General features: G+C 58.3%; 56 protein-coding genes and 1 pseudogene (1 of these 57 cut by a window edge). 23 read left to right on the top strand and 34 right to left on the bottom strand.

The genetic code is table 11. The features are described from left to right. The 13 genes from ACO9S2_RS15125 to accC form a co-directional block, all read left to right on the top strand. A protein-coding gene (locus tag ACO9S2_RS15125) for an ATP-dependent Clp protease ATP-binding subunit (protein ID WP_423723214.1) crosses the window boundary here: on the top strand, positions 1-2,098 show its 3' portion. 329 nt of this gene lie to the left of the window's left edge; the window shows 2,098 of its 2,427 coding nt (coding positions 330-2,427); the start codon falls outside the window, past its left edge; it ends in the stop codon at positions 2,096-2,098. A gap of 119 nt (positions 2,099-2,217) precedes the next feature. Next, positions 2,218-3,309, top strand: a complete 1,092-nt coding sequence (gene tsaD / locus ACO9S2_RS15120; RefSeq protein ID WP_423723213.1) for a tRNA (adenosine(37)-N6)-threonylcarbamoyltransferase complex transferase subunit TsaD — start codon at positions 2,218-2,220, stop codon at positions 3,307-3,309. A gap of 209 nt (positions 3,310-3,518) precedes the next feature. After that, positions 3,519-5,012: a GTPase HflX gene (gene hflX, locus ACO9S2_RS15115; protein ID WP_423723212.1), complete on the top strand. Its 1,494-nt coding sequence runs from the start codon at positions 3,519-3,521 to the stop codon at positions 5,010-5,012. Between the two features lie 26 nt (positions 5,013-5,038). Then, positions 5,039-5,701, top strand: coding sequence for an endonuclease III (nth, locus tag ACO9S2_RS15110; protein ID WP_423723211.1), 663 nt, complete (start codon positions 5,039-5,041; stop codon positions 5,699-5,701). An 8-nt stretch (positions 5,702-5,709) separates the two neighbouring features. Further along, a complete protein-coding gene (locus tag ACO9S2_RS15105; RefSeq protein WP_423723210.1) occupies positions 5,710-6,576 on the top strand; it encodes a YicC/YloC family endoribonuclease in 867 nt (288 codons plus the stop codon). Positions 6,577-6,584: 8 nt separating this feature from the next. Further along, positions 6,585-7,313 carry a guanylate kinase gene (gene gmk, locus ACO9S2_RS15100; RefSeq protein ID WP_423723382.1) on the top strand — a complete coding sequence of 243 codons (729 nt, stop codon included), beginning with the start codon at positions 6,585-6,587 and terminating at the stop codon, positions 7,311-7,313. Then, a complete protein-coding gene (locus ACO9S2_RS15095; RefSeq protein ID WP_423723209.1) occupies positions 7,306-7,665 on the top strand; it encodes a DNA-directed RNA polymerase subunit omega in 360 nt (119 codons plus the stop codon). The genes gmk and ACO9S2_RS15095 overlap by 8 nt, the downstream gene beginning before the upstream one ends. Positions 7,666-7,668: 3 nt before the next feature. Then, complete coding sequence (coaBC, locus tag ACO9S2_RS15090; RefSeq protein ID WP_423723208.1) at positions 7,669-8,919, top strand: bifunctional phosphopantothenoylcysteine decarboxylase/phosphopantothenate--cysteine ligase CoaBC; 1,251 nt, start codon at positions 7,669-7,671, stop codon at positions 8,917-8,919. Positions 8,920-8,929: 10 nt separating this feature from the next. Continuing rightward, entirely contained in the window at positions 8,930-9,793 is an 864-nt protein-coding gene (locus ACO9S2_RS15085) for a tetratricopeptide repeat protein (RefSeq protein ID WP_423723207.1), read from the top strand. A gap of 112 nt (positions 9,794-9,905) precedes the next feature. Beyond that, entirely contained in the window at positions 9,906-10,403 is a 498-nt protein-coding gene (gene aroQ / locus ACO9S2_RS15080; protein WP_423723206.1) for a type II 3-dehydroquinate dehydratase, read from the top strand. A gap of 46 nt (positions 10,404-10,449) precedes the next feature. Then, the gene (efp, locus tag ACO9S2_RS15075) at positions 10,450-11,010 is read left to right on the top strand and encodes an elongation factor P (RefSeq protein ID WP_423723205.1); all 561 of its coding nucleotides are present in this window, start codon (positions 10,450-10,452) and stop codon (positions 11,008-11,010) included. Beyond that, positions 11,007-11,576, top strand: coding sequence for an acetyl-CoA carboxylase biotin carboxyl carrier protein (gene accB, locus ACO9S2_RS15070; protein ID WP_423723204.1), 570 nt, complete (start codon positions 11,007-11,009; stop codon positions 11,574-11,576). Before efp ends, accB begins: the two co-directional genes overlap by 4 nt. 33 nt (positions 11,577-11,609) lie before the next feature. Beyond that, positions 11,610-12,950 (top strand): acetyl-CoA carboxylase biotin carboxylase subunit, encoded by a 1,341-nt coding sequence (gene accC / locus ACO9S2_RS15065; RefSeq protein WP_423723203.1) that lies wholly within the window; start codon positions 11,610-11,612, stop codon positions 12,948-12,950. Between the two features lie 249 nt (positions 12,951-13,199). Here the strand turns inward: accC and ACO9S2_RS15060 are convergent, their stop codons facing one another. Beyond that, positions 13,200-13,694, bottom strand: coding sequence for a glycine zipper domain-containing protein (locus ACO9S2_RS15060; RefSeq protein WP_423723202.1), 495 nt, complete (start codon positions 13,692-13,694; stop codon positions 13,200-13,202). A gap of 364 nt (positions 13,695-14,058) precedes the next feature. Between ACO9S2_RS15060 and thiE the strand changes: the two genes are divergently transcribed. Further along, entirely contained in the window at positions 14,059-14,706 is a 648-nt protein-coding gene (thiE, locus tag ACO9S2_RS15055; protein WP_423723201.1) for a thiamine phosphate synthase, read from the top strand. Here thiE and bioD read toward each other — a convergent pair. Both bioD and ACO9S2_RS15045 read right to left on the bottom strand, forming a co-directional pair. Then, the gene (gene bioD / locus ACO9S2_RS15050; RefSeq protein ID WP_423723200.1) at positions 14,666-15,415 is read right to left on the bottom strand and encodes a dethiobiotin synthase; all 750 of its coding nucleotides are present in this window, start codon (positions 15,413-15,415) and stop codon (positions 14,666-14,668) included. The two genes, thiE and bioD, sit on opposite strands and share 41 nt — an antisense overlap. An 85-nt stretch (positions 15,416-15,500) precedes the next feature. Then, a complete protein-coding gene (locus ACO9S2_RS15045; RefSeq protein ID WP_423723199.1) occupies positions 15,501-16,250 on the bottom strand; it encodes an SDR family oxidoreductase in 750 nt (249 codons plus the stop codon). A 148-nt stretch (positions 16,251-16,398) separates the two neighbouring features. On the opposite strand from ACO9S2_RS15045, the gene ACO9S2_RS15040 reads away from it, so the two are divergent. Beyond that, positions 16,399-17,295 carry a hypothetical protein gene (locus ACO9S2_RS15040; protein WP_423723198.1) on the top strand — a complete coding sequence of 299 codons (897 nt, stop codon included), beginning with the start codon at positions 16,399-16,401 and terminating at the stop codon, positions 17,293-17,295. Here the strand turns inward: ACO9S2_RS15040 and ACO9S2_RS15035 are convergent. Then, positions 17,188-20,130 carry a proline dehydrogenase family protein gene (locus tag ACO9S2_RS15035; RefSeq protein WP_423723197.1) on the bottom strand — a complete coding sequence of 981 codons (2,943 nt, stop codon included), beginning with the start codon at positions 20,128-20,130 and terminating at the stop codon, positions 17,188-17,190. The genes ACO9S2_RS15040 and ACO9S2_RS15035 overlap by 108 nt on opposite strands. Positions 20,131-20,345: 215 nt before the next feature. On the opposite strand from ACO9S2_RS15035, the pseudogene ACO9S2_RS15030 reads away from it, so the two are divergent. The 6 genes and pseudogenes from ACO9S2_RS15030 to lipA all read left to right on the top strand — a co-directional run. Then, positions 20,346-21,095, top strand: a pseudogene (locus tag ACO9S2_RS15030) (acyl-CoA desaturase); the annotation flags it as partial. 281 nt (positions 21,096-21,376) lie between these two features. Further along, positions 21,377-22,258, top strand: a complete 882-nt coding sequence (locus ACO9S2_RS15025; RefSeq protein WP_423723196.1) for an Mrp/NBP35 family ATP-binding protein — start codon at positions 21,377-21,379, stop codon at positions 22,256-22,258. 17 nt (positions 22,259-22,275) lie between these two features. Further along, on the top strand, positions 22,276-22,581 hold the full coding sequence (locus tag ACO9S2_RS15020) for a Rieske (2Fe-2S) protein (protein ID WP_423723195.1): 306 nt from the start codon (positions 22,276-22,278) through the stop codon (positions 22,579-22,581). Positions 22,582-22,605: 24 nt separating this feature from the next. Further along, on the top strand, positions 22,606-22,971 hold the full coding sequence (locus ACO9S2_RS15015; RefSeq protein WP_423723194.1) for a hypothetical protein: 366 nt from the start codon (positions 22,606-22,608) through the stop codon (positions 22,969-22,971). 6 nt (positions 22,972-22,977) lie between these two features. Continuing rightward, the gene (locus ACO9S2_RS15010) at positions 22,978-23,340 is read left to right on the top strand and encodes a hypothetical protein (RefSeq protein WP_423723193.1); all 363 of its coding nucleotides are present in this window, start codon (positions 22,978-22,980) and stop codon (positions 23,338-23,340) included. Positions 23,341-23,349: 9 nt separating this feature from the next. Then, positions 23,350-24,282 carry a lipoyl synthase gene (lipA, locus tag ACO9S2_RS15005; RefSeq protein ID WP_423723192.1) on the top strand — a complete coding sequence of 311 codons (933 nt, stop codon included), beginning with the start codon at positions 23,350-23,352 and terminating at the stop codon, positions 24,280-24,282. On the opposite strand, the gene ACO9S2_RS15000 is transcribed toward lipA, so the two are convergent. From ACO9S2_RS15000 to ACO9S2_RS14905, 20 genes are all read right to left on the bottom strand, one after another. Continuing rightward, a complete protein-coding gene (locus ACO9S2_RS15000; protein ID WP_423723191.1) occupies positions 24,279-25,073 on the bottom strand; it encodes a class I SAM-dependent methyltransferase in 795 nt (264 codons plus the stop codon). The two genes, lipA and ACO9S2_RS15000, sit on opposite strands and share 4 nt — an antisense overlap. Before the next feature lie 126 nt (positions 25,074-25,199). Further along, positions 25,200-26,849 (bottom strand): phosphoglucomutase (alpha-D-glucose-1,6-bisphosphate-dependent), encoded by a 1,650-nt coding sequence (gene pgm / locus ACO9S2_RS14995; protein ID WP_423723190.1) that lies wholly within the window; start codon positions 26,847-26,849, stop codon positions 25,200-25,202. 376 nt (positions 26,850-27,225) lie between these two features. Continuing rightward, the gene (locus tag ACO9S2_RS14990) at positions 27,226-27,807 is read right to left on the bottom strand and encodes a hypothetical protein (RefSeq protein WP_423723189.1); all 582 of its coding nucleotides are present in this window, start codon (positions 27,805-27,807) and stop codon (positions 27,226-27,228) included. Positions 27,808-27,874: 67 nt separating this feature from the next. After that, positions 27,875-28,729, bottom strand: a complete 855-nt coding sequence (locus ACO9S2_RS14985) for a F0F1 ATP synthase subunit gamma (RefSeq protein WP_423723188.1) — start codon at positions 28,727-28,729, stop codon at positions 27,875-27,877. Further along, a complete protein-coding gene (locus ACO9S2_RS14980; protein ID WP_423723187.1) occupies positions 28,726-30,198 on the bottom strand; it encodes a F0F1 ATP synthase subunit alpha in 1,473 nt (490 codons plus the stop codon). The genes ACO9S2_RS14985 and ACO9S2_RS14980 overlap by 4 nt, the downstream gene beginning before the upstream one ends. Beyond that, entirely contained in the window at positions 30,188-30,952 is a 765-nt protein-coding gene (locus ACO9S2_RS14975; protein WP_423723186.1) for a F0F1 ATP synthase subunit delta, read from the bottom strand. Before ACO9S2_RS14975 ends, ACO9S2_RS14980 begins: the two co-directional genes overlap by 11 nt. 59 nt (positions 30,953-31,011) lie before the next feature. Beyond that, positions 31,012-31,278, bottom strand: coding sequence for a F0F1 ATP synthase subunit C (locus ACO9S2_RS14970; protein WP_423723185.1), 267 nt, complete (start codon positions 31,276-31,278; stop codon positions 31,012-31,014). A gap of 3 nt (positions 31,279-31,281) precedes the next feature. Then, the gene (locus ACO9S2_RS14965) at positions 31,282-31,971 is read right to left on the bottom strand and encodes a F0F1 ATP synthase subunit A (RefSeq protein WP_423723184.1); all 690 of its coding nucleotides are present in this window, start codon (positions 31,969-31,971) and stop codon (positions 31,282-31,284) included. 3 nt (positions 31,972-31,974) lie between these two features. Further along, positions 31,975-32,244 carry an AtpZ/AtpI family protein gene (locus tag ACO9S2_RS14960; RefSeq protein WP_423723183.1) on the bottom strand — a complete coding sequence of 90 codons (270 nt, stop codon included), beginning with the start codon at positions 32,242-32,244 and terminating at the stop codon, positions 31,975-31,977. Beyond that, positions 32,241-32,651 carry a F0F1 ATP synthase subunit epsilon gene (locus ACO9S2_RS14955; protein ID WP_423723182.1) on the bottom strand — a complete coding sequence of 137 codons (411 nt, stop codon included), beginning with the start codon at positions 32,649-32,651 and terminating at the stop codon, positions 32,241-32,243. Before ACO9S2_RS14955 ends, ACO9S2_RS14960 begins: the two co-directional genes overlap by 4 nt. Beyond that, on the bottom strand, positions 32,648-34,042 hold the full coding sequence (atpD, locus tag ACO9S2_RS14950) for a F0F1 ATP synthase subunit beta (RefSeq protein ID WP_423723181.1): 1,395 nt from the start codon (positions 34,040-34,042) through the stop codon (positions 32,648-32,650). The genes ACO9S2_RS14955 and atpD overlap by 4 nt, the downstream gene beginning before the upstream one ends. Before the next feature lie 419 nt (positions 34,043-34,461). Beyond that, positions 34,462-35,157: an HAD family hydrolase gene (locus ACO9S2_RS14945; RefSeq protein ID WP_423723180.1), complete on the bottom strand. Its 696-nt coding sequence runs from the start codon at positions 35,155-35,157 to the stop codon at positions 34,462-34,464. A gap of 188 nt (positions 35,158-35,345) precedes the next feature. Then, entirely contained in the window at positions 35,346-36,068 is a 723-nt protein-coding gene (locus tag ACO9S2_RS14940) for an SHOCT domain-containing protein (RefSeq protein WP_423723179.1), read from the bottom strand. A gap of 221 nt (positions 36,069-36,289) precedes the next feature. After that, on the bottom strand, positions 36,290-37,756 hold the full coding sequence (locus tag ACO9S2_RS14935) for a hypothetical protein (protein WP_423723178.1): 1,467 nt from the start codon (positions 37,754-37,756) through the stop codon (positions 36,290-36,292). Positions 37,757-37,850: 94 nt separating this feature from the next. Continuing rightward, positions 37,851-38,315, bottom strand: coding sequence for a c-type cytochrome (locus ACO9S2_RS14930; protein ID WP_423723177.1), 465 nt, complete (start codon positions 38,313-38,315; stop codon positions 37,851-37,853). A gap of 344 nt (positions 38,316-38,659) precedes the next feature. Continuing rightward, positions 38,660-41,179, bottom strand: a complete 2,520-nt coding sequence (gene glgP, locus ACO9S2_RS14925) for an alpha-glucan family phosphorylase (protein ID WP_423723176.1) — start codon at positions 41,177-41,179, stop codon at positions 38,660-38,662. A 92-nt stretch (positions 41,180-41,271) separates the two neighbouring features. Then, entirely contained in the window at positions 41,272-41,571 is a 300-nt protein-coding gene (locus tag ACO9S2_RS14920; RefSeq protein WP_423723175.1) for a hypothetical protein, read from the bottom strand. A 329-nt stretch (positions 41,572-41,900) separates the two neighbouring features. Next, a complete protein-coding gene (locus ACO9S2_RS14915; protein ID WP_423723174.1) occupies positions 41,901-42,365 on the bottom strand; it encodes a hypothetical protein in 465 nt (154 codons plus the stop codon). A gap of 164 nt (positions 42,366-42,529) precedes the next feature. After that, complete coding sequence (locus ACO9S2_RS14910; protein ID WP_423723173.1) at positions 42,530-43,036, bottom strand: hypothetical protein; 507 nt, start codon at positions 43,034-43,036, stop codon at positions 42,530-42,532. A gap of 566 nt (positions 43,037-43,602) precedes the next feature. Next, the gene (locus ACO9S2_RS14905) at positions 43,603-44,352 is read right to left on the bottom strand and encodes a hypothetical protein (protein WP_423723172.1); all 750 of its coding nucleotides are present in this window, start codon (positions 44,350-44,352) and stop codon (positions 43,603-43,605) included. A gap of 106 nt (positions 44,353-44,458) precedes the next feature. Here ACO9S2_RS14905 and ACO9S2_RS14900 point away from each other — a divergent pair, with 106 nt between their 5' ends. Further along, entirely contained in the window at positions 44,459-44,716 is a 258-nt protein-coding gene (locus ACO9S2_RS14900; protein WP_423723171.1) for a hypothetical protein, read from the top strand. Between the two features lie 201 nt (positions 44,717-44,917). Here ACO9S2_RS14900 and sthA read toward each other — a convergent pair whose 3' ends face one another. The 10 genes from sthA to ACO9S2_RS14850 form a co-directional block, all read right to left on the bottom strand. Further along, entirely contained in the window at positions 44,918-46,318 is a 1,401-nt protein-coding gene (gene sthA / locus ACO9S2_RS14895; RefSeq protein ID WP_423723170.1) for a Si-specific NAD(P)(+) transhydrogenase, read from the bottom strand. Positions 46,319-46,341: 23 nt separating this feature from the next. Then, positions 46,342-47,496 carry a S1C family serine protease gene (locus ACO9S2_RS14890; RefSeq protein ID WP_423723169.1) on the bottom strand — a complete coding sequence of 385 codons (1,155 nt, stop codon included), beginning with the start codon at positions 47,494-47,496 and terminating at the stop codon, positions 46,342-46,344. Positions 47,497-47,838: 342 nt separating this feature from the next. Next, a complete protein-coding gene (locus ACO9S2_RS14885; protein WP_423723168.1) occupies positions 47,839-48,249 on the bottom strand; it encodes a response regulator in 411 nt (136 codons plus the stop codon). A 79-nt stretch (positions 48,250-48,328) separates the two neighbouring features. Beyond that, positions 48,329-48,730: a response regulator gene (locus ACO9S2_RS14880; RefSeq protein WP_423723167.1), complete on the bottom strand. Its 402-nt coding sequence runs from the start codon at positions 48,728-48,730 to the stop codon at positions 48,329-48,331. 42 nt (positions 48,731-48,772) lie between these two features. Beyond that, positions 48,773-49,777, bottom strand: coding sequence for a sugar phosphate nucleotidyltransferase (locus tag ACO9S2_RS14875; protein ID WP_423723166.1), 1,005 nt, complete (start codon positions 49,775-49,777; stop codon positions 48,773-48,775). A gap of 664 nt (positions 49,778-50,441) precedes the next feature. Beyond that, positions 50,442-51,848, bottom strand: a complete 1,407-nt coding sequence (locus ACO9S2_RS14870) for a sigma-54-dependent transcriptional regulator (protein WP_423723165.1) — start codon at positions 51,846-51,848, stop codon at positions 50,442-50,444. Continuing rightward, a complete protein-coding gene (locus ACO9S2_RS14865; RefSeq protein WP_423723164.1) occupies positions 51,838-53,457 on the bottom strand; it encodes an ATP-binding protein in 1,620 nt (539 codons plus the stop codon). Before ACO9S2_RS14865 ends, ACO9S2_RS14870 begins: the two co-directional genes overlap by 11 nt. A 71-nt stretch (positions 53,458-53,528) precedes the next feature. Next, entirely contained in the window at positions 53,529-54,419 is an 891-nt protein-coding gene (locus tag ACO9S2_RS14860) for a prohibitin family protein (protein ID WP_423723163.1), read from the bottom strand. A 34-nt stretch (positions 54,420-54,453) separates the two neighbouring features. After that, positions 54,454-54,828, bottom strand: coding sequence for a hypothetical protein (locus ACO9S2_RS14855; RefSeq protein ID WP_423723162.1), 375 nt, complete (start codon positions 54,826-54,828; stop codon positions 54,454-54,456). After that, positions 54,806-55,108 carry a hypothetical protein gene (locus tag ACO9S2_RS14850; protein ID WP_423723161.1) on the bottom strand — a complete coding sequence of 101 codons (303 nt, stop codon included), beginning with the start codon at positions 55,106-55,108 and terminating at the stop codon, positions 54,806-54,808. Before ACO9S2_RS14850 ends, ACO9S2_RS14855 begins: the two co-directional genes overlap by 23 nt. A 621-nt stretch (positions 55,109-55,729) precedes the next feature. Between ACO9S2_RS14850 and ACO9S2_RS14845 the strand changes: the two genes are divergently transcribed. Next, a complete protein-coding gene (locus tag ACO9S2_RS14845; RefSeq protein WP_423723160.1) occupies positions 55,730-56,242 on the top strand; it encodes a hypothetical protein in 513 nt (170 codons plus the stop codon). Positions 56,243-56,499 lie beyond the last annotated feature (257 nt).

The raw sequence follows: 56,499 nt of genomic DNA, 5'->3' as shown, positions 1-56,499 counted from the left end.
CCTGGGATTGCTTCGTGAAGAAGAGGGGATCGGTGGAAAGATTCTGCGCAGTCTGGGGGCCAACCTGCTGACCGCCAGGCAACTGACCGTCACCTTCCTCAGGAAATCCGCGCCACGTGAGCGTGACAGGAAGAGCAACACGCCGGCACTTGATGAATTCGGGCGCGATCTCACCCAACTTGCCCAGGAGGGCCAGCTGGATCCGGTGATCGGTCGGGCCGACGAAATCGAACGAGTCCTCCAGATCCTGAGCCGCAGAACGAAGAACAATCCGGTGCTGATCGGGGAGTCGGGCGTCGGCAAGACCGCCATCGTCGAAGGTTTAGCCCAGCGAATCGTGCAGTCGGAAGTGCCGGACAATCTGCTTTCGCGCCGGGTCATCGCCTTGGATCTCGGCTCACTGGTTGCCGGGACGAAGTATCGTGGCCAATTCGAAGAGCGGCTCAAAGTGGTGATGAAAGAGATCGTCCAGGCCGGCAATATCATCATTTTCATTGATGAGCTTCATACCCTTGTGGGGGCCGGCGCAGCCGAGGGCTCAATCGACGCCTCCAACATGCTGAAGCCTGCGCTTTCCCGCGGGGAGATCCAGTGCATCGGCGCCACCACCCTGGATGAATATCGGAAGCATATTGAAAAAGACGGCGCGCTCAAGCGGCGGTTCCAGCCGATTCATGTCCAGCCGCCAAGCCTGGACGAGGCCGTGAGCATCATCCAGGGATTGAGGGACCGCTACGAAGAGCATCACGGCGTCGAAATTACCGAGGACGCGATCGTTGAAGCGGTGAAGCTCTCCGACCGGTACATCACGGACCGGTTTCTGCCGGATAAGGCCATCGATCTGATCGACGAGACCGGGTCGCGTGCCAAACTTCAGACTTACGCGCTGCCGTCGGAGCTGAAGGCGATGGAGCAGGAGTTGAAGAAGGTGTCCCGCGACAAGGAACTCGCGATCTCGATGCAGAATTTCGAGGAAGCCGTGCGTCATCGGGAAGAAGAGGAACGGCTGCGGAAGCTGCTCGAAGAGTCGAAACGCGAGTGGAAAAAGAGCCAGGAAAAGAATAAACCGACGATCACCAAGGAAGATGTGGCTTACGTGGTTTCGAAGATGACCGGTATTCCGCTCTTCAAGCTTGAAGAAGAGGAATCCAATAAGTTGCTCCGGATGGAGGAATTTCTCCATAAACGCGTCATCGGCCAGAATGAGGCGATTTCGGCCATCTCCCGTGCCATCCGTCGCTCGCGTGCCGGGCTCAAGGAGGCCAAGAAGCCGATCGGCTCCTTTATATTCCTTGGCCCGACTGGTGTCGGAAAAACGGAATTGGCGCGAACCTTGGCGGAATTCCTCTTTAACAGTGAGGACGCCTTGATCCGGGTGGATATGTCCGAGTATCAGGAAAAGTTTACCAGTTCACGACTGTTCGGCGCTCCTCCGGGGTATGTGGGATATGAGGAGGGCGGCCAGCTCACCGAAAAAGTCCGCCGCCGTCCGTATTCGGTGGTCCTTTTCGATGAAATTGAGAAGGCCCATCCGGACGTGTTCAACGTGCTGCTTCAAGTGTTGGATGACGGCGTGCTGACCGACAGCTTGGGCAGAAAAGTGGACTTTAAAAACACCGTTGTCATCATGACGTCGAACATCGGGACAAAGATGATCCAGAAGGGTGTCTCGCTCGGGTTTCAGAGCACGGACGGGGAACAGGCTCGCAAGAAGAAGGAAGAGGTCTTCGGCGAATTGCGCCGCTCGTTCAGCCCTGAGTTTCTGAACCGGATCGACGAGATCGTCATTTTCCATCAGTTAGACAAGGAGCACCTCAACAGCATTCTGGACATCCTCCTACGCGAGCTGAATACGCGCCTTGTTGACAAGGGCGTCGAGATCGAGGTCGACGACGAAGTCAAACAGTGGCTCATCAAGGAAGGCTATGAGCCGCTGTATGGCGCACGCCCCATGCGGCGCACCATTCAGCGCGCGATCGGAGATCCGCTCTCCGACGAGCTCATCAAGGGCCGCTTCAAGGAGAGCCGGAAGATCAAGGTGGTGCTCCGGGATGGCGCTCCCACCTTCATCGAGCAGGAGGCGATGGCCGGCGTCTAAGCACAAGCCCGTGGACACCGTCTCGCACAGGTTGGCATCACGCGGCACCCCCTGCGGCTACAAGCCGCAGGGGGTGTCTTCTTTCTCCTCAGAGCGCTAGGTTGTTATGATTAACCGGCATGCCGTCTAGACTCACGAGAGAGGCCACTCTCTCCACACCCTGGCACCCGCGGCCGATACTTGGGATCGAATCTTCGTGCGATGAAACGTCTGCTGCCGTCCTCGACGAGACCGGGCGTGTTCTCTCAAACGTCGTCACCTCACAGGATGCCGTCCATCGGAAATATGGCGGCGTCGTTCCGGAGCTGGCAGCACGCGCCCATTTGGGAATAATTGATCGCGTCGTCAGGTCGGCACTGGTCCAGGCCGGTCTGACGAGGCACGATCTCGGCGCGATCGCAGTCACACAGGGGCCTGGTTTAGCCGGAGCCCTCTTGGTCGGGGTGAACTACGCGAGAGCGCTCGCGTACGGGATGAAGCTTCCTCTGGTCGGAGTGAACCATCTTGAAGGCCATATTGCCTCGGCCTGGTTGGCCGACCCTGAATTTCCCCTTCCCTGCGTCGTTCTGGTGGTATCCGGGGGGCATACGCATTTGTATCGCCGAGAGGCCGACGGCCGGAATACCCTTCTCGGATGCACCCGTGACGATGCTGCCGGTGAAGCGTTCGACAAGGGAGCGCAAATGCTCGGCCTGGACTATCCAGGCGGCCCCGCGATCGATCGTGTGGCAAAACAGGGCAATCCACGAGCCATTCGATTTCCATTGTCTCGTTTGCGGAAAAGCAGTTTGGAATTCAGTTTTAGCGGCCTCAAGACCGCACTCCTATACCGGCTGCGTGACATGGAGGCATCGGCGCGCAGCGCACAGGCTGCCGATCTGGCAGCAGGGTACCAGGAGGCTATCGTACGAGTCTTAGTGGATCGAGCCTTTGTTGCCGTTCGATCCTGCGGCACGACAGCTCTTGCGGTAGTGGGTGGGGTCTCAGCCAATTCCAGGCTGCGCGCACTCCTTACAGAGCGGGCGGGACTTGAAGGCGTCAGACTCGCCTTGCCTCCGATGGCCTACTGCACCGATAATGCGGCCATGATCGCCTCTGCCGGGCGGCAAATGCTGCTCAGCGGTCAAGAGATCAGTAGAGATATCGACATTTTCCCAACACTCAGGCTCGGTACCCGTGCAAATGTCAACATGGCCCGGGCCGGACGGTAACGAGGCTTCCTATTTCTGACATCCATGGACAGATTACCGGACTCCGGGCCAGCCACGTCGCCGCCATCGAACGACTCTATCGCCGCCGCGTTCCCGCTGATCAGATTCTTTCCCCGGAACTCGCCAAAGCGGTTGCGCAACTGTCGCTCGAAATCCGGCGCCCGATCTCGCTCCTCCTCACCAGACGGGGAGTGGTGCAGGAAATAATTGTGGGAACGGAGATGGTCTTATCGCCCACCACGCAGGCGAAATTCAGGACCGGTCCTCGATCGCTCCGGGGACTCAGACTTATCAGGACCCAATTACAGGACCGGCCGTTGAGTCAGGAGGACCTGACAGATCTCGCCTACCTGCGCCTCGACCTCATGGGAGTACTGTCCGTCGACTCAGACGGCCTTCCCGGGAATCTTTATCTCGCGCATCTCCTTCCGCCGAATGGCAGCGGCCAGCTCTGTACGATTCTCAAACCGACGTCGTTCCAGCAATGCCAGATCGAGTTCGATCGATTCATTGAAGAACTTGAAGCCGACATCCAGCAGGCACTGAAGCACCACGCGGTGGGGGAGAAACAGGAATCCGCCATGTTGGTCAGCGCCTCTTCACGTGGGCGTGCCGAGCAGGAAGATCGCCTCGCTGAACTCGCCGAGCTGGCGGACTCCGCTGAAGTCACGGTTGTGGATAAAATGGTTCAGCGCATTCCCGCCGGTCACCAGCGCTATCTGCTCGGGAGCGGAAAACTGAAAGAAGTACTGATACAAACCCTGCATAAGGGCGCGGATATGCTAATCTTTGATCAAACGCTTTCTCCTGCCCAGGCGCGGGCGATTTCAGAGATGACCGATATCAAAGTAATCGACCGTACCCAGCTGATTTTGGATATCTTCGCCAGGCGGGCGCACAGTCGGGAAGGCAAAGTGCAAGTCGAACTCGCCCAACTCCGCTACCTGCTTCCGCGTCTCTCCGGTCACGGCACACAACTCTCCCGGTTGGGAGGAGGGATCGGCAGCAGAGGACCCGGTGAGACCAAGCTGGAGACGGATCGCCGGCGCATCCACGATCGCATCACGCACTTGGAGCGGGAGATCAAAGATTTCGCCCGCCATCAGGATCAGCGCCGTGCCCGGCGTGAACGGCAGGGGCTTCCCGTGCTTTCGCTGGTTGGCTATACCAATGCCGGGAAATCGACGCTGCTGAATGTCCTGACAAAAAGTCAGGTCTCGACGGAAAACCGGGTCTTTGAAACGCTGGATACCACCAGCCGCCGCCTGCGGTTTCCGGAGGATCGGGAAGTGATCGTGACTGATACTGTGGGGTTCATTCGCGACCTGCCGCAAGAACTTGTCGGCGCCTTCCGCACCACGCTGGAGGAGTTGAACGAAGCGGATCTGCTGCTGCATGTTGTCGATGCGAGCGCACCCGATATTGATGCGCAAATGAAGGCTGTCCTGGACATTCTCCAGGAGCTTGGTCTGGCGCAAATTCCCCAAGTCCTCATCTTCAATAAGTGCGATCGGCTCCCGGCCCAGCAAACCGAGGCTCTCTGCCGTCGTTATCAAGCCATCGGGATTTCAGCGTTGAATCCCGCCACGGTCAAACCCTTGATCGAACATCTGGCGACCCGTGTGCATGCGATGATGAGCGGGCAGGATATCGCGCACCCTCCCTCGGATCACCCCGAGCCGGCGCTTGCATCTCCTGTCTAACCGCTGCACAATTGTCCCCATCGTCCATGAACGCCAGATCTGCTCGCTCCAAAACCTCGCCGGACCGAACTGCGAGAATCGCACGCATCTTAGTTCAGCAGATGCCCGTGGCCCGAATGGAATTGACGCATCGCTCACCATGGGAACTCCTGGTCGCCACCATACTGTCAGCCCAATGTACGGACCAGCGGGTGAATCAAGTCACTCCTGTGTTGTTCAAGCGATTCCGGACCCCCCGGGATTTTGCCGCTGCCACTCAGGCTGAGCTTGAAGCGCTGATCAAGTCCACCGGCTTCTACAAAAGTAAAGCGAAGCACTTGATCGGATGTGGCCGGGCAGTGGATGAACGATTTGGCGGCATCGTACCGCAACACATGGAGGAATTGACCACGATTCCCGGAGTCGGGCGCAAGACGGCCAACGTACTGCTGGGAACGGCCTTTGGAAAGCCGGCCATCGTCGTGGACACCCATGTCAAACGGGTTGCCAATCGTTTAGGTCTCACGACATCGGACGATCCGGAAACGATCGAGGATGATCTGCAACGCCAATTCCCCCAATCACAGTGGACCGATGTGTCCCAACGCCTGCTCTTGCATGGACGCTACGTCTGCCTGGCCAGGAAGCCGCGGTGTGCTGAATGCTGTCTGTATGCCGAATGCCATTGGAAAGGAAAGGTGCCGCGATGATTACGAGCATGACTGGATTCGGACGGCGACAGGGCACATGGGAAGACAGTCACGTTACAGTCGAGATCCGGTCGGTCAACCACCGGTTTCTGGAGACAGGCATCCGTCTGCCGAAATCGATGAGCCATCTCGAAGAGCATTTCAAAAAAGCAATTCAAGGCCATTGCCGGAGAGGCCGGGTCGATCTCACTGTGCTTATTCAAGGCGGGCGGGGGGGAACACGCTCCTTGCAGGTTGACGCTGTCCTGGCGAAACAGTACCATCAAGCCCTTCGGACACTTCAGCGCACCCTGAAGCTCAAAGGCGCGATTGATGTTGGACTGCTGGCAGGTCTTCGCGATGTCATCACCATGTCCGACCAACCGGCCGACGACCCGCAGCTCGCCAAGCTGGTCACCAAGTTAACCACCCAGGCCGTTCAAGACCTGGCCAAAATGCGCAAGAAGGAGGGGGCGCTCCTGGCCAATGACATTCAGGCACGCATCGAGATCTTGCGAGGTTTGAAGGGCCAGGTGGCGACTAAAGCGCCTCATGTGGCACAGGAAGCCTTCGACCGGATGAAGGGGCGGGTCGAGAAACTGTTATCGAGCGAGGTGCCGGATTCGGCCAAACTCCATCAGGAATTGGCGGTCTTTGCCGATCGCAGTGACATTACAGAAGAATTGGTCAGACTGGATGCACATATGATACAGTTTGAGCAGACTCTCCAAAGCACGGAGTCCGTCGGGAAAACGCTGGATTTTCTTATCCAGGAGATGGGACGAGAGATCAACACCATCGGCTCCAAAGCCAACGACCTCACCATTACTTCTTCGGTCGTCCAGATGAAGGCCGAACTTGAACGGATCAGAGAGCAGATCCAGAACGTGGAATGACAACGGCGATGACCACTAATGGTGTGACAGCAACTTCCGAACAGGGACATCATACCCCGGAGCGTCGGGGCATTCTTTTTATCATTTCCGCTCCGTCGGGAACAGGCAAAACCACCCTGTGTAAACAAATTGCGACGACCGTTCCGGGGATTTGGCATTCTGTTTCCTATACCACCCGCCAGCCCCGTCCCGGGGAGGAAAACGGACGAGAGTACTTTTTTATCGAAGAGAAAATCTTCCAGGGCATGGTCGAGAAAAATGAGTTCATGGAGTATGCCCACGTTTACGGCAACTGGTACGGCACTCCCCGGAAAGCGTTGATGGACAAGATGGAGCGGGGGATCGACGTGCTGCTCGAGATCGATGTGCAGGGCGCCCTCCAGATTAAAAAAAAGGTCCAGGATGCCGTCTATATTTTCATCCTTCCCCCATCGATGGATACGCTGCGTAGCAGACTGCAGAGTCGAGCCTCCGATACTCCCGAAGAAATTATGCGCCGGCTGCAAAAGGTCAAAGAAGAGGTGTGGAGCTATCGCGAGTACTACTACATTGTCCGGAACGACGATCTGGCGCAATCCTTGCGCGAGTTGCAAAGCGTGTTTCTCGCAGAGCGCCTGAAGACGAAACGGCTCGACATGAACTGGCTCGAACAGAATTTTATCCTCGAGAGAGAATCCAAATCGGGAGAGCGCGACGCCTCTTCCACTACCAAAGGGAGTACCGTTCACCATGATTGACATGCTCAATTTGCTGCCGCAGTACGCGACGGGCCAGTTCGATTCACGCCACCGGCTGGTGATCATCGCCGCCCAGCGGGCCAAGCACCTGATTCAGGGCGCCAAACCATCAGGACCGCTGCGGTTCGCCAAAGAAACCACGTGTGCGCTGGATGAAGTGCTGCGTGGACAAGTGAAGTACCTGATCGGCAAAGAGGCCCGCGACGCGATGAAGGAAGCGAAACGCGGCAAAGAAGGCGAAAGCGAACGGCTGGCGATGATGACGGGCGAAGACGCCCGCGAAATCAAGAAAGAGCTGAGCGTCTATGTCGATGACACCGTGGCGCCGGTCGCTAAGGAAGCTGAGGAGTAATCGTTGGACGGCGACAGGCAATCGCGCCTATTGATCGGCAAGCGGGTGGCGCTGGGTGTCACCGGCAGCATTGCCGCCTATAAGGCGGTGAGTCTCCTCCGCGCTCTGACGAAGGCAGGGGCCTCGGTCTCCGTCGTGATGACCAAGGCGGCGACCAAGTTTGTGACGCCGATGACCTTTGAGGTCTTATCCGGCCAGGCCGTCACGACCGATCTCTTCGAAGCCCATCATGAGATGAAACATCTGTCTATCCCCGAGCAGGCCGATGCGATCGTCGTGGCCCCGGCCACGGCAAGTTTTCTCGCAAAGGCGGCGGTGGGACTGGCCGATGACGTGCTGTCCACCATGCTGCTGACCACACGGTGTCCGTTGATCATCGCGCCTGCCATGGATGGCGACATGTGGACCCACCCCACTGTGCAGGAGCATGTCGGCACGCTCCGGTCGCGCGGTGCCATTATCCTGGATCCGGAAGAAGGCCCCCTGGCCTCGGGACAGATTGCGCAAGGCCGGTTGGCCGGGGAATTCCGTATTCGTGAGGCTGTTGAGCAGGCGCTGCTTCCGCGGCTCGACTTCAAGGGGCAGCGGGTGCTCATTTCAGCAGGTCCTACCCAGGAAGCCATCGATCCGGTCCGGTATATCTCCAATCGTTCATCGGGAAAGATGGGCTACGCGCTTGCGGAAGCGGCGAGAAACCGGGGAGCCGAAGTCACACTCGTTACCGGCCCCGTATCACTCCCTGTGCCCGCGGGAGTTCTGGTGATTCATGTGACCACCGCTCAGGAGATGGCCGCTGCAATGTCGGCCCATTTCGAATGGTCCACAGTTGTGGTGATGGCCGCGGCTGTCGCAGATTTCCGTCCCAAAGAAGTAGCCTTGCACAAGTTAAAAAAGGGCGCACAGGCCGCTCCGACTCTCGAACTGGAGCCGGCTCCCGATATTCTGGCCATGCTGTCGGCCAAGCGAACGTCGCAAATTCTGGTGGGGTTCGCGGCGGAAACGCAAAACCTCCTGGCCCATGCCCAGACAAAATTGGTCGCCAAAGGGTTGGACTTGATTGTGGCCAATGACGTGACTCAAAAGGGGGCGGGATTCGGCAGTGACCGGAATGCCGCCGTGATCCTCTCCCGTACCGGGGAGCAACAGCCATTGAGCCTGAGATTAAAATCAGAAATGGCTCACGATATTCTTTCCGCCATTGTACAATTCCCCAGGACTATACAGGGTACCAACTCGCCGACATCCGTATCCTAAGGAGGCGACGATGGCTTCAGGATCACACGCCGGAAATGCAGCCGAAATTGATCGGCTTGCGCTGGCCCTGGCAAAAGATCCAGGATCAAAAGCGTTTATTCCGCTGGCTGAGGAGTATGGAAAAGCCGGCATGTGGGCGGAAGCGGCGGGCGTACTCGAAGACGGGCTTAAGTATTATCCCGCCTTTATCACCGCCATGGTGGCTCTGGGACGGGCCTACGACCAGTTGGGGCAACCTACCAAAGCCAAGGCGATCCTCGAAGAGGCGGTGAAGATCAGCCCTGAAAATCTTCGTGCCCATCGAACCCTCGCGAAAATCTACGTGGCCGAAGGGGCGAAAGAAGCGGCGCTTCGTTCCTGTAACGTCATTCTTGTGGCAAATCCCTCTGATCAGGAGTCGTTATCGCTTCGCGCATCGTTGGGCCTGTCAGAGAAACCCGGGAAAAAATCGACCCTAGCCGGCCCAGTTCAGGCACAAGCCGAAAAGGCTGAGGCGGACATTCCCGCATCTCTCGCGCCTCGTGAGTTCTCCGAGGATTCCGTCGAAGCAGCGGATACCCAGACGCAGCCGGTTCTGCACGCGGCGGAAATCAGCCATGCTGATCTGACCACTCCGGCAGATACCGGAGTCGCGTCAGTTGCCTTCTCCGACAACCAAAGCGATCCAATCGTGCCGGCCGAATCGGACTGCCTTGCCGACCAGGTATTTCAGGGGGATGGGCCCGTGACCCCAAAAGCCACACTCGCAACAGCGAATGCATCGCAGTCGGTTCGCCGCCGGGCCACCGTGCAGAAACTCGAACAGTGGCTTCGAACAATTCAAGCGCGGCGACTCGACCGGCCCTCCACCGGCCAGACCGCGTTAATTTCTTAATCTTAATCAGAGGTTTGACCCGTTCTGAGAGGGCTGCTAGAATGCCCCCCGCTGCTCGCTGACTACAAGCTTGCAACCCTCGTGTTTACGTCGGAGGCGATTCGTACCTGACATGGTTCGTGTCCTTGTCTTGCATGGCCCTAACCTCAATCTGCTAGGGACCCGAGAACAATCCATCTATGGCTCGACCAGCCTCGACGCCATCGATGCCTCCATTTCCAGCTTGGCTGAAGAACTGGGTATTGAGGTCGATATCCGCCAATCCAATGCGGAAGGCGAATTGGTCACCTGGATCCAGGAGGCGCGCACAGGATATCACGGCATCATTATCAATCCGGCCGCCTACACGCATACCAGTATCGCGATTCGGGATGCCCTGGCCGCCGTCGGTGTGCCGACCGTGGAAGTCCATCTCTCGAATATCCACCAGAGGGAAGAGTTCCGGCACCGGTCATTTATCGCCGGTGTGGCGCTGGCACAGATCGCTGGATTCGGTCCCACAGGGTATACGCTGGCTCTGCGCGGCCTGGCGGAGCATCTGGCGGCACAGGGGACCAAGGCGGGAAGAACAGGATCGAAACAGCCCCGCCGTACTCGACGGGGTATCTGATCAACGAGCACATAGATTCACCGTGCCAGGATGAAGGGGGTCTGGAGTGATTTCGACTGTTGATTTTCGCAGCGGGGTTCGTCTGATGGTTGAAGGCGAACCGTATTACATCGTGGATTTTCAGCATGTGAAGCCGGGCAAAGGCGGCGCCTTCGTCCGCACCAAACTCAAGAGCTATCTGTCCAGAAACCTGGTGGAACGCACGTTCCGCTCGGGTGAACGGTTTGAAGAGCCGGACCTTGAAGAACGGGAAATGCAGTTCCTCTATGCCACAGGCGACGACTATACCTTTATGGATACCGAGGCCTATGACCAGCTGACCTTTCCCAAGAGCCAGCTGGGCGAGAATGCCGACCTGATCAAAGAAAACATGATCGTGAAGATCCTGGTCTATGAACATCGGCCGATTGATGTGGAACTGCCGAACTTCATCGAACTCAAAGTCGTCGACGGCGAACCGGGCGTGCGCGGCGATACGGCGTCCGGCGGAACCAAGCCCGTCGTGGTCGAAACAGGGGCCACCATAAAAGTTCCCCTCTATCTGGAGGTAGGCACCGTGATTAAAATCGACACCCGCACCCGATCCTATGTGGAGCGTGTCCGGTGAGCACGCGGCGGCCGACACGTTCAAAGAAACAGGGCCGTCCGATTATTCTGCCGCAGACCTTTCCCGGTGGGCAGGCGGCATCCGATGCGTTGCTCACGGGGAATCAAACCAAGCAGATTCAGGACCTCATCGATCTGCTCCGCCGGAATAATCTGACCGAGTTGGAACTTGAGCGGCAGGGTGTCCGCATCAGGGTCCGGCACGAAGTCGGCGTCAAGACCGTGACGTCCTCTGTTCAGGAATCCGCGCCGGTATCATCACAACAATCGACCCAGCCAGGCTCCTCCGCCGGGCCGTCGGCCGAAGAGACGGCCGGGATGATGACAATTACTTCGCCGATCGTCGGCACCTTCTATCGGTCTCCGTCCCCCGACGCCGATCCCTATGTCGAAGAGGGCGACTACGTGAAGAAGGGGCAGGTCCTCTGCATCGTCGAAGCGATGAAGCTCATGAACGAGATCGAATCCGAAACGGACGGGCGCATCGTCAAGATCCTGGCCGAAAGCACCAAGTCGGTCGAGTACGGCCAGGCGCTCTTCCTCATCGATCCGAAAGCTACCCAGTAGACCGCCTCATCCAAGCCACATCGGAGCCACTGCGTGTTCAAGAAAGTCCTTATTGCGAATCGTGGAGAGATCGCCCTGCGGGTGATCCGCGCCTGCAAGGAACTCGGCATCAAGACGGTCGCCATCCATTCGGAGGCCGATGCCGCGAGTCTGCACGTGCGCGCGGCCGACGAAAAAGTGTGCGTGGGGCCGGCAGAAGCCGCCCTGAGCTACCGGAATATTCCGAACGTCCTGAGCGCCGCTGAAATCACCGGCGCCGACGCCATCCATCCAGGCTATGGATTCTTGTCCGAGAATGCCCACTTTGCCGAAGTGTGCGAATCCATCGGCATCAAATTCATCGGCCCCTCGTCTGAGAACATCGCTATGCTGGGCGACAAAGCCAAGGCCCGCGAAATTGTGATGAAGCGCGGCCTTCCCGTCACGCCCGGCAGCCCGGGTCAACTCAAGAGTGAAGAAGAGGCCCTGCAGGCCGCGCAGAAGATCGGCTTTCCCGTCATTATCAAGGCCACAGCCGGCGGGGGCGGACGCGGTATGCGCGTCGTCAACAAAGCCGAAGACCTGGCCCGCGCATTCCAAGCTGCACAGGCCGAAGCCAAATCCACATTCGGGAATGAAAGCGTCTATCTCGAACGCTATTTTCTCGAACCGCGCCATATCGAAGTACAGGTCATGGCCGACCATCGCGGCCACGTCATCCACCTGGGCGAGCGGGATTGTTCCATCCAGCGGCGGCACCAGAAGCTCCTGGAAGAAACCCCGTCGCCGGCGGTGGATGAAAAACTGCGAAAAGAAATGGGGCGGGTGGCTGTCGAGGCCGTCAAGGCGGCGCATTACCGGAACGTCGGGACCGTCGAGTTTCTCCTCGACAAGGACCGCAACTTCTTCTTCATGGAAGTGAACACCCGCATCCAGGTCGAGCATCCGATCACCGAAATGGTCACGGGCATCGACCTCATCAAGGAGCAGATCCGCCTGGCGGCCGGTCTTCCCCTGACCATCCGGCAGCAAGACGTTGTCATGAACGGCCATAGCATGGAATGCCGAATCAACGCCGAAGATCCGGAGAAGTTCACCCCGTCTCCGGGGACCATCACCAAGTACAGCCCGCCGGGCGGGTTCGGTGTGCGCGTCGATTCCGTCATGGAAACCGGCGCCGTCGTGGCCCCGCACTACGACTCGATGATCGCCAAGCTCATTACGCACGGCCGAGACCGGCAGGAATCCATGGCCCGTATGCGCCGCGCCCTCGACGAATTCGTCATCGAAGGCATCAAGACCACCATTCCGCTTCACCGCCGCATCCTCGACGACCCCGACTTCCAAAAGGGCCATGTCTCCACGACATTCCTGGAACGGTTCCTGGCGAGCTGACCCGCCTAGCTATCTACAGCAGCGGGTGTTCTCCGTCTTCTTTCTGGATATTTCATCCAAACCGGCAGTCGATAGATTGCACCGGGCCAGGAAGAATGAGATGAGAGAGCGACTCTGTCTCAGAGATACTTGCGTTGTCTGGCGGTTTATACGAGGACGCTTTCCGCTAACCAGAACCCTGCGCGCGGCAACGGAGCCCCTGACCGGTTCATTCCCCGTTGCCGCTCTACCCGTGAGAGAGGGAAACGATTAGGCGGAATAGCCTTTGGAACGCAGGCAGGAGGTGTACAGGACTTTGTATCGTTCGTCGCTCGTTTTATTTTCGTTCAGGCCGTAGAGCGTGCCGCCGGTCGCGCCGACGATGCCGCCGATCGCCGCACCTTTGCCGGCTCCTTTCCCTCCATCTGCGATCGCACCGCCGGCTGCGCCCACCGCAGCGCCAAGGACGGCACCGATTCCCGCATCCTTTGCGACTTCGGTCGTTTTGTCGGTCATTTGCTCATTCGCGTATCTATTGCAAGCTTCAATCACAGTTTGTGAAGGCCTTGCATGTTCGGTGGAATTACTCGCTCGTTGAACCTTCTGCGCCGGGGCAGTCTGTGGCTGAACTTTGGCTTCCAGCCCCGTCTCCACGGAATGTTTCTGGCCCAGCACGAAGGTGGTCACCAATACCGTCGCGCCGATGCCTAGCAACCCGATGGTTGAGAGCTTCCATAAATTGATCGTGATGTTGCTGTCTGCCATAGATCCTCCTCAGTAGTGAATTGGTTCACCGTCCACATTCCAATGAAAAAGACATGTGCATTCGAGAGCCCTCTTCCTTGAGCAAAGAGAGTGCCATCAAGAAAATTTCCAATCCCCGGAGATGCCTCTTGGCCGACCTCCTCAAACCCACATGAATCATAATATTCCGACTCTGCCTGACAGGAACGGTCGAGTGACAGTCGGAAACATGTCAACAACAGGCGCTCAACCCAGGCCAGCCGTGAATCGCTTTTTGTACACAATTCGCGATTTTTGTCTCCACATCGTACTATCGGTCTCCGGTCAAGCATTTCATGTCCTGCGCTAGTCTTAGACAAGCGAACCGCGCTACAATTTGCCACCTATGACTTTCCCGAACCGATCGAGACTGAGCAGCCTGTACGTCATCCTTGACCCCTCCGTCTGTCCTGATCGTTCTCTGGTCGATATCCTTCGGGATACAACCAAGGCAGGAGCCACGATCTTTCAGTATCGCAATAAGACCTCCTCGATGAAGGAGGCCTATGAAGAGGCTCTGCCGCTGAGGAACCTTGCTGCTGAGTTGGGCGTGCTCTTTATCGTCAACGATCGCTGCGATCTGGCTCTAGCGGTGGATGCGGACGGAGTGCACCTGGGACAAGGGGATCTGCCGCTGGATCTTGCGCGAAAGGTCATGGGACCGGACAAGTTGATCGGGATCTCAACACACAACCCGGCGCAAGTCCGGGCCGCGAGTGCCGGGAAGCCGGACTATCTTGGCTTCGGCCCCATCTTTAAGCCGGGATCAAAACAAGATCACGATCCGGTGGTGGGCATCGAGGGGCTCCGGGCGATCCTTGGGCTTACATCGCTACCGATCTTCGCCATCGGCGGGATTACAGTGGAGAACTTAGGGGAGGTAATGCGCGCGGGGGCCAACGGCGTCGCCGTCATCTCGGCCATTCTGAAAGCACCGGATATCAAACGCGCAGTTAGCGACTTCCTCTCGCAGATGCCAGCACCAGCTTCGTAAGCTTCTTCATCTCGCTCCTCGCTGCCAACTTCTCTACCGCTCGTTCGAATCGCGCATCCAAGCCGGACAAGTAGGGGAGTGGTCCGATCACGGGTACTCCGGCAGCTTCTCGTAGCAGACTTGCAGTCGAACGTTCCTGGCGTTGTGCCATAGCGGCCTTTGCCGGCGTTGTCCGATTCAGTACCAAGGCGAGGATCGTAACCTTTCGCTCGCGTAAGGCGTTGAGCGTGAGCAGGGCGTGATTCACTCCGCCTAGCCCGGATCGCCCGACGACAAGGACCGGCACCTTCATCGTCTCGATCAGATCGAGCACATCGGCCCTTGGGGTAATCGGCACATGCACACCGCCCACGCCTTCGACGAGGAGAAGATCGTGCTGCGCTTGCAACTCGCGATAGGCTCGCATGATGGTATGGAGCTTGATCGTTCTCCGCTCCGTCCTCGCCGCATCGAGCGGAGCAATTGGAAGCCGGAAGGCATAGGGCCTGACGAGTTCGAGCGAATCCAAGACATGCGCCGCTCGCTTAAGACGATCGGCATCGGAGGGGCGGCCCTTCACCACGCCGGTTTCGACCGGCTTCATCACCCCGACATCAAGCCCTCTTTCTTTCAAGCTCTGGGCAAGAGCCGCAGTCACGAGCGTTTTGCCGACCGCTGTATCGGTCCCCGTGATGAACATTTCGGCTGTGATATATTTATGGCCTTTCATCGAATTCTTCGTTCCTGTCATATATGGGCTAGAGGCGAGGGCGAAGATTCTTCCCGCCCATTGCCTCTTGTCCCGTGCCACTCGCCTATAAGAGCCGGCTATCGCAATTCCAGACCTGGCCTGACACATCCTTTAGCTGAGACAGGTAGACAATTGTTCGCGCGACTTCTTCAAGCGCCGGCGGCCGGCGGAGTGTATGGTCTTGCCAGTCACGCTCGTCGAGCTTCAGGCCTTCGCACATACCGGTCTGCTGCCAGCCAGGCAACACCAGATTCACCCGCACGTCCTGCGGACCCCATTCCTGTGCGGCCGACTTCACCAATCCAAGCAAGCCGGCTTTCGATGAAGCATAGGCCGCTTGTCCGGTTGATCCGCTAAATCCCGCATGCGAGCCGATCACGACGATCGACCCGCCGCCTTGAGCCAGTAGGGGAGGCGCCATCGCCTGCAGGCAGTGAAAGGTGCCGGTCAGATTCGTCCGCACCAGATCGGCCCACTGGTCGTCCGATTGGCGCAACAGAAGGCTGCTCGCTGCGACACCGGCATTGCAGATGAAGGCATAGGGTGGAGGCGCTTGCCGGCAGAAGGCGTCGACCATGCGGCGAACTGGTTCAGCTTCCCGGATATCAGCCTCATAGAGAGCGCCGGTTCCTCCCGTGACCAGAACCGCGCGCAAGGTCCTTTCCGCCTCGGCCTTTCTGCCATGGTAGTGTACGCCGACGTACCAGCCGGATGCGGCAAAGGCCCGGCACACAGCCCGCCCGATGCCGCCTGACGCGCCGGTCACCAGGACGGAAGGGCGTGCCGATCCCGTTCCTCTGGATTTCCGTTTCATTGAGCCTGTCCGTTTGGGGGAAGCCATAGGGAAGGGGATTATGAAAGCAGCCTCTCCGCAACGCAAGCCCGGACGGATCGATCCGCGGCTCTCCTTGCTGCATCTGTAAGTCCTGTGGTACGGTCATTTTTAACAGAGGAGGGGATGCATGCGGCATATACCAGGGACATTCTCGGCATTGGTTCTCACAGGGCTGCTCGTGGCCACGGCAGCAGTCGATGGCCGCTCCTGTTTTGCGGCTGAAGAGGCCTTGCCGATCGCCCAATCCGCCGACTATTTTCCCGACCAGATCGGCAATCGCTGGCAGTATCGCGGACAGATTTCCGAAGGCCCGATCCAAACTATCGACCTCAAGTATTTTGCGAATGTGTCTGAAGTGACCGGAACCAAGAACCTCAACGGCATGACGGTCACGGTGTTCCATGACAGCAATCCCGGCAACCACGGACCGTCGGACAGTTACTACCGGCGCGATGTGGTGGGGATCGTGTATTACGGGTCCGATCCCGGCACGCCGCTCGAAAAACAAATCACGCCCTATCAGATTGTCCGGTTTCCGATGAAGGCCCCGTCCTCCTTTCAGCAGTTCGACCGCGCGGGGCTGGACTTCGGCGCCGATATGGATCGCGACGGCACCGATGAAACCGTGGATGTGAAGGGCTGGACCAGCGTGGTGGCGCGCGAAAGCGTCACGGTTCCGGCCGGCACCTTTCAAGATGCCGTCAAGGTGGAAGCGCGCATGACGATGGAGATTCATCTGTCGAGCGGCGAAAAGTCCACCCGCGGGACCGATGTGATGACCGCCTGGTTCGCCAAAGGGGTCGGGCTGGTGAAATATGTCGAGCGGCAGGAACTCTCGGCCGTAAAGGAAGATCGAGGGGTCGTGACCGAGATTATGGAGGAACTGGAAGAGTACCGCATCGCGCCGGCGCGCGGCTCAGTCAGCCGCCTCGAACCCGCGCCGGAGGGTATTTTCACTGATGATCCGGCTGATCATGAATTGCGTCAGGTAGTCGTCTCCTCCCGCCTTCGCGCCCACTCCTGAGAGTCGATGGCCGCCGAAGGGCTGGCGGCCGACCAAGGCCCCGGTGATCGGCCGGTTCACATAGAGATTTCCCACGTCGAACCGCTCACGCGCCAGCGCCAGGTTCGCAGGGCTGCGTGAATAGACGCCGCCGGTGAGGGCGTAGGCCGTCGAATTCGCCAGGTCCATCGCCTCCTCCATGCCGGCTGCTTTCATCACCGCCAGGACCGGGCCGAATATTTCTTCCTGGGCGATGCGATGGTGCATCGTCACATCCGCTAAGACCGTCGGTCCGACGAAATAGCCGGGCCCGTCTGTCGGGCGGCGCAGGAGAAGGCGGCCTTCCTGTTGTCCCAGCGCAATGTAATCCTCGATACGTTGTTTGGCTCTGGCGTCGATCACGGGACCGACCTGCGTGCCGGGATCGAGCGGATCGCCGATCGTGAGACTCGCGACGGCGTCCTTCAGGCGAGAGAGGAATTGCTCATACACGGACGCATGAACAATGGCTCTCGAACAGGCTGAGCACTTCTGGCCCGCGTACCCAGTGAAGGAGGACACCACGCCCAGGATGGCTTCGTCGAGATCCGCCGTATCATCCACGATGATCGCATTCTTCCCCCCCATCTCCGCGATCACCCGCGTGACCAGTCGTTGTCCCGGCTGGATGGTCGCTGCCCCGGCGACGATCTGAAGCCCGACCTCCTTTGAACCGGTGAAGGCCACCGTCGAGACTTCCGGGCGACCGACCAGCGCCCGTCCGATCTCTGGTCCACCAGGCAGACAGAGCAACGCGCCCGACGGGATGCCGGCCTGCATCAAAATATCGGTCAGCAACCGGCCCATCAACGAAGCGCGCTCTGACGGCTTGAATAAGACGGTGTTCCCGGTGACCAATGCCGCCGCGACCATGCCGGCAGGGATGGCGAGCGGAAAGTTCCATGGTGCGATGACTGCCGCCACGCCCCGTGGTCCATAGACCCGGTGGTTGAGTTCTCCGGGCCGGTCTCCCAGCTTGAGCGGTGCTGCCAGCCGATCCATCCGGCTCGCATAGAATTCAAGGAAGTCGATGGCCTCGGCGACGTCTGCATCCGCTTCCCGCCATGGCTTTCCCACCTCGAGGATTTCCCAGGCAGCGAGTTCATACCGCCGCTCGCGCATCAGGGCCGCCGCACGCCGCATGACGGCAGCCCGTTCGGCTGCAGGGCGACGATGCCAGGATTCACTGCGGGAGAGGGCCAGGCGCACCGCCGGATCCACATCTGCTACCAACGCGGCACGCACAGAGGCGGTGACTTCCTCCGGCCGCGCCGGATTATGAGACTCCAGCAACGAGCCGCTGAGACGGAGGTCGTTCGGGGCCGATTCCCATGTGCGTCCTAAGTCCAACCGCACCGCGGCGATCGCGTCATGCATGGCAGTCCGAACCGACGGGCGTGAGAAATCGCTGTGCGGTTCATTGTTGAACTCGTTCGACGGTTTCTGCTCACCCGGATGACGGATCACCGCTGGGGGTGATAGGAGCGTCGGCAGGGACTGCGACTCCACATACTCTTTGCGCAAGAACGATTCGTTCGACGTATTTTCGAGCAGACGCCGGACCAGGTATGCCATGCCCGGCAGCAATTGCCCCACCGGGGTATAGAGCCGCACCCGGCGGCCGAGCGTCACCATCGCCTGCTGAAACGGCTCGGCCATGCCGTAGATCATTTGATATTCCAGCGTCTCCGGCGCAAGCTTCTGCGCCTCTGCGACCGCCTCAATCACCGCGAGCGTGCGCAGATTGTGTGTGCCGAACGCAGGACGGATGAGCTGTGGCTCTTGCAGCAGCGTAGGGATCAGCGCTTCATAGTTCTCATCGGTCTCGGCCTTCTGCTCAAACAGCGGGACGGGCCATCCGGCTTGGCGATACCGGACCGTATCAGAATCCCAATAGGCTCCCTTGACGAGACGGATCGTGATGGGAGTCCCGCGCGTGCGCACCCATGCCAGGAGGTCCTGAATGTCCTGTCCGGTCGCGCGATGATAGGCTTGCAGCGCCAGGCCCGCATGCGGGTAGGAGCGATAGGCCGGCTCGGCGAACAATCGCTTGAAGATCAAGAGGAGCAGGTCTTTGGTGTCGGCCTGCTCCATATCGAAGACCAATCCGCAGGATTTCGCTGCGGCGAGATCCACGATGGGCCGAAGCCGGGACGCCACGCCGCGATAGCAGCCCTCCGGATCGATGGCATCCAGCCGCGAGGTCAGCGCAGATATCTTGAGCGACAGCTGTGCCCGCGGCAATGAGCCGAGGTGATCCCGCTCCAGCAGCGGGGAGGGAGGCCATGTGCCCACCGCTTCACCCAGCCCGGTCAATGCGTCCAGGCAGCGATTACGGTAGTGATCCGCCTCGGTGTCGCTGATGGTGGCCTCGCCAAGAAGATCCACGGACCAGGCGCGCCCCTCGCTCCACAAACGGGACAATGCCGGTGCGGCCTCCTCTACCGTCGCTCCAACGATGAACATTCTTGCCATCTGCTGGACTTGATGACGGATCGCCTTACCGGTCAGTCGCGCACCGAGGCCGGTCGATGCGAGCGTCTTCAACCCCCACTGGAGTCCGAAGAGGTCTCCGTCCAGCCGGCCAAAATATTCCTCGGCCAGGGACACGACACGCGCATCATCGGCGACCGCCGGCAGCACATCGATGAAATGGAACAGGTGGGCCTTAAAGGCCTGGTCCTTCATCGCCAGATTGATGGCCGACTGGGACCACCAACGGCGGTCAAAGAGAGTCGGGGAGAGGCCGGCGGAAAGTCGGGAGAGGTGGGTGCCGATTCGGAGAATGGCCGGTTCGAGTAAGCGCGGCAACGTCATCAAGGTTCCCTCGGGGCAGCTCAGAACTCGGCTCAGTATACTCCAGTTGCACAGATTCGTTGCTCGTTTCCCTCATCAGATGGCGGGTGGAAGACCGGCAGTTTACTCTGCGATGGTTGAACAATGTCGTATTTTTCGGTACGATGTATGACTTAGTCGGTGTTCACCGGAGGCCGGTAGGGTGAACTGCATGAATCTCATATTCAGGAGGACGAATGACCGCGACCGATCAACCTGTCTCCTCAAGTCAGAGTGCCTTTTCCTACATGAATCTCATGCTGTTTTGTGCCGTGGCCGCCGCGACGCTGATCGGCATCCCGCTTTACGGGTACTACGTGGGCTTTACCCTCTTTGATTGGCTCCTCTTTTTCGTCATGTACATCGTGACCGGCATGGGGATTACGGTGGGCTATCACCGGCTGGTCTCCCACCAGAGTTTCGAGTGCCCCGACTGGGTCAAGCGCATCATTCTCGTTGTCGGTGGCTGGGCGTTGCAAAACTCCGCGCTCATCTGGTGTGCCGACCACATCCGCCATCATGCAAAAACCGACACGGACGAAGATCCCTACAACGCGAGCAGAGGGTTTTGGCACAGCCACTGCGGCTGGCTCTTTTACGAAACGCCCCATCGCACCGACAAGTATGAAATCCGTCTCCGCCGCGATCCGGTGATTCTCTGGCAGCACCGCTACTACTGGCCGATCGTCATCTCCGGCCTGGCCTTGCCCTTTGCGCTGGGCATCTGGTGGCATGGCAGCTTGATGGGCGGGGTGAGCGGGCTCTTGATGGGCGGGCTTCTGCGCATGTTTATGGTGTTGAACTCCACGTTCACGATCAACTCGCTCTGCCACATGATCGGCAGCCAGCCGCACGGGACGCAAGACAGCAGCCGCGATAGCTGGCTGATTTCTTTCGTGAGCTTCGGGGAGGGGTATCACAACTACCATCACACCTACGCCCGCGATTATCGGAACGGTCCCGAGTGGTATAACTTCGATCCCTCGAAATGGATCATCTATACGCTCTCATTGCTTGGATTGGCGACCAACCTGCGTCGCCTCGATCCTTCGGTATTCTGAAAACCACGCTGGTCTTCCCCGGTCGGGCCATAGGAAGCTATGGTCCGACCGGCCCATTTCCTTTCTCTCGCTCCTTCGCTTATGATGCCCTCACACAGGGTAGCATCCAGACGGTCAGCGGCCGCGTGGCTGGTTGCTGCACACACAGAGATCGGGAGGATTCCCTTATGGCAGACGAACATCCGGGTGGAGCCCCGCAGGCTCAACCGAAAGATGCGCTCATTTCCGGCGTGAAACACATCATCGCGATCAGCAGCGGCAAGGGCGGCGTGGGGAAATCCACCGTCTCCGCCAACCTGGCCTGCGCGTTGGCACTGACCGGGGCCAAAGTGGGCCTCTTGGACGCCGATCTCTATGGCCCCAACATCCCGATGATGATGGGGAGCACCACAGGCCCCGAGCAGAAAGACGGGAAGATCGTTCCGGTCGAAAGTCACGGCGTCAAGCTGATCTCCATGGCCTTCCTCGTTCCGGAAGAAGCGCCGCTCGTCTGGCGCGGCCCGATGGTCCATCAATATCTCCAGGCCTTTTTCAGAGACGTCCTCTGGGGCGAACTGGACTATCTGTTGATCGACTTGCCGCCCGGCACCGGCGATGTCCAGTTGTCGCTATCGCAGATGGTCCCGCTGGCCGGCGCCATCACCGTCACCACCCCGCAGGAAGTGGCTCTCTACGATGTGCGCAAGGGCATGGCGATGTTTCAAAAGGTGAATGTGCCGCTGCTCGGCATCGTCGAAAATATGAGCCACTTCGTGTGCGGCCATTGCGGAGAGCGCACGGAGATTTTTTCCTACGGCGGCGGCGAGCGGGCGGCGGAGAAACTCGGTATTCCGTTCCTGGGCCGCATTCCCATCGATCCCGCGATTCGCGACGGGGGAGACACCGGCCACCCGATAGTGACGGCCAATCCCGACTCGCCCCAGGCCGCCGCTTTCCGCGACATCGCGCAGAAGATCATAGCGGCCGTCGGCGGCCCTGCCGATCAGGGCAAACCGTCAATCGGGAACTTGCTCGACAAGCTGAAGCAACCATTCACCAAGAGCTCATAACTCGATGGAGGCATTCGATGGCAGAGTTCGTACGTGTGGCGGGCACAGCCGATGTGAAACCGGGCCACGGTATGGTGGCGGAAGTGAGCGGCAAAACTCTCGCGGTGTTCAACGTGGACGGCACGTTCCATGTGATCGACAACACCTGTGTGCATCGCGGGGGACCGCTCGGCGAAGGCGACCTGGAGGGTAATGTCGTCGCCTGCCCCTGGCACGGCTGGCAATTCAATATCACGACGGGCGAATGCGTGAAGAATCCCTCGGCCAAAGTCGAGGTCTACCAGGTGAAGGTCGAAGGCACCGACATCATGGCCTTACTCTAGGCCTTCTACAAGAAAGGGGGGCGTATGGCCACCTCGGCGAAAGAGCAAATCGATATCGCGGCCGCACTCGTCAGGCTGTATGTGTTTCTGGCCCAATACCTCGACCGCTGCTTCGACGAGGCGGCGCGCAAGAGCTATCCCGACTCCGAGCTCCAGGGGCATCTGACCGAGACCAGACGGCAGCTCATGGAGATTCTGTCTGTGAATCCCGTGGTGAAGAAAAAGCTCGGGGAAGAGTGCGACCGCATCCTGGCGCTCGGCGCCTCCTGCCTGAAGTCGGGCCCCGCGGACGCCAAGACCCGTGAGGCCATCCAAGCAGAGCGGGCGATTCTCAAGAATAAGACCATTGCCTTGAGCGATCTTGTCGCCGTGTTCCGCGCCTTAGAGTAGTCACCTATGGGGCAACCCGGCCTCGATAAACATCAACTCGCCGGACTCGATGTCCGGGAACGCGGCTTCAGCCGTCCGATCGAATTTGCGCAGACCGAGGAGGGATACCGCGCGATTCTCCGCTATGAAACCACGCGCGTCGAGACCGACCTGCACCCGACGCAAGACGAGGCGCTCCATCTGTTGATACAATTACTTCATGCCCACGGGTATCGGCAATTGCGTACGCAGATGAGCTTTCGCGGCGGCGTGTACCTTGGTTCGCAGGAGATCTGGGTTGAATACCCGGATCCCCGACCGGAACCGGAGCCGGAAGGGTTCCTGACAAGAGTCATGAACTGGTTTCGTCCCCGTACAATCAACGAATAGTGATCAGCCATGAGCTTTATCCCGCTCGACCAGCTTCGATCTTCCCCCCCTGGCTCGTCCCGGACTATCAGCCATCAGCCATCGACTATCGGTTCTTCGAAACGGCTTCCATCCTGGTTCAAAGTGCGAGCGACCACCGGTCCTGACTATCTCGATGTCAAGCAGACGATGGACCGGCTCAAGCTGCATACGATCTGCGAAGAAGCCCGCTGCCCCAATCGCTGGGAATGTTGGAACGCCCGTACCGCCACCTTTCTTATTCTCGGCGATATTTGCACCAGGCGCTGTCATTACTGCTCTGTCGAAACGGGGAGGCCGCAGCCAGTGGATCACGCAGAGCCGCAACGGGTGGCTGAAGCCGTGCTGGCGCTCGGCCTGCGCCATGCCGTCATCACGTCGGTGAACCGGGATGAGTTAGCGGATGGCGGCGCCGGGATCTTTGCCGAGACGATCCGCAAGACCAGACAACTGAGCCCGGCTTGTACCATTGAAGTGTTGATACCGGACTTTGAAGGCAATGAGGCGGCGCTTGCGACCGTCTGCGTCGAGAAGCCGGAGATCCTGAACCATAACATTGAAACCGTGCGTCGGCTGTTCCCGTCGATCAGACCGCAAGGGAAGTATCAGAGGTCGATTGACTTACTTAACAACGCCAAACAGCTAGGCATGACGACCAAATCTGGACTGATCCTTGGGATGGGTGAAACGCTCGACGAAGCCCGCGAAGTCATGCGCGATCTGCGAGTGGTCGGTTGTGACATCATCACCATCGGACAATATCTCCAGCCGACCAGAGATCATCTCCCAGTCGCCCGTTTCTATGATCCTGCCGAATTTGCGCTCTTGAAAGAGGAGGGGGTTACGATGGGATTTACTCACGTCGAATCCGGCCCCCTGGTGCGGAGTTCCTACCACGCCGAGCAACAAGTCTCTTCAAGTTAGGCTCCTGCCCATCCTGATAGGACGCAGCGTTGTGCGATCAGTGGGACAAATCGAGGCACCTCCTCTGAGATCCCGGTCATGAATTGGTCGGCCAGGTTCTGATCCTCAAAGGACTCATACACGTCATCAAGGAATCCGCCACGGAGCAGGGGGTGGTAGAGAAACTCATGGCCCGGGCCAGTCGCGACTTCGAGCGGGTATTCCACCGCTTCGATCCGTTCGAGCCCTTGCGACTCCAGCCAGCCTCGAGCCTCATGCACAGAGGGCCGCTCGGCAAGATACTCCTGAAAGCGTGCCCGTTCTCTTGGCAAACTCCGCCTCACCATTTCCTGATCGACTCGTTGCCAGAGCGAAGCAAAGGTGCCCAGCGAAGGAAACGTCAGCACGATCTGGCCACCGGGTGTGAGATGTTCAATCAATCCTCGCACGGCTTCAACCCGCTTGGGCCGGAAGAACATGACGGACAGATTGCCGGTGATGCGATCAAAAGTAGGGAGGTCGGCAGGCAGCGCCCGCATGTCGGCGCAGTCAAAGCGAAGCCAGGGGAGCTGTGAACCCTGAATGGCTCTGGCGCGAGCCACCTGATGCTGGTTCAGATCAAGGGCCAGAACCTGTCCCGTCGGCCCAACGTGCTCCGCGAGGTAGAAGGCGGGGATTCCATGCCCCGAGGCGACATCGAGAATCCGCAACCCTGGACCGAGATCCAGGTGCAGGAGTAACGATTCCGCAAAGGGCGTGGACCAATAATCGTGCTTGGGAAGAGGCCAGCGAAGAGCGCGATCCGTCATCATCTCCCTACATCATACCCATACAGAGCCGATCGACTCGAAGACGAGTTTGCAGATGAGTAGAGCCGCGCTACCCCATTCAAACATTCTCGATACTCATGTCCGTTAACCGCCAGGCCTGCGGTAATCTCATGTGGCAGAGGCCAAGGCCTTGGTGATGAGTGCTTGCGCTTCGTCTTGAATCTGCTTGAGGTGATCTTTCCCGCGGAAGCTTTCCGCATACAGTTTATACACATCTTCGGTCCCTGATGGACGGGCGGCGAACCAGCCTTGGTCAGTGACGACTTTCAATCCGCCAATGGCTGCGCCATTGCCCGGCGCGGTGGTCATCATGGCGACGATCTTGTCACCGGCGAGTTGGGTCGCTTGAACTTGGGCGGGGGAGAGCTTCGAGAGCACGGCCTTTTGCTCGGGCGTCGACGCGGCATCGATGCGCTCATAGACCGGTTCGCCCAATTCGTCGGTCAGGTCGTGGTAGAGCGCCGCTGGATCTTTGCCGGTCTTGGCCATCACTTCGGCTGCGAGTAAATCCATGATGATGCCGTCTTTGTCGGTGGACCACACGGTGCCATCCTGGCGCAGGAACGACGCGCCCGCGCTTTCCTCGCCGCCGAAGCCGAGAGAGCCGTCGAGCAACCCGCTGACAAACCACTTGAAGCCCACCGGCACTTCGACCAGCTTCCGCTTAAGCTTGGTGGCGACACGATCGATGAGGCTGCTGCTCACCAACGTTTTGCCGATGCCGGCGCCTGGATTCCATCCTGGACGATGGGCAAAGAGGTAGGCAATCGAGGCGGCTAGATAGTGATTGGGATTCATCAAGCCGGCGGTTCTGGTCACAATGCCATGGCGATCGTTATCGGCATCGTTTCCGAAGGCCACGTCGAAGCGGTCTTTGAGCGCAATCAGATTTGCCATGGCATAAGGGGAGGAGCAGTCCATTCGGATCTTGCCGTCCCAATCCAGCGGCATGAAGCGAAAGGTGGGATCGACCGTCGGATTGACAATCTCGATATTCAATCCGTAGCGGTCGGCAATCGGCTGCCAATAGGCGATGCCTGAGCCGCCCAGCGGGTCGATACCGAGCTTCAGCTTGGCGGACTTAATGGCGTCCATGTCGATGACGTTGCCGAGGTCGCCCACATAGGCGCGGATGTAGTCGTGCCGATGGGTGGTCGATGCCTGCCGGGCTTGATTGATCGGCAGGCGCTTGACGCCTCGGAGATTCGCAGCAAGGAGCGCATTGGCCCGGTCTTCGATCCACTTGGTGACCTGGGTATCAGCCGGGCCGCCCTGCGGCGGGTTATACTTGATGCCCCCGTCCTCGGGAGGATTGTGGGAGGGGGTGATGACAATGCCATCAGCCAGCCCGTCCTTCCTCCCTCGGTTGTACGAGAGGATGGCGTGGGAGATGACTGGAGTCGGCGTATAGCCGCCGTCCTCATCGATCATCACGTCCGCGCCATTCGCAGTCAGGACTTCCAGAGCCGTGATCCAGGCCGGCTCTGAGAGTGCATGGGTATCCATTCCGAGATAGAGCGGACCGGTCGTGTGTTGGGAGGCTCGGTATTCGCAAACAGCTTGAGTTATAGCCAGAATATGATCTTCGTTAAAGTTTCCCTTGAGGGATGACCCGCGATGGCCTGAAGTTCCAAAGGCCACACGCTGGCTTCGGACCGTGATGTCAGGCCTGCGGCTCGAGTACTGATCAATGAGTGCCGGAATATCCACGATCATGGATGCCGGCGCGGGTTTGCCTGCAAGTGGATGGAGTGCCATAAGAAGACCTCTCAACCTAAGTGGATGACTCCGGTGGTGTAACCTTCTTCGATAGGCGTGTCAACCAGAGAGAGCGGAAGAAGCTCAATAGAACTGGATCACGGAGTTTTCTAGGGATCTTGCGGATCGATGAGAGGGAGAGGTCCGAGGAGATAGGTCTATTTACATTCTCTCCATTGGAAGACATTGGAATCTTTACAACTCCTATGCTGGACCCTTGAATGGCCCCTGGGAACTCTGCGAAGTCAAACTGCTGACAGAGGGTCGATCGGAAGTAAATCTATTCACAAATCGTGGCTGGCGTATGAATTCAACGCGACACGTTATGCTGCCTTCCTTTCGCGTCTTGAGCACTGTACGGGTCTAAGGTGCACACTTAGTCTGCAAGGGGGATGACGAGTCTCACACGCCCCTGCGGGGCTGACTCCAGCAGCATAACGGTGATCGAGCAGGAGAGTTGTCCTACATCACCTCGCGCCGACGCAAGCTGATCGCTTACCTGCCCAGACACTTCCCCGGAAAACATTCCTGTTTGCATCTGGAGTTCCCATGTCCCCAGATATGTACACCCGGGCCGGACTGTGAATGCGGCCGCAAGGTTGCTGTGCCATTTGCCCAGCGCATCGTCGAAGCTCAGGGCCGTGATCCGGTAACGTCCAATCGGGAGTCTTAGGATGTATGGGCCCTCGATGGGAAGATCGTCGATGAAGAAACGCATTCCTCGGGTCTCCTCGGAAATCCACCATTCGACGTCAGTGGGGTAGCGGAGACCGGTGTGCTGATCTTTCCCGTTGAGCATCAGATGGATCCGGCCAAATACCAGGGCATCTTCAGCCTTCTCGATCTGAAGGTTATCCGGATTCAGCGGCCGCACCGTAGGGGTGCATCCGAACGATGTGATAAGCAGTGCGATGGTTGTCGCAATGACGGGCGCGGTGATGATGCCAGTGGCTATCATATTTCTCTTATACGATCGCATTCCACAACACCCTCTGTGTGAAGAGTACACGGCAGTGGAAAGGCGACTACCATTGCTTCTTCAGCGCCTCAGCACTCAGCATGATGACTTCAATCTCTTCAGTAATCTCCTCCTGGCGCAACGCGTTACCGCTGAGAACAAGTTCCGCCGTCTCCTTCTCCAGCCGGTGGATGGCTTGGTCCATGTGTTGGAAGCGGCGGAGATTCTCGGCCATCAAGGAGCTGTAGAACACCTCATGTAAGAGGCTGAACAAGTGCTGGTCGATGAGATCTTTGGCGAACGTGAACGGGGCTTGGTTGAGAAGCGGGGGGTAGGCGAATCGGGCCGAGTGATGCGGGGATGGTTTCATCGGCTCGTGCACGTGGATCTGGTCTCCTTCGGCCGAGGCACTCCGATGAACAATTGTGAACTCCAAGTGGATCCCCGGTTTCTGGCGTGTCTGCAAGTCTCTGAGCGTCTCCATCAGACTGATGAGCACAGAGGGAACCTCCTCGGCCACAGTAGGACCAGCCAGAGAAGCCTCAACACGTGGGTCATGGTCCAGCTTCGCCGTGAGCTTTCGACCGACAGCGATCAGGAGTGGTTGTTGGAGTGCACGTTCTTTGAAGTGTTGCTCTGCACCATCCAGCAGGCGCTCATTGTAGTCGCCACAAAATCCGCGTTCGGACCCGATAATCAGAAACACCGGTGTGCCCTTACCCATGTGTCGTGTGGCTTCCGGGTAGAAGGTAAAGAAATCCACGGCGGCGGCCTCAATGCTCTCGACGACCCGGCGTTGCGTGGCGAGAAACCGCGTCAACTTTTGTGTCTCCATGAGCGCAAGGTTTCTCATGGCGCGCAGTATGCCGCTGATCTCGCGCAAGGCATGGAGATGGTCTTCCAGTTCTCGACGCCTGCTCACGTGGCGGAACCCTCCTTGAGCCAGCTTGTCACGGCCTCAATCCATTGGTCGTCGCGATTATCCAGAGTGAGTGAACTGTCGCTCAGTTTGGTCGCGATCCGTTGGAGCCACTGCCCGATATGTCCCGGCGGCGTATCGTCAAATAACCCCCGGTTAAACCCGATGAGCCACGCCATCTGAAACTCGATTGGCAGCGGGGACAGCCGGTCTTGTTTCAAGAGTTCCCGCAGGACCCGACCGCGTTTGATTTTGGCTTCCATCGAGGCTTCCAATCGGGCCCCGAAACGGGTGAAGACTTCCAGCTCGAGAAACTGCAGGTAGTCCAGTTTCATGCGTCCTGCCTGTTCCTTTATCCGCGGATGCTGTCCCTTCCCCCCGATCCGTGAGACCGACTTGGTGACATCGATGGCGGGCACCACGCCGGCGGAATAGAGACGGGCGTCGAAGTAGATTTGTCCATCGGTGATGGAAATCAGGTTTGTGGGAATGTAGGTGGCGATTTCTCCCTGGGTCGTCTCGACGATCGGCAAGGCGGACATACTGCCGCCTCCCAGTTTTGATGCCAGACAGGTGGATCGTTCGAGCAAGCGTGAATGGAGAAAGAATATATCGCCCGAATAGGCTTCACGCCCGGGCGGGCGACGCAACAGCAAGGACAGCTCCCGGTACGTCTGCGCGTGGGTGGTGAGGTCGTCGTACACCACCAGCGTATCTTTGCCCTGCCACATCCATTCCTCAGCGATGGCGCAGCCGGCAAAGGGAGCCAGATATTTAAGGCCGGGAAGCGCGGTTGCCTCAGCAGCGACGATGGTGGTGTAGTCCATCGCGCCATAGGCCCGCAACGTCTCCATCGTATTGACGACGCTCGACCGCTTCTGACCGATCAAGGCATACACACAGCGCACGTCCTTTCCCCGCTGATTGATGACCGTGTCCAGGGCAAAGGCCCGCTTCCCGACACCGTTATCTCCGATGATCAGCTGCCGCTGTCCTTTGGCGATGGGGATGAGTGTATCGACGACCTTGCTCCCCGTGTATAGGGGACGGTGGACAAAGTCCCGGGCGACAATGGGTGGCGATGGAGCGAACAGTTCTCGTCGGCTAGGACACTCCGGCGGGGGCTGTCCGTCGAGTGGATCGCCTAACGGGTTGATGACGCGCCCGATCAGCGGGTCTCCGACTGGAAGGCTCAGGCGTTGTCCGGACAGGTGGGCGACCGTGCCGGCAGTCAGCTGGGCTGTCGTTGTCAGCAGGATCCCCCCGAGCCGCTCCTTCGACAGGTCAAAAACCAGTGCGCGGCTTCCGTCTTCGAGAGACAGAACTTCTTCGATGGCGGCGGAGGGGAGTCCCTCGATCCAGACGATGCCATCCCCCACGGACCCCACGCGTCCTTGTTCCAGGATGCGCAACTCCAGGCGGTAGCGTTCGAGCCAGGCTGCTTGGGTGGCGAGGAGCGAGTTACGAGGCATGGGTGGGACTCACAGGGCGCAGTGCCTCGGTAAAGAATTTCAATTCGTCCTGCAGGTTTGCGCCGAGCATCCAGGGACCAAGACTGAGACGGATACCGGCCAGCAAGTGCGCATCTTCCCGCCACTCGCAAGGAATGGCCCGGCCGCTTAACGACTCGAATGTCTCCTGCAGGGACTGCCGCTGGCTTTGGTTGAGTGCATGGGCGCTACTGACAATGACGGCAATGTCAGCCTTTGCGCAAGCCGTCCGGATGGCCTGCCGTCGTTCCTCGGAAAGCCGGCGCAGATCTTCGATAACCAACTCGACCAGCCTTGCTTCCAGTTCGGGACTCGCGAATCGTGACAGGAGCCTGGTTGCGAACTGTCCCCCCTGGGCAATAGCCGCATCTTCCACTTGGCGTGTCAGCTCGTTCAGCCGTCGTTCTTCCAGCGCCTTGGTTTTTTCACGTTCCTGTTCGAGCGAAGACCGGAGAGCGGCTAAGAGGCGAGTTCTTTCTGCGGCTACCTCTTCCAGCATCTGGTTCCGAGCCTTTTCCTTCTCCTCATTCCATCCGGCCTGGCGATGCTCATACTGTTCTCGGAGGGTTTGTGCCTCCTGACGCATCGTGCCCGCGTCGGAGAGGCTGCGCTGGATCTCTGCCTTGCGCTTGGCGATGGCATTGAGTACCGGTTTATAGAGCAGGCGCTTGAGCAGCCAGACCAGAACCAGGAAGTTGAGAATTTCCAGCGCGAAAGTTGACCAATCCAATTCCACGTTTCGCCTTTCCGGATTCGTGACGCGCACGATGACGTCGGCCGCTCGGCTGACCAGTCTTACTTCAGCATGTACTCCAGCAGCGGATTTCTGAAGAGAATGATCAGGACGATGACCAAACAGTAGATGGCTAGAGACTCGATCATGGCCAGGCCGATAAACAAGGTGCGGGTAATGGACTTTTCCGCTTCCGGTTGCCTGGCCAACGCCTCCAGGGCTTGGGTAATGGCTCGTCCCATCGCAATGGCCGGCCCGAGGGTGCCGATCGCGATCGCAACGGCGGCGATTACCGTGGACGTTATGGTGAACCACGTCATGTCTCGCATAGGTCATCCCTTCTCTGATTGTAATCTCAACTCTTGTGTCTGAATGGCGCCGGCCAGGTATATTAATGCCAGCACGCCGAAAATATAGGCCTGGATCAACGCTTCAACGATATGCAGCATCAAGAGAGGAATGGGCGCCAGAAAACCGGCTACCAGCAGAACCAACAAAGCCGCCATCTCGAGGCTCATCATATTCCCGAACAGACGGACCGCCAAGGTGAGCGTGCGTGTGATCTCACTGATGAGGTGAAACGGAAGCAGAAGTGGCGAGGGGGTTAGGTAGTGGCGAAGGTACTGCTTCACTCCCTCGATGCGGATGCCGAACCAGTGCACCGATAAGAAGACCAGGATGGCCAGAGCCGCTGTCACCGACAGATCACCTGTCGGTGCATGCAGACCTGGAATGAGTCCGATCAGGTTGGCCAAGACGACGAAAATCCATAACGTGGCAATGAAGGGGAAGACTCGGTCCGAATGGCCGGGCAGGACAGCACGAATGGCATCGTCGATGGCTTCGACCGCACCTTCGCAAATCACTTGCAGCGGGCTGGGCTGGAGGCCAAGCTGTCTCGTCCCAAGCCAGGAGAAAAGCGCTAACGCCAGCATGATTCCCCAGGTCACGACGACCGACTGCGTGATATGGACTGGACCAATTTGCAGTATGATCTCCCGTGAGGCACCGAATCCCGTCATCGTTCACTCCTTTATAAAGAGATAGGCGTTCACCACTCCGATACCCACCCCCAGAATAATCAGACTCAAGGTCCAACGGAGCGAATACCCTTCTACCAGTCCGTCGAGCCAACGGCCCAGATACGCCCCTACGATGACCGGCACAACGAAGAGTAGACCGAGCGTGCCCAGGTAAGCCGTTTGCGCAAGCAGTGTCGGACGATCCTTCTCGGCCTGTTGTATGCGACTAAGTTGTTTCGTCACTTGCTGCTTCAATTCGTCATGGTTCTTCATAGGTTCGGTTCTCGGCCGCGGCCCAGACTCCACAGACGCTTGAACATTTCCTCTTCCAACCGCCGCAGGCTTTCCTTGACCTGATGTAATGAAACTTCCTCGGCCCGCAATTGCTCGTCCAACGCGAGCGTGATGCGGGTGCAGTCGCGATCGCGAAGGTATCGTCTGGTACTGAGGAACAGTTCGTTGTTGGTGAAGTACACTATCGCTCCCGGGAGGGCGAGGAATTCCCACTCGTCGTTCGCCATGCGAAAGCGAGCCAAGCCGAACAACAGTGGTGTCATCGTGCGTTCGTGGCCTGCCATGATGCCGAAGCTCCCGGAAGCATCCTGCCCCACGAAGGCGGTCACGTTGTCCAGACGCTCATATTGCGTGGCGCTTTGCAGATGGAGGACGAAACTCCTCATCGCGACGCCTCCCTCATCCTGCCGCGCATATAGCACTGATCTTCCGGCACATCGTCGAACTCGCCGCGCAGGAAGGCTTCACAGTCCTGAAGGGTCTGCTGCAGTGAAACAGAAGCACCGGCGATGCCGGTGAAGGCGGATGTGACGTGAAATGGCTGCGTGAGATATCGTTGCAGTTTACGCGCGCGCACCACAATCCGGCGGTCCGTCTCAGAGAGTTCTTCCAGACCGAGCATGCTGATGATGTCTTCCAGTTCACGGTACCGGGCGAGGTGCTCTCGTACCCCCTCGGCTACGCCATAGTGCCGGTCTCCGAGGAAATGCCGGTCCATCAGTTTGCTACTGGATTGAAGCGGATCGACGGCCGGATAGAATCCCTTGCTGGCTTGGGAGCGCGTGAGTATCACGCTGGTATCAAGGTGGTTGAGGATGCTGGTGACGGCCGGGTCGGTCATGTCGTCCGCCGGCACATAGATGGCCTGCACGGACGTAATCGCACCTTGGGTCGTCGAGATGATCCGGTCTTGGAGTTCGGCGACCTCGCTCATCAATGTCGGCTGATAGCCAACAGTCGCAGGCATCCGCCCCAGGAGTCCGGAGATCTCACTCCCGGCCTGGACAAAGCGAAACACATTGTCCACCAGGAACAACACTTCTTTACCCAGGCTGTCTCGCAAGAATTCGGCATAGCTGAGTGCCGCGAGGCTGACCCGAAACCGTACCCCTGGCGACTCGTCCATTTGGCCGAAGACCATCAGCGTGTGCGGCATGACTCCGGCCTGCTGCATCTCATGCCACAGTTCGTGCCCTTCGCGGATCCGTTCGCCGACGCCGGCGAATACCGAGACACCCTGGTGGAGTGCCACAATGGCATGCATAAACTCAGTGATAAGGACCGTCTTGCCGATTCCGGCTCCGCCGAACAGGCCTGTCTTGCCTCCCCGGATAAAGGGACAGAGCAAATCGATGACCTTGATCCCTGTCTCAAGAATTCCGCTCGCGCTGACCGTCTGGTGGAGAGGCACGGGTTGACCGAGGATGTTGCGAAACTGCTTGCTGCTCAGAGCCGGTCCCCCATCCAGCGGTTCGCCGAAGACGTTCAACAAGCGACCGAGACAGTCCGGAGACACCGGCACGCGTAATGGTGCGCCTGTATCAAAGACCGGCATTCCCCGCTGCAACCCGCCTGTGCTGTGAAGGGTAATCGCTCGAACGTGACGCTCGTCGAGGTGTTGGTAGACCTCGAACGTGTAGCGCTCGCTGTCGAGGGCGGAACAGAGCGCCCGATGGAGAGGAGGTAAGTGGTCGCAGGCGATATCGACAACCGGCCCATGGACAGCAGCAATTATCCCGATGGGATCCTCGTCAGACGCTCGCGCGTGTATCATCATCTCCGCCATCACGCTGAGGCTTCAGCTACGGGTGATTGAGCAGTTCGTTCTGCTTCGGGCCATAAAAGAGCGGTATCTCTGTCAGCGGAGAAGCAATTTCGATACCTTTGATGCGCTCAGCTTCCAGGATCACGAAAAACAACAGGTTCGATCAATTGCGCTCCCTCAGCAGGTCGGAGCGGAGGGAGTTATGTGGGGAATTGTTCTACGGGGGGCATTTCCGGGGCTGCCCAGAAAAGCCTCAATATGTCTCCAAGGAATGCAGGTTTTTCAATGTCGGTTGTGAGCCATCGCTGTTTAGTTATGTCGAGTTGAGTCAACTTGACACAGTCGCACGCTTTTTATTGTGATGGGGTGGCCGAGAACAGTGGCAGCGAGGTAGAGATGAATACCACGATCGGATGCCGATGGACGATTCGTTAAACAAGAGGAAGCTCGATTCTTGATGCGTCAAGCAGTTTCTGCAGGTCATAACGGAGCAAATCGCCGATACGATCGATGGTCAGGTCTGCCGGAGGAAAGCTCGCCAATGTCTTGGGATTGTGCGCGTAGTGCCCTTGACGGGGAAACACGGTGGTCACCCGGGATCCCCAGCGTGTCTTGATGGCAGTGAGGATGCGAAGCTTGTCGTCCACCAGTACATAGTGATCGGCAGGGTACCGATGTTCGACGTCGTTCAACTCTTGCTCCTTGTGAACGTATATGAGTACATGTTCATCGACAATCTCGAACAGTCCCGATCGTTCAATCTTCCGCGGCTGGAAGACGACATCGCCATCGGAAAGGATCACTGGCTTGCCCCATTGCTTGAGATGTGTAATGACGCCGAGCGTGCCGGGAAACAAGCGATCAGCGAAGGGGTAGTTCACGAGAAAGCGAGACACCGTCAGCAGGTGTGGGTCGCGCGGGTATTCGAGACGATAGCGCTGTAGCGCACCCAGGTAGTCGGCATAGCCCAGTTCACTCCGCAACTGCTCGAAGATGGTCCAATACAACTGCTCCCGCGCGTGGCCGACTTCCTGCTCCAGATGGCGTTTCAGATCGGCCGTGACCCGATCGTTGTCCAGCAGCGTATTGTCCACATCCAGCAGGAAGACGACGGTCGGCGATCCCATGCAACCTCCTTATATGCGAATGATCGGGCGGCCCTCTCGAGGTATTCTCGTCGGGTTCTCTCGATTCATACAGGAGCACTTCATATCAGTCCCATCCCGTTCCCTGCAGGGCGGCAAGAGTGCTGATCGAGCCATCAAGTGATTCTTGTCTGGTTACCGTCATGGCTGCCATCACGCAGAGCCTTCAGTTACAAGCGATCAAGCAGTTCTTTCTTCTTCGCAGCATATTCTTCCTCTGTGACCAATCCTTGCTCCCATAATCGCTTCAGTCGCTCCAGCCGTTCTTCCACCGGGCCGGGCTGAAGTGTCGGTCGCGGCGATGAAGACACTGTGGGGGGCTCCGGTCGCACGATCGATCGGTATTGGATCACCACCTGGCTCGGTTGCGAGGAGCTGAATAGAATTGGGCCTTCGCCCTTGGTGTGCACCAGAGTCTGATATTCACCGGGAACCAGCTCATACCGGAGTCCAGGCTGTCTACGAAGTGGCTCCTCCCATAGGAGCGCACGGATGCCAGGCAGCGTGACCGCTGTCCGGTAGTTAGCCAAAACCAGATGGAGCGAGTTTTCTGTGACAAACCAGCTGCCCGTGGTGATCTCGGTGAGTTCCGGTGTGCGTGAGCGAGCTATGCCGAAGACCACCGCTTCTTCCGGTCGAGCTTCAGCAAAGGCTTTGCTCAAGGCGATGCTGAAAAACTGGATGTCCTCAGCCGTAAAGGCTTCGACGATCGGTCCTGTCGTGCTGCCGAATAGAAATCCTTCGGACCGGCTCTGGACGCGAATACCTTGTAGCAGTCGGGCCCAGGCAACGGAATCTAACAGGAGGGGATGGGAATAGTGTGCTCCCTTCTGTTCCGGTGTCTGGCCCACATCGACCTGAAGCCGGACGAACCGATTGTGTTCTTCACACATCCCACAGGGGATGCGGGTTTGCGGGGAGGCAGCCAGACTCGACGCTCTGCCTACGAGTGCGTTGGACATGGCTATGAGAAATAGCACAAGGATCATCCGGCATAGTCGGGAACGCCTCATGCTCACAACGGCCTCTCTTCCCTTCATAACCGTTCCTCTCATACCCGCATGAAGATGCGGCGTCCTGTCAATCAGGCCCTCGGCGAAATGCCGGACCTTGATCAGAAGGCGAAATCCAACCCCCCGAGCAAGGTCTGACCCAGCAAATCGCCGCCCGCTGTCCCGACTCCCTTGGATCGATAGGTGTTGTATTCGACATGCAGAGCAATATCGGTTCGGCTCGATTGGTGGATGTAATACCGGGCCAGGACCGTCTGGGAGTCGACGTTGTTGTAGTGTTTGCTGAAGGTGGGATCCCCTTGGTGCTCGTTCCGGATCACATCATAGCGATAAGAAAATAACCAGCCAGGCATCTCGAACAGCGGAAGGAGCGTCGGGTACCAATCCAGTTCCACGAAGGCCCCGTTCCACGATGCGTCCTGCGCATTGACGATCCCTTGTGACACAAACAAGTTTTTGCTGTCGTTGCCATGCATTACAGCGCCAAAGAGATTCCACTCGCCGTCGAAGGTCGTGCTTACGTCGAACCCCACGCGACTAAACGGTTGTCCGCTTCCCGCCACCGCCTGGCATGTGGGGCAGGTGGCATTCACCATGGTCGGCGCGTTGCCATAGGCGCCAAAGACTCCGATCCGGTGGCCGGTCACAATCCCATAACCTCCGAACGACTGGGTCATATGGCCATAGAAATTGACGTTGCTACCTCCCGTGCCGCAGCTGGTCCCCGTGGGGCATCCGCCGAGCGGGCCTGAGAATGTATTCGTGCTGAGCCCCGCGAGGCTGTAACGGAAAAACCCGCCGGTGGCCGCCGTTTTGGTGATGCCGGCCAGTTCGACGCCCGGTGAATTTTCTCCGATCGAGAACGAGTTGGGGTTTGCGTAGGTACTGGTCGATGTCCCGCTGATTGTGGCGGTGTACGGGGTCCCAGGGATGTAGTGATACATCACGAAGGGCGTGTTGAGAGTAGGACTCCGCTTCTCACTGAACGGCACATCCAGTTCAAACTTCCCGACCTTCAGATTCAGGAGATACGTCCCAGGCTCCCCTTTGACACCCAGAAACCGTTCAAGCCGATTGATCCGGACATACGCAGACTCCAAATCACTGTCCGACGCGCCTGTGCCAAATCCGGCGCTCCCGAGGCCAGGTGTAAACACCAGGCCGAATGAGATGTCGCGGTGCAGGGTGCCAAAACTTAAAATGTCCAGCCCCGTAAACCCGAATCCACCGGTCGTGACTCCACTGCCATCCGTTCGCACATTGGCTGCCTGGTAGCCGACGGTCGTTCGCAGCGAGACCGGCCAGTATCCCATGGTGATGCTTTCGTGAGTGGGCAGGTCGACATCCGCGCCGAATTGATATCCCTGGTCGCGAAATTGGTTCCCGAAATCGTTGAGCTTCGGAAATCCCGGGACGTGGCAGACGTTGCATGCGATTCCATACTTTCGTGCAAATGCGGGAACCGCATTGGCCGTAGGCACCAGGCCGCTGATTTCGTAACTGAGCAGACCGATCAGTCCAAGCACACAGACGACGAGGCCGCGTCTTGTGATTGTGAGACGGTTCATGGCTCTATCTCCTCCATGTAGACCCGCACGGTTCGACCTATTGATGACGCCGCGGATACTGTGCTCCTCGATGGGCCGGCCAAGCAGCCTGATGCTATGAATGTGCGGTGCAAAAAGTTCTGATATACGCCACGAGTTTCCACCCGTCCTCTTCCGACAGCATCCCGGGAATCATTGGCTTCATTCCCGTGCCCGGACTGCCGTTTTTGATAATCCAAAACAATTCCCCGTCCTCCCGTTCTTTCTGAAAGGCGCAATCCGTGAAATCGCGTGGCGGATGCGGGGGGTGCATATGCGCAGCAGGCCCGTCGCCTTTGCCGCTGGTCCCATGACAGAGAGCACAACGCCCTTTGCCCTCGTAGAGCGCTTTACCCCCGGCCACGATTTCTGGCTGGGCTGTACGAGCGTCGCCAAAGGGGGCCTTATAGCTGAGGGCCTCCTTCATGGCGGAAGGGGGGACTCGGTCTTCCGTAGGGTGGCGCGGGGCACAGGCCGCTACGGTCACCACGGCCACCATGGCCGGGAGTATGAAGTAGCCTAAAGCGGTTCGGTAATGCATCGATACACCTCCTCACGTGCATGAGCAATGCCGTATGGCTTTGAGCGGCGCTCTTCTCTGACAATTCTCTCCACAGGCAAATCACATTCCTGGCGACTGTCCAGTCTCACGGGAAATACAACGCCAGGGTAACCATGTGGTCTTTTCTAGGAGGGGATAGTGCGCAATTCTAAAATCCCTCAGAGGTGTAGCTTTATGCGCCAGATGCTTCGCTCAACATGCCCGGAATGCCACAGTAATTTTGAGGGCAAGGCCGGATTGGAAAACCCTTACTTTGCTTGGGCAGGGCCTTGGAAGCCAGGGGAATGCTGTTCGGCTCAGGGTAGGCGATGGCGGGCGATTATTCACTGTTTCCATAATATGAGTGACTCCTCCAGCGGCACCTGTGCCTCAGGATGAAACGGTATGATGCGAGGCGTAAAGTGGTGGGCAGGGCGAGTGGATGGGCAATCTGCCAGGAAGAGATAGCCGTTAACGGCACCGGGGAGCGCTTCCTGCCTCCGCATAACCAGCCGTGTGGGGCGGTCATGTTCGTTCACGGGATCGGCGTACAATTCCACTTGGAGACGATCCGGATACAGGTCTCCAAAGTAGACCTGTGCTTCGAAGTGCCAGTGTGGATCTACCCTGGTCACATGGACGTCGCCGAACCGGACTCCTTTCCATCCATCTCGTACCTCCGCATGCCACTCTTCCAGTTCAATCGCCAGCTTCCCTCCATGGTCGAGACGATGTTTCAGTGACGTACTTGCCGGAGCATAGATCGTGTCCACATATTCGCGCACCATCCGGTTGCCGCTGAATTGCGGGGTGAGACGGGACATGCTGGCTCTGATACGCCTCAGCCACGCGTGCGGGATGCCTGCGTGGTCGCGCTCATAAAACTCCGGGACGACCTGTTGCTCCAAAAGCTCGTATAATTGTGTGGCTTCCGCCGCATCGTGCCCCGGTTCATGATGCTCTCGGCCGTCCCCCAGCGCCCAGCCGACATCCGGTGCATAGGCCTCGGCCCACCAGCCGTCCAGTTCTGACAAATTCAGTCCCCCGTTGACGAGCACCTTCATTCCGCTGGTCCCGCAGGCTTCCCAGGGCCTCCGGGGAGTGTTGAGCCAGACATCGATCCCGGCCACCAGGAATTGGGCCAGCGTCATATCGTAGTCCTCGAGGAACACAATACGGTCCCAGACATCGGACCGTACGGCGAAACGAGTCATCGCATGCACCAGGCGTTTCCCTTCCTCATCTTGAGGGTGCGCCTTGCCTGCCACGATCAACTGGACTGGACGGTCAGGATGACACAGCATACGGGCAAGCCGATCTGGATCCTGCAGCAGAAGGGTCGGCCGTTTGTACTCCGCGAACCGCCTGGCAAATCCCACGGTGAGCGTATTGGGATTCAGAATGTGTTCGGCTTGCTGGACATGTGCCGGCGCCGCGCCGCGCTCTTGCATCTGGCGCACCAGACGGTGGCGCGCATAGCGGATCAGCGCCTGCCGATGGGAGGCGCGGAGAGCCCAGAGATCTTCATCGCAGACCTTCTCGATGGAAGAGCGCACGTTATCGAGGTTGCCTCGCCAGCGGTCTTCGCCGCAAGTCTGCGTCCAGAGTGTATCCGCCTCCTGTGAGTCCCAGGAAGACACATGCACGCCGTTGGTCACATGTCCGATCGGGACTTCACGCTGAGGCCAGTTCGGAAAGAGCGGCTGAAGAATGCCCCGGCTGACAGATCCATGGAGGAGACTGACGCCATTGACTGTTCCACTCCCGTGCATGGCGAGGTATGCCATGTTGAAGGGCTCCTCTCCGTTGCTCGCATCCTTGCGGCCCAGGGCTAACAGCTCGTCGAGCGGCACACGGAGCCAGTCTGCAAATGCGGCCGCATAGGGGCGAATCAACTCCTGGGAAAACCGGTCGAAGGCGGCTTCGACCGGTGTATGGGTGGTGAACACGTTGCCGGCCCTGGTTGCCCGGAGCGCCACCGGGAATGGCTGCCCTGTCTGACGCATGAAAGTGAGTGCGCGCGCGAGCACCGCAAACGCGGCATGTCCCTCGTTCAGATGACAAATCTCTGCCTTGATGCCGAGTTCTTCGAGCACGCGCCAGCCGCCAATCCCGAGAATGATCTCCTGGGTCAGGCGCGTCCTCGGTTCCGAGGGGTAGAGATGAGCCGTGACGCCGCGGTCGGCAGGGGTGTTGAGGAGATCGTTGCTGTCCAGCAAATACAGCGTCACCTTTCCCACACGGGCCTGCCAGACCCGCAATAAGAGCGGTCGCCCCGGCAAGTCCAGGTGGATTCTCAATCCCCGGCCTTCGCGGTTTGGCGCCGGAGTGATTGGAAGCATCATGGGATCGTTATAGGGAAAGGCCTCGCTTTGCCGGCCATCCGGATCCAATATTTGTCGAAAGTATCCCTGTTGGTAGAGGAGTCCGATTCCCACGACCGGTACCCCTAAATCGCTCGCGGCTTTCAGGAAGTCGCCCGCCAAAATGCCCAGGCCCCCGGAATAAATCGGGAGCGCCTCACCCAGCCCGAATTCCATACTGAAATAAGCGATGCGTTTCAGCTCGCGTTCTCCATGTTCGCGCCCGAACCAGCCTGGGTCTTGCTGATAGCGCTGCCGTTGCGCCAGCCAGTTCCGCAGCTGCTCTTTAAAATCAGGATCTGCCGCCGCCTCGTCCAGACGAGCCTGAGAGACATTCTGAAGAATATAGTAGGGATTGCCGGTACGCTCCCATGCCTCGGGATCCAGTGCGTCCCAAAGTCTGTCCGTGGAATGGCTCCAAGTCCAGCGCAGATCGAGTGCGAGATCAGCCAGGCCCTCGAGCCCTGGCGGGAGAGGCCGGTTAAAAAAATACGCTAGCATGCGTTCCTGCTCCTTGGTTCCCGCCCGAGTGCCCCGCTTGTGGGGGTATCGCGTGTGGAGGTGTTCTCGGCCATCTTCAGCGCCCGTATCCTCTAGTAGATAATGGGCGGCCGCTTGTCACCAATGACCAGCATCAGCCGGCGGTATTTCAGCGGTCGATCTGGATTGCGGGTGTAGTGGGACAGATCTTCAGACACTTCCGTCCGGTTGAGCGGCACTGAGATGCGTTGTGTGATGTGAGGCACGCGAGTTTCTATGGCAAGGTCGACCAGCTCCGTATTGCAGCCGGTCACTTCGGCGTTCAACCCTTGTTCGTCGAGGAAATGCACCGTGACCCGTTCTTCATGGTCAATCCACGGCTGGATCGCCGCCATCTTTTCTTCAGTGGTCATATGCGCCTCCTTTCCCCTTCCCAAGGACTCCGACCGGGAACCATGCTCATATGAAACGCCTGTTTGATGAGTTCGTCAACCGGGGAGGGCGCGACCCTGTTCGAGCTCTTGGGTGATGCAGCCACCAAGCCTGGATCAAGCCTCCCGTGAACGGCGCAACGCCGAGCACGGCACGCTTCCAAACAGGGAACGGTGAATGCCCGTGCCATGAGAGAACATGGGTTCCAATGCGCATGTGTGCTCCCGATGGCCACGGCGATGATGGGGGTGGCCCGCTTCAGAAGAAGCCGGCCGGTGCATCTCCATGTCCACACTCCGCGACCTGCAACCTATGCCATCGCTGCGGGAACGCGCCATGTAATCATTGCGACCTTGACGGCATCGTTCACGACGAGGCACGAGATCATCGCATAGACGAATACCACTAGCGTCTTCCACCAGGGCAATGGTATGAGACTCGGAAGCCCCACAAGCGTGAGCGCCGTGCCGGCCAGCACGTACACCGCGAGCGCCGCCACGAGGGTCTTGCTGGGCATCGTCGCCCAGAACCGCCGTCGTTCTCTCGCGGATAGGATGGAGAACGCGGCGAAGTAGAGCAGTGTCAGAAAGCTGAAGCTAAAGAGTGCCGGGTCGTTCGTCGCCAGACCGAATCGCGACCAGCCGATCCATAAGAGGAGGACCGCTGCAAGCGTCACGGGAACCGACGCGGCGGCAATAGCCGGAGCCTTCCCATCTGATGGCGACGAACGATACAGCTCCAGGCCAGATATCTTAGTGACCGTTTCTAACGTCACGATCCTCCGTTCCTTATGACCCCCGACCGGTTCTAGCGAACCGCGCTCGTTCCCTTCCGAATCTCGGATGGTCAAGCGCTCCGATTCTGAGGAGTGGCCCGTTCGGGCCAGGCTTGAGGACCGGCCCAAACGGGCCACAGGCGTTTCACCCCGGTATCCCGCACCTACGAAGTCGGATGCAGGCTTGTTATGTGATACAGGGACCGCGCGTGACCCTTATCGGTCACGTAGGCTTCGACCTTATCCCCGGCTTTGAAGGTACCCTCTAGGTGCGTGGTCTTGTCGACATGGAGACGCACTTCATGGCCGGCGGTATCGTGCACGGTATAAAACTCCCCCTCAATCTTTAGCACGTCCCCTTCGACAATCTTCGAGCCAGGGGTGGCCATCTTCCCGGCCGCGGTTAAGTGGATCATGGACCGAGCGTGGCCCTTATCGGTCACGTGGGCCTCGACCTTGTCCCCAGCCTTGAAGGGACCGCCCTCCAGATGCGTGGTCTTGTCGACATGCAGGCGCACTTCATGGCCGGCCGTATCATGCACGGTGTAAAACTCCCCCTCAATCTTCAGCACGTCCCCCTCAACAAGCTTAGAGCCTGCTGCATAGGAGAAGGTTGCGATTCCGATACAGCTGATCAGCGTGAGCCCGAACAGAGCGGTAAGCCACTTCATACTGTCTCCTTCCGGTTAGTGAATGGGTTTAGGTTGATCGGCGCTGACATGTTGTCAGCGTATCTCCTGTTATCGGTGCAAACTAGCTGCGGAGTCTCCTGGCGATGCAGTAAGGACAATGAGCGGCCAATCCGTCCTCATTTGTATGACTCATCCACTTTTCATGCCGGTGTTGCTGCGAGCTTGTAGATTTCCCTCGCCCCGCAGGACTCCCGTCATGGAGTCCTGCCGTAAAGCGGACAGGTACTAAGTCTGCAACGAGGATGCCACTGCCACGATTCCAGACGTCGACTCCAGGAATAGAACAAGAATCTCACTACTGAGAACTTATCGCGCTCGGTGAGCAAGCAGCCAGGCAGGACTGCGGGGGGTTGTGCCGAAACAAAATGGCACGGCATGTCAGAATGGCACACATGCAAGGGAATGACGGACCTCATGCGCGACAGATTGGCAGATCGCGGATCTTCGATGCCGGTCATGTTTTCGGAGAATCCTCCGGCGGACGGCATCCCTGCAGTCCTGCTCCTGGATTGGGTCTCGTCTGCAAATCATTCCATCTCACAACGCTATCTACTGTGCTGAAGCTGTGCGAGCAAATGTTCATACGGCTTGGAGGTCATATGCCAAATACCGGGGCGAAGGGGATGATCCAAATCGTCGATCACCAGATAGACGACGTAGGCCAGCAGGGCGATGCTGAGGGTGAAGAGATAATCGAGCCACAGATGTTTCACGCCGATGAACAACGACAGCACGATCACCAATCCATCGGCGAATCCCACCGTGGCTTTTAATATCGTCGGCATGCGCCGCTGGCCGGAGTGTAGGCGGGCTTCCCGGTGACGCAGAAGGTCACCGATGATCCCAACGGTGGTCATTCTGAGTTTCGTATGCTGCAAGAGTGCGGACGCCTCTTGCTGGACTACGGCGAGAGCCTGTCCGGCGGCCTCACCCTCGCCTGACGCGTTGGCCCGCCATTCGTGCTGAATCGTGACGGTCAAATATTGGCTCATCGCTTTTCGCAATTGCATTCCAAGATCGGGGACATGCTGGGACCACAACCAGAGGGACCGTAGCGAGCTGACCTCGCCCTTGATCGCCTCCATGAAGTCGTTCCATTGATCCCATTCATGCTGGATAACAAACCCGGCCAGGATGCTGAAAATGAGACAGACCGCAGAGTACAACCAAGGGAGGCCTCCCAGGTCTTCCATGTCATCTCTGATCACGGTCCTCGTCACATCCGCCGCATGAAGGAAAAAGAACATAATTGAAAACAGCACCGCAAAGATCACGATCTTTCCCGCGAGTCTCATAGGGCTCGGTCCTCTCCTGATGGTGAGCACACGTTGTTCGGAACCGTTCATCGTGTTAACGCGCTGAGCGAACCAGTTTATAAGAGGCGTTCAAGCCGGCTACCGTATGACACTCGGCAAGGGTGGGGTAGTTGAACATCGTCGCCAGAAAGGGTATTCACTGAAGCTCACGTTCGACCAACCGGGCTTCCACCTCCAGATGGTTACTTTCCAAGTGTTGTCGTTGGCGGCGCAATTCCTCCACGGCTTTCACCTATTGCGGCCGGTGTTGGCGCCACTGGTCCAGCAGTTGTCCTTTCTCGTCAGGGCTTTGGGAAGCCCGTTGAAGCAGGTCACGCGCCAAGACGAGATGGTTGCGCTGTAAGATCCATTGCTCCTGATGCCTTGGGAGGAAACTTCTCGCTGGTCAGCAGAATAGTGTCCACGCTTGCACATGCAGCGAAGAGCAGGCAGGGGCCGAGGATCGACAGAGTCGCAAAGAATCCATTTCCGAGAGGCGGCTTCAAGATCCCGTACGGGAAAAGACTCATATGTTCCTCGCTCTCCTCCGGTTCACGTCCCGTAATCATGTCGACAGTTTATTGAATGCGTCCAGGGCCGCCACCTTGTAACATTCCGCCAGCGTCGGGTAATTGAACACCGTTCGCAGAAAATAATTCAGTCCGCCGTTGAGATCCAGTACGGCCTGCCCGATATGAATCAGTTCCGTCGCGCCGGTTCCGATCGCATGAACACCAAGAAGGCGCTTATCTTCCCGGTGAAAGAGGAGCTTGACCAAACCGCTATCGTCCCCGAGAATTTGTCCCCTGGCGATCTCTCGATAGCGGGCGACTCCGCTTTCATAGGGAACGCGCTGTTCGGTCAGTTCGTGCTCCGGCGGTCCGGCCATGGAAATTTCCGGAATGGCATAAATGCCAACCGGTAAATGCGCGGGAAGAGGTTCGACCTCGACCCCAAACGCGTGACAAGCCACCTGCCGTCCTTGCGAGGCGGAGGTGGAGGCGAGGCTCGGATAGCCGATGATATCGCCGGCGGCAAAGATGTGCGGGACCTCCGTCCGAAAGTGAGCATCCACAGTCAATCGTCCCCGCTTGTCCGCGGTTAAACCGGCGGCGGCAAGATTGAGTCGATCGGCGGCTCCGGTTCTCCCCACCGAATAGAGCACCGATTCGGTCACGATGCGCTTTCCTGACTCCAGAGTTATCACGACTCGGCGTGGTCGCTCCTCCGCCAGTTCCAGTCGTTCGACTGCTTCGCCCAGTCGGAAAGTCACGTTACGACTCCGCATTTGATGCATCAACTCATCCACGATCTCCGAGTCCAGAAACTCCAGGAGTCGCGTCCGCTTGTCTACCAGTGTGACGTTGATCTTCAATGCGGCCAGCATGGAAGCATATTCGATGCCGATGATGCCCCCGCCAATGATGGTCATCTTGCGGGGGAGCGTCTTGAGTTTCACCATGTCGTCGCTGGTCAGAATTGCCTCTCCATCAACCGGCACGCCCTCCGGTTGCGCAGGAACAGTTCCGACCGCGATGAGAATGTTTGCCGCTGTCACAATCCTGGATTCCTGCCCACCGATCACTGTGACGGTATGCGCGTCTTGAAAAGATGCCTCGCCTTGAATCAATGCGACATCGTTCCGCCCAAGCTGATCCGCGACGACCCCGACTTCCCGCTTCGTCACGTCCGCGACCCGCGCCAGCAGTTGCTCCGCCGTGGGCCGACTGTCGAAGTGCGTTCCTAGATGTTGTTCCACATGGTGGGCGGCGCACATAAAGGAGAGCACGGCTTCGCGAAAGGTCTTGCTGGGGATCGTGCCGGTTTCTACGCAGACGCCTCCGAGGAGCCGTCTGCGTTCAATGACCGCAACACGTTTGCCCAATTTGGCAGCTTGAATCGCCGCCCGCTGCCCGGCCGGGCCGCTCCCGATGCATAACAGATCGAAGTCATAGGCCTGTGTCATTACTGAGCACCCTCGTGTTCATCTTAGAACGGGATGAACCGCGTCTGCTGCTTCCACGAAAGCCCGTGGGACGGTAATCCGACGGTCGGCCGGCTGGATATCGTCTTGGGCCGCAAGGAGCCTCGCGGGCGCTCCCGAAGTACAATCCAAAGGCGCCTGTGCTCGCCATTCCGTAAGATTTCCACTTCGACTTGTTGTCCTGCTGCCAGAGGTTTGATGGCTTTGGCGAACGTTTCGGGATCGATTGTGGGATGCCCATTGAGGGACAGCAGAATATCTCCACCCAACACCCATGGAACATCTTCGACCGTCAGGCGAAGGGTTCCCGACTTCACCCCGGCCTCCGCTGCAGGACTCCCGTCCTCCACATCTTCAATGATCAAGCCTCCGGCCAGGGGAATCGCAAAGAGCGCAATCATCTGATCCGCGGGAAACTTGCCCCCGATGCCCAGCCAAGGCCGCGTGATGCTTCCCTTGGCAGTGAACTCAGCCAGAACTTCTTTGGCAGTGTTGATAGGAATCGCAAACCCGATGTTCTGCGCTCCCATCAGGGTCGCGGTTGTGATGCCGATCACCTCTCCTTTCGAATCCACGAGCGGCCCGCCGCTGTTGCCGGGGTTGATCGGAGCCGTGGTTTGGATGATGCGGGTCGGAGTGGTATCCGGTAGTCCGGTTGCCGGTCCCAGCCCGCTGATAATGCCGCTGGTGAGGGTGAATCCCAGCCCAAATGGGCTGCCCACGACGAGGGCCTGCTGTCCGATGTGAAGGGTTTTCGAGTCACCCAGCGCCACCGTCGGATAGCCGTGCTTGGCCGGCGGGAGTCGCAGAATGGCGATGTCCTGAGCTGAATCGAGGGCAAGGAGCTCGGCGGTGACCCGATTCCCGTCGAAGAGCGTGACGGCGATGATGGTGGCACCGTCCACGACATGGGCATTGGTCAGCACAGTTCCTGATTTTTCGATTATAAACCCGGCGCCGACACCTGTGGTACTTGGATCGGAGAGCGGGTGGAGCGAGTCATAGATGACGGAGAGATAGACCGTGGCCGGGGCAAGATGTTGGTAAAGACGGACGAGCTGGTCTTCATTCCGGTCATGCGCGAGAACAGTGATTGGGGCGGATGCGGCCATGCACAATATTCCGCCTAGGAGCAGGGATATGGCTGGGTGTTTCATCATGAATCTCCTATGTAAGTGGTGGCGAGCGATCTGTGTTCCGCTCCTGCACATACGTGGTCACCAAACCTGAGACGTATCAGCCTAGATCCGTGGGTCTCAGCGCTCCCCTGGGGCATGAACAAGGGATTCGATGAGGACGGGCTATGCCATCTGTATCTGTAGAGGTTCACCGCAATACTCATGGGATAAAAAGGGATCGTGCATAACCCTGAGGGATAGCCGATAAGCCGACGCCTGCTGTCGACAGGGGCGGCAAGGCCGCTCTGGTCAGATTGATGGGAGAGGATACGCAGAGCCACGAACGTAAGTCCGATGATGGAGCAATAAGATAAGACATGGTCATTACAGGAATGTTGTTGTGACGGGCTGTTGCCAGCGCTCTTGTGCAGATGTGTCGACAGCTGCTTGAAGGATCTGCAGCAAGTCGTTCGATTGGTATGGTTTTGTGAGCCAGGCGAAGGCTCCTCGTGGAATACCCTCAGCAGAAGGGGCAGCCTGAGCTGAGACGATAATGACGGGAGTGCCCGGCCAGAGGATTCGGCTAATTATAAGGAGCTCCGATCCGTTCACTCTGGGCATATCCCAGTCCGTAATCACGGCATCGAAGATCGCTTTGAGCATGTGCTCCAACGCTTCGTGTCCGTCACCGGCCAGACAGACCTCGTACTGGGCTTGTTCGAGCAGTAGTGCTAGCATTGTCCGGCTGCTCTCATGATCTTCTGCAACCAGAACGGTTTTTCTTTGGCCAGCCATAGTGCGCTCCTTGTGGCAGTGCGGTCTGCCATTGCGAACAGTCTGCGGTTGCCCATACGCACGATCCTCAGTCTGTACCCTACACCATAGGAAAGAGAGCCTGGTTCCTTGAAACCGGTTGCGTGGCTGTGCGTAGCACGCTCAGGAGCACGGAGACCTCATATGGTTTGCGAATACAAGCGACCGCTTCATATTGATCTGTGGATTGCGCGAGGTAGTTCAGGTCGCCCGAAAGGAGAATAACGGGAGTGTCAGGCCACGCGAGCCCGCTAAAGGCGGCAAACTCGAGGCCGCTTAATCCCGGTGTGTGACCATCCGAGATGACCGCATCAAAGCGTCGGTTCCCCATCTCATCTAAACCTGCCAGGCCATCGCAGGCCGTTTGTACGGCATATCCTTCGTGTTCCAACTGGGCCCTCAACACCTCTCGGCAACCAGCATCATCGTCAATGACAAGTATTCGCTTTCCATAGCCGTCCATATAGCCTCCTTCTTGCGAGGGTCTCTCTCTGAGTGGGATGTGTCACGTTGTCTCCGCGGTGATGTCGGCCACTTCGCGCCTCCCCGGGAATGCGGCCGCTGGGAGATAGAAGCCCGCCGAGGGGGCGAGCGTGGGGCGTGCGGCGTAGCGCAGAGAGGCTAGAGTTTGGGTAATCCGCTCCTTGTTTCCCCAGTCACTCCATTGCATCTGTCGAATTGGGGATACCAGTAAGTGATCAGGCTGATGCGCAAGTACTGCGGCAGAGAAGTTTAGCGATGGAATGACGCGATAGACCTCGTCTGTGACCGTCTGTTCCGCTCGGGTCCCTATAGAACGTTGCAGTATTTCGAAACAGGCAACGAGCTCGGGTAGCGCACTTCGGAAACACTGTAGGAGTGAGGCTCCTCGAGCCACGATGACCATCGTATTCCACAGCCATCGTTCACGGAGCATCGTTATGGCATCGTGGTACTGAGGCTTTTCGGCGAACTGCTTCACACGGAAGATGGATCCTGCTTCCTCCGATGAAACGGAGACTCCCGGTGCGACCCATCCATACTCCGTTTCAGGATAGGAGGCCTCCGCGGCCAGGAGGATAGGGGAGTCGGAATTCGTGCGTCGGAGGTAGGCCGCGGCATGGCTGACGGCGTGCATGAGGCGTCGGCCTGGCAGAACAAAGTGATCTGAGGGGAAAATGGCGACGAGGGCACGGGGCGCCGATTTTAAAATATGGATGAGTGGGAAAAGGATACCCGGCGCCGTATCCCGGTTCGCCGGCTGAAGCAAGACAGAGCCAGGTGGGGTGTTGCCGAGACTCTGGAACAGGTAGGGGCGATGGTGGGCCGTTCCACTGACAACCAGCTGTTGCGGGGGAATCAATAGCCTCGCTCTTCGCACCGTGCGTTCCAGCATCGTGCGCTTTCCCACGAAGGCGCAAAACTGTTTGGGCGCATCGGTACCGACCTGTTCACGGACGAATTGTTTCAGCCGTACGCCTTCTCCGCCTGCCAGGATGATTCCCCACAGAGACGCTCCGATCGTTGTCATGTTGACCTCCCCGGTAGATAAGCGGTGGATGTGTCTGCTCTGGCTGGCGCGGTGACACATTTAGCGTTGCAAGGGAGGGCAGTCTTCCCGCGATCGTGCTGCGTACTGGCGTGGCCGGAGTTTCTGATTGGGCCATCAGGAGTTGTCATTCGCCTCCAGCAACTTGGTTCAGCGGGGAGGATCGTCCCGGGCATGCTGCGGGGGCGATCTGGTCGTTGTCGCGCGTTGGAAGCGAGCCTGTTGCTCAGAATGGTGGTGTCTTCACAATTTCCGCAATTCAGGCATCGGGCTGTCGGTATGCCACGGTGAAAGTCTTTCTGCGCACTCTCACGAAACATGTCGATCACCATCAATCCCCCGCATCGTTTGCACGACATGCTGTTTCCTCCCTGATATCTCTTGCGCTCCTGTCAGTATCCAGCGGGTGTGTGTGTCCTGCTGGTCGGGTATGAACGAATAGAAACTACAGCAATACGCATACCAACGACGTGTGACCGAACGGTTAATGAGCGGAAACGATGTTCACGCCCAAGAATTAGGCTTACATGAGATCGGGTTAATCGAAAGGACTGGTTGCGACTGAGACAGTCTGTCAGGGCATGTCAAACCCGCACAGGGGGGATGTGCGAATGCGCGCAAGGGGGGGGGTAATCTAACGGGTAATCTAACTTGTTATGCCGGGGTCAGGTGAGATGGGTTCGGACGGGGACGGACTGTGGAACAGTCCGTAACGATCGAGAAAGCGGTACAACGTCCGCCGGCTGATGCCCAGCAAGCGAGCGGCGCGTTCTTTGTTGCCTCCCGTGGCCTCCAACACTTTTAGCACGTGTTCACGCTGAAGGGCGCTCAGCGTTCCGGGAAGGCTGCTGGTGAGATCGCTCCGATGCCCTTCGGCACTGCGCATTTCTGAAGGGAGGTCATCCACCGATAGGACACTGTGGCTGGCCAGCGCGACTGCGCGCTCAATCACGTGCTGCAACTCGCGCACATTTCCTGGCCAGGGGTAGCGGATGAGGGCCTGCATCGCATCGGGCGAGAGCGATGCGGTCGGGGCTTCTTGCTCCCCACTGTTTCGAGCAAGAAAGAACTCGGCGAGGAGAGGAATGTCCTCAGGTCTCTCTCTGAGTGGGGGGAGCGTCAGGGTGACGGTATTCAGCCGATACAGCAGATCTTCCCGAAACCGTCCGGCAGTCACGAGCTGCTGGAGGTTGCGGCGAGAAGCCGCGATCACACGCAAATCCAGCGGGATCGACTCGTTGCTCCCGACCCGCCGGACTTCTCCTTCTTGGATGGCGCGGAGTAACTTGGCTTGACCGGCAGGGGTGAGATCCCCCACTTCATCCAAAAAGAACGTACCCCCGCTGGATTCTTCCAGCAGGCCGCGACGAAACGAATGCGCGCCGGTAAACGATCCTTTGACATGGCCAAACAATTCGCTCTCGATGAGGGTGTCGGGTATGGCGCTGCAATTCACCGCGACGAAGGGGCGTGCCGCACGGGCGCTGTTGTCATGGATCGCGCGCGCGATCAGTTCTTTTCCTGTGCCGCTTTCACCCTGAATGAGTACGGCTGCCCGGCTGCGAGCGAGCTTCCCGACGACCTTAAAGACGTCCACCATCTTGCGGCTTCGCCCGATCATGGAAGCGGCACGAGGGTGCTCAGTGAACGCCTTTTGCAGATGACGATGGTCGCGCACGAGCCGGCAATGGTCAACGGCGCGCTGCGCGACCAGCACCACTTCGTCCAAGTTGAACGGCTTGGTGATGTAATCGAACGCGCCCTGTTTCATCGCCTGAATCGCGGTCTCGACGGACCCGAAGGCCGTGAGGAGGATCACCGGGGTTTCGGGGGACATCGCGCGAAACGCGGTCAGGACGTCGAGGCCCGATACAGAGGCCATCTTGATATCACTGAACACGGCATCGTAGAGCCGTTGTCCTCCTCGCTCGATGGCTTCTTCGCCGCTGCCCGCGAGATCCACACGAAAGTGTGCCTGCCGGAGGGCTTCGGCGAGCATCTCCCGGTTCCGTTGATCGTCATCGACGACGAGAATGACCGGCTCACCTGTCATACGTCCCCCCTTCCTCTCCCGCTCTGTCCAAGTGCGGCAGATCAATGATGAATTGCGTGCCGTGGCCCACGACGCTCTCTACGCCAATGCGTCCTCCAAGCGAGAGGATCACACGCTGACAAATCGCCAATCCCAAGCCGGTTCCGCCGTCCTGCTGCCTGGTTGTGAAGAAAGGCTGGAAAATATGCGGGAGGTGTTCCGGGGCGATCCCGTATCCGCTGTCTCGCAGAGTCAGACGGACTGCGGCCCCCCTCACACCGGCTCCATGAAACAGGGCTGCTTTGGCCGGACCGTCCTCGATGCAGGGGGTTGTGACGATCTCCAGTTCTCCGCCATTCGGCATCGCCTGAATCGCATTCGTGGCCAGATTGAAAATGACCCCGTGGAGGGCCCGGCGATCACCGGCCACGGAGTGAAGCGAGTGAGCCAGGTCGGATTTCCAGGCAATGCGACGGTCGGAGAGCGTTGGGGCGATGAGGCGGTGAACATCGTGGACCACGGCATTGAGATCGACCGGCACCGGTCTGATCTCCATCCGCGTGGAATCAAGAATATGCTGGATGATCGCGATCATCCGTCCGATCTCGGCACGCACGATCGAAATATGCCGGAGCGAATCAGGGGCGGCAATCTCTTTCTGGAGGAGTTGCAGGTGTCCCCCGATGGCATTGAGCGGGTTGCCCAGCTCGTGAGCCATAACCGCGGACAATTCGCCCAGGGCCGCCAATTTCGACGTCCGCTCGGTTTGGATGCGTGCTTCCACAAGCAGCAGATTGGCCCGGTGCAGCTCCTCCTTTGTCTGGGCGACCGTTGCGGTCAACGTGTCGTTGAAACCTTCGATTTCCCCCAGCAGCCGTTCTTTTATGGCAAGCGCTTCGCGGACTCGATCCAGCATGCGGTTGAACTGGCGGGAGAGTTCTTGAATGTCCGCCGGTCCCTTGAGAGGCGCTGTACTCGACAAATCGCCCGATTCCGCTCTTCTCATGGTCCGCAACAGCGCACCAATCGGCCGGTGAATCTTGAAGTGAATGAGCGCAAGAAACACCAGAGAAGTGGTGAGAACCGCGCCGACGCCGATATGCTGGGCGAGCCGGCGTTGCTGCCGAATCAGCCCGTCGTATTTCCAGAGGGAGAAACGGCCGCGAAGTGCTCCGACGACCTGTCCGTTCACAATGATCGGGGCAGTGATCAACCATCCGCGATCGGTTCCTTCGAGGTCAAAGTGTGCGACGGATCGGCCGGCCGCGATCTCGTTCCGCTCGTTCTCGGGCAGTGTCGTCGGCGCAGACGCGGGGTCACTGCTGTAAATGCGGGCCCCGGGATTGGTAGAGACATCAAAGACCGAGAGTCTCCGGATGCCGGGGCGTAGCTCGAAGATGTCTTGAAATGCCTCCTGGACGGCGGCGACGTCGTGAATATCGCCGGACTTACTGATAATCCGGCTCACGGAAGCCGCGGCGCGCAGAAATTCCGCGTGCAGGTTGTTCGCGCCGGCCTGTTCGATGATCTGTGTGTCCAGGACAGAGATGAGGACAATCGCCAGGCCGACCAGCGCGATCCCGGCAATCATGACCCAGCTCAGAATGCCTTCAAACCATCGGGCTCTCATGGCCTGCTCCTCAGGCACGCCCTTCATGATACTCGCGGGAGTCCTGGCGTTGCCAGTGTGCTGTGCCGGCATCAGTGTTCATGTGGCTCCGCCGGGAGCAGCTGGTGCGGCTGATCGAGCCCGGGATTCACGAGAATCGGGAGGTTCAGTTTGTCCGGTAAGAGCACCAGCTTGGAATTCGGGCTGTCATACAACTTGTATCGAAGATAGTCGGCGGTCAGCGTCTTGGTGATCGTTTCCTGGGCTTTCGCCTGGCCGACCGACCTGATGCGCGTTCCTTCGGCTTCACCTTCGGCACGGATTCGAATCGAGTCACCCTCGCCCTTCGCTCTGGTTCTCATGATTTCCGCATCTTTGGCTGCGATCAACAGTTCGAATTCCTTCTGCTCTTTTTCTTGCTCCTTCGCCTGCTTCTGTTCGATGGCGCTCAAGACGATTTGCGGAAAGTCGACGTCGGCCAGCGCCACGCTTTGAATCTGGAGATGGCGCCCCTTGAGCTTCTCCACGACGACGGCCTGAATCTTACTGGCGATCTCGGCGCTCTTTTCAGGCACTGTGACCATGTTGTAGCCGGACACGACACTGCGCACCGCTGCCAGGAATTCCGGCTTCACAATACGGGAATAGAATTCCGTTCCCACTTCATGGGCAAGAAAATACACTTCGTCCGGGATTGGTTTGAGGATGATCGCCGCTTTGACGAGCACCTGCAGGTCATCCGCGCTGAGGGCATCGACGTTCTCGGTATAACTCTGCCACCGGACATCGTACAGGTAGATGTCATTCCAGGCCGCTCTCCAATAAAAGCCGTCCTTGAGAGGTTCTGTGGACAATCCTTCCGAAAAAGGGCGCCACATCAGCCCGCGCTGACCGGGCTGCACGCTGGTACCGGAGCAGGCGCTGTTCAGAAGGATCAGGAGGGTAGTGAGAAGCATCACCGTGTATGGGATGGGGCGAGACATGAGGGACTCCTTCAATCAACAGTGGTGACCGTTATCACGGGTTTGTGGGACGCGCCCGTGGAACAAGCCGTTGTTCGTGACCGGCCAACCCACGATGCAGGTTGGCAAGTCTTTCCTGCTCCTGTGCGGCATCTTCATAGTACCGCTCTAACAAGCGGGCACCCTTGACCCATTCGGAGTTAGTTCCGAACAAGCCTTCATACACGAGAACACGTTGTGCGAATTCTTGGGATTTGAGCCTGAAGAAGGCGGCCTCCCGACTATAATAGGCGGCGATCTTGGTTTGATCGTACGTGGGGTCCGGAGAAGCGAGGTCCAGCGGCACAGCTGTGCGGACACAGCCCACTGCGGCAAATGCCAGCGGCAGGATAAGTACCATGGTCGGGTTACACGTCTGTCCTCTCATCATGATCACGTTCATCGTTTCGTTCAGGACTAGGAGAGGCCGGAAATAGGGGGCCAGTGTTGCCCAGGAAAAGCACTTCATAATCCCAAGGGTGCGCCAAGAGCTCGACATAGTGCTGTTTGCGTAGGTGGGTGATGGCGCTGAACAGCATCTGCCAAGTGTAATCAGGTAGAGCCTTGGCGAGATCGGAGAACATCATACGCGGGCGAGTTTGGCAAAAAGCCAGGATGCGTGGTTCGATCCTTTGTGTGAGATCAGACGACGACAAGGGTTGGTGAGCCATAGTGGGCTTTCCTCAACTGTTTCCTGCATGCGGGCTACATGCAAAGTCGGAAGGCAGGAGCAGCGGGTCTCACGGTGTATGACCACTCTGATGAAGTCAGGGCAGAGTATCAGAGGTGCAATTCTTGATCCATTTTCTTGGCGTGGACGATAATTGTGATGTGCCGGCGAGTTTTTGTAGCCTGGGCGTTCAATCAATTCATCGCGACCACGAAACAACATGACTCGTAAGACTTGCCGCACCGTCTGTTCTCCCATTGAGACAAATGAATCGCACGGTGCGCGGTGTGCGATAACGAGCAGTTGCAAGGTGCAATCGTGCGTCTCTCTCGGTGAGCAGGAAACGGCGTGGTGTCAACCCGTTATTATTGGCATTGTTATTGCTCAACTACTTTTGAATTGGAGTCACTGGAAGAGCGGCAATGTCCGGCAGGCAGTGGAAGGAGGGGCTGCGATAGATGGGAGACCATGACGCGTCATCTATCATCCATCGCGAGATGCGGCAAAGGCCGTGTGTCAATCTGACACGAATGCGTCATTGTGGCACAGAGGCGTGGTTCACATCCCGTTCTTACATGGGTAGGACTCATAACGTCAGATCCTTGAATGGGGAGGCGTCACCGTGGCTGAACCGGGGTCGGATTTACCGATGTTCCTCGTCCCCCATATCCTGCTGGTGGAAGATAGCCCCGGAGAAGCGGAGTTGTTTTGCCAAGCCCTTCAATTGAATTGGGATGGACGCAATCCCCGAGGCCGTATGTTGTGCCCCAGGATCGACCTCGTACAGAGTGGGCAGGGCGCGCTGGGCTTGTTACGGGAGCAAGCCGAGATGAATCCGCCCGCCTTGCCAGCATTCGTTGTGCTGGATCTCGATCTTCCCGGCGGGAGCGGTGTGATGTTGCTCCGTGAACTTCGACAGGACACGCGTTTCAGCGATCTGCCGGTTATCGGTCTCCTCTGGGCTGAAGACGAGGCCCTAATGCGCTCACTGGATGGCCTTGGTCTCCTGGCCCATGAAGTAAAGCCGGTCTTCTTCGCCGACCTGCTCACCTTGGTTGGTCGGTTCTGCCACCATTTCTATCCAATCACTCCAAGGCTGGAGTTCAGCGGAGGGGAACGGGGACCACACCCGTGACCCTGCTCCTTCCGGGCTTTCGGCTGGTATTCGTTCAAGATCTGCCCCCAATAAGTGGGCTGGTCGTTCATTTTGTTGTGCAGCCTCCATCGATCTTTGGCTATTGGGAAGCCCTGCCACCCCCTTCAATCCCATGGGTCGGCCGGGAGCGAACGCAAGGTCCTAATCACGATGGAAGACGGGCCGCTGCTATATGTGGTAGAAGAAACGCGGGTGTTTCGACAACACCAGGCCAAGTAGTAACACGACACCAACAT

The sequence above is a fragment of the Nitrospira sp. NS4 genome (assembly GCF_049546785.1).
Lineage (GTDB): Bacteria > Nitrospirota > Nitrospiria > Nitrospirales > Nitrospiraceae > Nitrospira_D.
The sequence above is the reverse complement of the archived record's forward strand: the minus strand, read 5'-3'. Positions and strand labels throughout refer to the sequence as shown.

What these genes read in the sequence shown, in the direction of transcription:
- ACO9S2_RS14885 (WP_423723168.1), bottom strand. Translation starts at nt 48,249, where the DNA reads ATGGCTGGCCAAAGAAAAACCGTTCTGGTTGCAGAAGATCATGAGAGC.
- bioD (WP_423723200.1), bottom strand. Translation starts at nt 15,415, where the DNA reads ATGAAAGGCCATAAATATATCACAGCCGAAATGTTCATCACGGGGACC.
- ACO9S2_RS15010 (WP_423723193.1), top strand. Translation starts at nt 22,978, where the DNA reads ATGGGGCAACCCGGCCTCGATAAACATCAACTCGCCGGACTCGATGTC.
- tsaD (WP_423723213.1), top strand. Translation starts at nt 2,218, where the DNA reads ATGCCGTCTAGACTCACGAGAGAGGCCACTCTCTCCACACCCTGGCAC.
- ACO9S2_RS14865 (WP_423723164.1), bottom strand. Translation starts at nt 53,457, where the DNA reads ATGAGAGCCCGATGGTTTGAAGGCATTCTGAGCTGGGTCATGATTGCC.
- ACO9S2_RS15060 (WP_423723202.1), bottom strand. Translation starts at nt 13,694, where the DNA reads ATGGCAGACAGCAACATCACGATCAATTTATGGAAGCTCTCAACCATC.
- ACO9S2_RS15015 (WP_423723194.1), top strand. Translation starts at nt 22,606, where the DNA reads ATGGCCACCTCGGCGAAAGAGCAAATCGATATCGCGGCCGCACTCGTC.
- ACO9S2_RS14875 (WP_423723166.1), bottom strand. Translation starts at nt 49,777, where the DNA reads ATGACAACGATCGGAGCGTCTCTGTGGGGAATCATCCTGGCAGGCGGA.
- gmk (WP_423723382.1), top strand. Translation starts at nt 6,585, where the DNA reads ATGACCACTAATGGTGTGACAGCAACTTCCGAACAGGGACATCATACC.
- ACO9S2_RS14910 (WP_423723173.1), bottom strand. Translation starts at nt 43,036, where the DNA reads ATGAAGTGGCTTACCGCTCTGTTCGGGCTCACGCTGATCAGCTGTATC.
- ACO9S2_RS14965 (WP_423723184.1), bottom strand. Translation starts at nt 31,971, where the DNA reads ATGACGGGATTCGGTGCCTCACGGGAGATCATACTGCAAATTGGTCCA.
- ACO9S2_RS14880 (WP_423723167.1), bottom strand. Translation starts at nt 48,730, where the DNA reads ATGGACGGCTATGGAAAGCGAATACTTGTCATTGACGATGATGCTGGT.
- ACO9S2_RS14890 (WP_423723169.1), bottom strand. Translation starts at nt 47,496, where the DNA reads ATGATGAAACACCCAGCCATATCCCTGCTCCTAGGCGGAATATTGTGC.
- ACO9S2_RS14970 (WP_423723185.1), bottom strand. Translation starts at nt 31,278, where the DNA reads ATGCGAGACATGACGTGGTTCACCATAACGTCCACGGTAATCGCCGCC.
- ACO9S2_RS14900 (WP_423723171.1), top strand. Translation starts at nt 44,459, where the DNA reads ATGACACTCGGCAAGGGTGGGGTAGTTGAACATCGTCGCCAGAAAGGG.
- ACO9S2_RS14850 (WP_423723161.1), bottom strand. Translation starts at nt 55,108, where the DNA reads ATGGCTCACCAACCCTTGTCGTCGTCTGATCTCACACAAAGGATCGAA.
- ACO9S2_RS15045 (WP_423723199.1), bottom strand. Translation starts at nt 16,250, where the DNA reads ATGAAACGGAAATCCAGAGGAACGGGATCGGCACGCCCTTCCGTCCTG.
- ACO9S2_RS15105 (WP_423723210.1), top strand. Translation starts at nt 5,710, where the DNA reads ATGACTGGATTCGGACGGCGACAGGGCACATGGGAAGACAGTCACGTT.
- ACO9S2_RS14990 (WP_423723189.1), bottom strand. Translation starts at nt 27,807, where the DNA reads ATGATAGCCACTGGCATCATCACCGCGCCCGTCATTGCGACAACCATC.
- ACO9S2_RS15000 (WP_423723191.1), bottom strand. Translation starts at nt 25,073, where the DNA reads ATGATGACGGATCGCGCTCTTCGCTGGCCTCTTCCCAAGCACGATTAT.
- atpD (WP_423723181.1), bottom strand. Translation starts at nt 34,042, where the DNA reads ATGATGATACACGCGCGAGCGTCTGACGAGGATCCCATCGGGATAATT.
- lipA (WP_423723192.1), top strand. Translation starts at nt 23,350, where the DNA reads ATGAGCTTTATCCCGCTCGACCAGCTTCGATCTTCCCCCCCTGGCTCG.
- ACO9S2_RS15035 (WP_423723197.1), bottom strand. Translation starts at nt 20,130, where the DNA reads ATGACGTTGCCGCGCTTACTCGAACCGGCCATTCTCCGAATCGGCACC.
- ACO9S2_RS14960 (WP_423723183.1), bottom strand. Translation starts at nt 32,244, where the DNA reads ATGAAGAACCATGACGAATTGAAGCAGCAAGTGACGAAACAACTTAGT.
- ACO9S2_RS14905 (WP_423723172.1), bottom strand. Translation starts at nt 44,352, where the DNA reads ATGAGACTCGCGGGAAAGATCGTGATCTTTGCGGTGCTGTTTTCAATT.
- ACO9S2_RS15095 (WP_423723209.1), top strand. Translation starts at nt 7,306, where the DNA reads ATGATTGACATGCTCAATTTGCTGCCGCAGTACGCGACGGGCCAGTTC.
- ACO9S2_RS14980 (WP_423723187.1), bottom strand. Translation starts at nt 30,198, where the DNA reads ATGCCTCGTAACTCGCTCCTCGCCACCCAAGCAGCCTGGCTCGAACGC.
- ACO9S2_RS14955 (WP_423723182.1), bottom strand. Translation starts at nt 32,651, where the DNA reads ATGAGGAGTTTCGTCCTCCATCTGCAAAGCGCCACGCAATATGAGCGT.
- nth (WP_423723211.1), top strand. Translation starts at nt 5,039, where the DNA reads ATGAACGCCAGATCTGCTCGCTCCAAAACCTCGCCGGACCGAACTGCG.
- ACO9S2_RS15020 (WP_423723195.1), top strand. Translation starts at nt 22,276, where the DNA reads ATGGCAGAGTTCGTACGTGTGGCGGGCACAGCCGATGTGAAACCGGGC.
- ACO9S2_RS14940 (WP_423723179.1), bottom strand. Translation starts at nt 36,068, where the DNA reads ATGTGTGAAGAACACAATCGGTTCGTCCGGCTTCAGGTCGATGTGGGC.
- glgP (WP_423723176.1), bottom strand. Translation starts at nt 41,179, where the DNA reads ATGCTAGCGTATTTTTTTAACCGGCCTCTCCCGCCAGGGCTCGAGGGC.
- sthA (WP_423723170.1), bottom strand. Translation starts at nt 46,318, where the DNA reads ATGACACAGGCCTATGACTTCGATCTGTTATGCATCGGGAGCGGCCCG.
- ACO9S2_RS15040 (WP_423723198.1), top strand. Translation starts at nt 16,399, where the DNA reads ATGCGGCATATACCAGGGACATTCTCGGCATTGGTTCTCACAGGGCTG.
- ACO9S2_RS14935 (WP_423723178.1), bottom strand. Translation starts at nt 37,756, where the DNA reads ATGAACCGTCTCACAATCACAAGACGCGGCCTCGTCGTCTGTGTGCTT.
- ACO9S2_RS14855 (WP_423723162.1), bottom strand. Translation starts at nt 54,828, where the DNA reads ATGATGAGAGGACAGACGTGTAACCCGACCATGGTACTTATCCTGCCG.
- ACO9S2_RS15085 (WP_423723207.1), top strand. Translation starts at nt 8,930, where the DNA reads ATGGCTTCAGGATCACACGCCGGAAATGCAGCCGAAATTGATCGGCTT.
- ACO9S2_RS14930 (WP_423723177.1), bottom strand. Translation starts at nt 38,315, where the DNA reads ATGCATTACCGAACCGCTTTAGGCTACTTCATACTCCCGGCCATGGTG.
- ACO9S2_RS15025 (WP_423723196.1), top strand. Translation starts at nt 21,377, where the DNA reads ATGGCAGACGAACATCCGGGTGGAGCCCCGCAGGCTCAACCGAAAGAT.
- aroQ (WP_423723206.1), top strand. Translation starts at nt 9,906, where the DNA reads ATGGTTCGTGTCCTTGTCTTGCATGGCCCTAACCTCAATCTGCTAGGG.
- thiE (WP_423723201.1), top strand. Translation starts at nt 14,059, where the DNA reads ATGACTTTCCCGAACCGATCGAGACTGAGCAGCCTGTACGTCATCCTT.
- ACO9S2_RS14870 (WP_423723165.1), bottom strand. Translation starts at nt 51,848, where the DNA reads ATGACAGGTGAGCCGGTCATTCTCGTCGTCGATGACGATCAACGGAAC.
- ACO9S2_RS14920 (WP_423723175.1), bottom strand. Translation starts at nt 41,571, where the DNA reads ATGACCACTGAAGAAAAGATGGCGGCGATCCAGCCGTGGATTGACCAT.
- pgm (WP_423723190.1), bottom strand. Translation starts at nt 26,849, where the DNA reads ATGGCACTCCATCCACTTGCAGGCAAACCCGCGCCGGCATCCATGATC.
- ACO9S2_RS14945 (WP_423723180.1), bottom strand. Translation starts at nt 35,157, where the DNA reads ATGGGATCGCCGACCGTCGTCTTCCTGCTGGATGTGGACAATACGCTG.
- ACO9S2_RS14860 (WP_423723163.1), bottom strand. Translation starts at nt 54,419, where the DNA reads ATGTCTCGCCCCATCCCATACACGGTGATGCTTCTCACTACCCTCCTG.